The sequence below is a fragment of the Streptomyces sp. NPDC040410 genome (assembly GCF_055595715.1).
On record NZ_JBVIVK010000024.1, the window covers coordinates 1 to 56,835 of the forward strand.

Genomic DNA, 56,835 nt, shown 5'->3' on the forward strand with positions numbered 1-56,835 from the left:
AGAACACCCCGCTGCGCGAGGGCGGCGAGGAGTACCTCGACTCGGAGAAGTACCAGCTCAAACCCCGCGACTGGGAGACCGCCGAACGCGAGGGACGCACCCTCACCCCCCTCATCACCAAACTCAACGCCATCCGGCGGGCGAATCCGGCCCTCCGCCGGCTGCGTGGTCTCCACTTCCACCACGCGGACAAGGAAGCGGTGATCGCGTACTCGAAGCGGCAGGGTTCGAACACGGTTCTGGTGGTCGCCAACCTCGACCCGCACCACACCCAGGAGGCAACGGTCTCGTTGGACATGCCACAACTCGGCCTGGAATGGCACGAGTCGGTGCCGGTGCGCGACGAGCTCACCGGCGAGACCTATCACTGGGGCAGGGCCAACTATGTGCGCCTCGGGCCCGGCGGCGCGCATGTGCTTGCCGTCGGCCTGGGGTCCGGGGGTTATCCCCCGGATGAGCACAGCACGGTCCTGCGACCGTCCACCCCGCAGACCGGAGGGTCACCCACAACATGATCGTCAACGAGCCCGTCCCGGACACCTTCGAGGACACCCCCGCCAAGGACCGGGACCCGGATTGGTTCAAGCGCGCCGTCTTCTACGAGGTCCTCGTCCGCTCCTTCCAGGACAGCAACGGAGACGGTGTCGGCGACCTCAAGGGCCTGACCGCCAAGCTCGACTACCTGCAGTGGCTGGGCGTCGACTGTCTGTGGCTGCCGCCCTTCTTCAAGTCGCCCCTGCGCGACGGCGGCTACGACGTCTCCGACTACACGGCCGTCCTGCCGGAGTTCGGCGACCTGGCCGACTTCGTGGAGTTCGTCGACGCCGCACACCAGCGCGGCATGCGCGTGATCATCGACTTCGTCATGAACCACACCAGCGACCAGCACCCGTGGTTCCAGGAGTCGCGCAACGACCCCGACGGGCCCTACGGCGACTACTACGTGTGGGCGGACGACGACAAGCAGTTCCAGGACGCGCGGATCATCTTCGTCGACACGGAGGCCTCCAACTGGACCTTCGACCCGGTCCGCAAGCAGTACTTCTGGCACCGCTTCTTCTCCCACCAGCCGGATCTGAACTACGAGAACCCGGCCGTCCAGGAGGAGATGATCTCCGCGCTGCGGTTCTGGCTGGACCTCGGCATCGACGGCTTCCGGCTGGACGCGGTGCCGTACCTCTACCAGCAGGAAGGCACCAACTGCGAAAACCTTCCGGCAACCCATGAGTTCCTCAAGCGGGTGCGGAAGGAGATCGACGCCCACTATCCGGACACGGTGCTGCTGGCGGAGGCGAACCAGTGGCCGGAGGACGTGGTCGACTACTTCGGCGACTACCGGGGCGGCGGCGACGAGTGCCACATGGCGTTCCACTTCCCCGTCATGCCGCGGATCTTCATGGCCGTGCGCCGCGAGTCCCGCTACCCGGTATCGGAGATCCTCGCCAAGACCCCGGCGATCCCCTCCAACTGCCAGTGGGGCATCTTCCTGCGCAACCACGACGAGCTGACCCTGGAGATGGTCACCGACGAGGAACGCGACTACATGTGGGCCGAGTACGCCAAGGACCCCCGCATGCGCGCCAACATCGGCATCCGCCGCCGCCTCGCCCCCCTCCTCGACAACGACCGCAACCAGATCGAGCTGTTCACCGCGCTGCTGCTGTCCCTGCCCGGCTCGCCGATCCTCTACTACGGCGACGAGATCGGCATGGGCGACAACATCTGGCTCGGCGACCGCGACGCCGTCCGCACACCGATGCAGTGGACACCGGACCGCAACGCCGGCTTCTCGTCCAGTGACCCCGGCCGGCTCTACCTGCCGACCATCATGGACCCCGTCTACGGCTACCAGGTCACCAACGTCGAGGCGTCGATGGCGTCTCCGTCCTCACTGCTGCACTGGACCCGCCGCATGATCGAGATCCGCAAGCAGAACCACGCCTTCGGACTCGGCTCGTACACGGAACTCCAGTCCTCCAACCCGGCCGTGATCGCGTTCCTGCGCGAGCACGAGGACGATCTCGTCCTGTGTGTCAACAACTTCTCCCGGTTCGCCCAGCCGACGGAGCTGGATCTCAGTGCGTTCAACGGGCGGCACCCGGTCGAGCTCTTCGGCGGGGTGCGCTTCCCGGCCATCGGTGATCTGCCGTACCTGCTGACCCTCGCGGGCCACGGCTTCTACTGGTTCCGGCTCCGCAGGGAGGCCGCGTAGTACCCGCAGAACCCGTGGTGGGGCGGTTTCCCCCGCCCTCCCCGGGGCACGCATCAGTAGCACCCCGACGATCCGGGGAAAGGACGCGACGCCATGTCGGAAGCCGTCACCCGTACCGCCACGACAAGTCCCGGCCTCCTTGCGTCACTGGATCCACTGCTGCGGGAGTGGCTGCCACGGCAGCGCTGGTTCGCGGGCAAGGGACGCCCGGTCACCGGGTTCTCGCTGGTCGCGGCCACCGAGCTGATGCCGTCCGGCGGGAAGCTCGGCCTGCACCACCTGCTGGTGCAGGCCCATCAGCCGGTCACGCTGGGAGCCTCCGCCCACCCGGGCGACTGCTACCAGCTCCTGATAGGCCAGCGCGAGGCACTGCCGCCCCGGCTGGCGCCCGCGCTCATCGGCCACGTGGAAGAGGGCCCGCTCGCCGGACGCACGGTGTACGACGCCCTGCACGACGCCCGGCCCGCCGACCTGCTCCTGGAGGCACTGCGCACCGGGGCCCGGATCGGCGGGCTGCGCTTCGAACGGGACCCGCACCAGGAGATCCGCGAGGGACTGGTGCCACGCGTGATGACCGCCGAGCAGTCGAATTCGTCGGTCGTCTACGGGGATACGTTCATTCTGAAGCTCTTCCGCCGGATCGTGCCCGGCGTCCATCCCGACCTCGAACTGCCGCTGGCGCTCGCCCGCGAGAGCTGCCCCCGGGTGCCCGCGCCGACCGGATGGCTGCGGGCGGAGCTGGCCGGGCAGTCGTACGCGCTGGGCGTGCTGCAGCCCTTCGTACAGGGCGCGGCCGACGGCTGGGAGCTGGCGCTGCGCGAGCTGGCCAAGGGCGAGGACTTCGGCGCCGAGGCGCGGGAGCTCGGGCGCGCCACCGCCGAGGTGCACACGGCACTCGCCCGGGCGCTGCCCACGGTCACCCTCGGCCACAGCCAGTTGCACCTCCTGGCCGACGGCATGACCGAGCGCCTGGACGTCGCGGCGCAGGCGGTGCCCGCGCTGCGGCCGTACGCGCCAGGGCTGCACTCCGCCTTCACCGCGCTGGCCGACCTGGCCGCCGAGGGCCGTAAGTGGACCGCGCAGCGCGTCCACGGCGACCTGCATCTCGGCCAGTGCCTGTGTTCGCCCGCCGGGCAGTGGTCCCTGATCGACTTCGAGGGCGAGCCGTCCAAGCCGCTGGCCGAGCGCCGCATGCCGCAGCCGGCGGTGCGGGACATCGCGGGGATGCTGCGGTCCTTCGACTACGCGGCGCACTCGGCCGAGGTGCCGGTGCCGGGCTGGGCTGAGACCTGCCGGGCCGCGTACTGCTCCGGTTACGCGGAGGTCTCCGGCCGCGATCCGCGCATCGACCCCGTGCTGCTGCGCGCCTACGAGACGGACAAGGCGGTCTACGAGGTCCTCTACGAGGCCCGGCACCGCCCCGACTGGCTCCCGGTACCGCTGTCCGCGGTGCGTCGTCTCGCCTCACCCGACCCGTCCTGACCTCACCCTCGCCCAGGAGGCACCGCCCGTGACCCCCCGCCCAGCGTCCGAAGGTCCCGATCCGCAGAAGGCGGCCGAGGAGAAGAGCGTCGTACAGCCGGCGGCGGCCGCGAAGAAGCAGGCCGTCAGGCAGGCCGTGAACAAGGCCGTGAAGAAGACAGCGGAGAAGCAGACGGCGGAGAAACAGACCGCGGCGAAGAAGGCGGCAGCCAAGAAAACTGCGGCCAAGAAGACGGCGGAGAAGACGGCGCCGGCGAAGAACGCCACGGCCGAGAAGGCAACGGCGAAGAAGGCGGTGACCAAGAAAGCCGTGGCAAAGAAGGCCGTGGCAAAGAAGGCCGTGGCCAAGAAAGCCGTGGCCGAGAAGGTCACCGCGGCAACGGAAAAGGCCGCTCCCCGGAAGGCGGCCCCGCCGCCCGTCGCCGTCTCCCCCGCCATCGACGCCGCTGACCGCGAGCGGCTGCTCGGCGGCACCCACCACGACCCGCACGGGGTGCTCGGCGCCCATCCGGTCCCCGGCGGAGTGGCCTTCCGCGCCTTCCGGCCGTACGCACTGTCCGTCACCGTCGTCGCCGGGGACCTGCGGGCCGAGCTGCACGACGACGGGGAGGGCTTCTTCTCGGGTCTGCTGCCGTTGTCGGCCGTCCCCGTGTACCGGCTGCAGGTGGCGTACGAGGGGACGGTCCAGGACACCGAGGACGCGTACCGCTTCCTGCCGTCGCTCGGCGATCTCGATCTGCACCTGATCGGCGAGGGCCGGCACGAGCAGCTGTGGAAGGCGCTCGGCGCGGAGCCGATGACCCACCAGGGCGTGACCGGCACCCGCTTCACCGTGTGGGCACCGAACGCGCGCGGTGTGCGCGTGGCCGGCACCTTCAACTTCTGGGACGGATCGGCGTTCCCGATGCGCTCGCTCGGCTCCTCCGGCGTCTGGGAATTGTTCGTGCCCGGGATCGGCGAGGGCGAACTGTACAAGTTCGAGATCACCCGGACCGACGGTTCGAGGACCCTGCGCGCCGATCCGCTGGCCCGGCGCACGGAGGCCCCGCCCGCCACCTCGTCCGTCGTGACCGCCTCCCATCACGAGTGGGGCGACGAGGAGTGGCTGGCGCGCCGGGCCGACGCCCCTGCACACGAGGTTCCCTTCTCGGTCTACGAGGTGCACCTCCCGTCGTGGCGGCCCGGCCTGACGTACCGTCAGCTGGCCGACCAGCTGCCGGCGTACGTGAAGGACCTCGGCTTCACCCACGTGGAGCTGATGCCGGTCGCCGAGCATCCCTTCGGCGGCTCCTGGGGCTACCAGGTCACCGGCTTCTACGCCCCGACCGCCCGCCTCGGCACCCCCGACGACTTCAGGTACCTGGTCGACGCCCTGCACCAGGCCGGTATCGGCGTGCTGATGGACTGGGTGCCGGCGCACTTCCCGCGCGACGAATGGGCACTCGCGGAGTTCGACGGCCGTCCGCTGTACGAGCACGAGGACCCGCTGCGCGCCGCCCACCCCGACTGGGGCACCCTGGAGTTCGACTTCGGCCGCCGCGAGGTGCGCAACTTCCTTGTCGCCAATGCCGTTTACTGGTGCGAGGAGTTCCACATCGACGGCCTCCGGGTGGACGCCGTCGCCTCGATGCTCTACCTCGACTACTCGCGCGAGCCCGGCCAGTGGGTGCCGAACGAGCACGGTGGCCGGGAGAACCTGGACGCGGTGGCGTTCCTGCAGGAGATGAACGCAACCGTGTACCGCCGGGTGCCGGGCGTGGTGACGATCGCCGAGGAGTCCACCGCCTGGGACGGCGTCACGCGGGCGACCCACCACATGGGCCCGGGAGGTTTCGGCGGTCTCGGCTTCGGGCTGAAGTGGAACATGGGCTGGATGCACGACTCGCTCGGCTACGTGAGCCATGAGCCGGTCCACCGCAAGTACCACCACCACGAGATGACGTTCTCGATGGTGTACGCGTACAGCGAGAACTACGTGCTGCCGATCTCCCACGACGAGGTCGTCCACGGCAAACGCTCACTGGTGTCGAAGATGCCCGGCGACTGGTGGCAGCAACGCGCCGGCCTCCGCGCGTACCTGGGGTTCATGTGGGCCCACCCCGGGAAACAACTCCTCTTCATGGGACAGGAGTTCGCGCAGGGCGCCGAGTGGTCGGAGGCCCACGGCCCCGACTGGTGGCTGCTCGACCCCGCCTACGGGGCGGAGGCCGACCACCGCGGGGTCAGGGATCTGGTCCGCGACCTCAACACCGTCTACCGCCACACACCCGCCCTGTGGGAGCGCGACATCGACCCCTCGGGCTTCCAGTGGGTGGTCGGGGACGCCGCCGAGGACAACGTCTTCGCCTTCCTGCGCTTCGACGCCGAGGGCACTCCGCTGCTGGCGGTGTCGAACTTCTCCCCGGTGGTCCGCCACGATTACCGCCTGGGCGTCCCCGACTCCGTTCCCGCCTGGCACGAAGCCCTCAACACCGACACCGGGAGGTACGGCGGCAGCGACGTCGTCAATCCCGACCCGGTCAAGCCGGAGCCCCAGGGCTGGCACGGCCGCCCTGCGAGCATCCGCCTCACACTGCCGCCACTGGCGACGGTGTGGCTACGGCCGGCGTGATGTCGTGGTGCGCCTCTCGGCCGACCGAGTCGGGTGGTGTGCGGGCATAGGCCGGGGGTCTGGAGGCGGAGCCCCCGGGGACGGTCACGACATCACCGGCGCGCTTCCGCCAACGCGCCCGGCAGCGACCTCGTATACAGCACCCCCAACCGCTGAGTAGCCCGGGTCAGCGCCACGTACAGATCACTCGTGCCGTACCGCCCCGGCTCCACCACGAGGACGGAGTCGAACTCCAGGCCCTTCGACTGGCGGGGGTCGAGCAGGACGACCGCGCGGGTCAGGTCCGGCTCGGCGCCCGCCGTCACCCCGTCGAGCCGCGCGGCCAGTCTGCGGTGCAGGTCGCGCGGGGCGATCACGGCGAGGCGGCCCTCGTCCGGGGTCAGCTCCACGACCGCCTTGGCCACGGCGCCGGGCAGGTCGTCGGTGGCGCGTACCCAGGGCCGTACACCCGTCGACCGCACCGACCTCGGCGGTTCGAAGCCCGGGTGCTCCGCGCGGACCACCGCCGCCGCGAGGTCCATGATCTCGGCCGGGGTACGGTAGTTGACGCCTAGGCGGGTGTGTTCCCAGCGGTCCTCGACGTACGGCTGGAGGATCCGCTGCCAGGAGCCGACGCCTGCCGCCTCCGCGGTCTGCGCGGGGTCGCCGACCAGCGTCATCGAGCGGGTCGGGCTGCGCCGCATGAGCAGCCGCCAGGCCATCGGGGACAGCTCCTGCGCCTCGTCGACGATGATGTGCCCGAACGCCCAGGTGCGGTCGGCGGCCGCGCGTTCGGCGGCGCTGCGGTGGTCGTCCTCCTCGTGGCGTTCGGCGAACCGTTCGGCGTCGATGATGTCGTGCGCGGAGAGGACCTCCGAGTCCTCGTCCTCCTTGTCGTCGAACTCGTACGTCCGGGAGGCGTAGGACACCTCGAGGACGCCCTGCGCGTACGCCACCTGGTTCTCCCGCTCCCGTTGCGCGCGCGCCCGCGCCACCCGGTCGTCCTCGCCCAGCAGCTCCGCCGCCTCGTCCAGCAGCGGTACGTCCGCCACGGTCCACGCCCGGGTCACCGGGCGCCGGATCGCGCGCGCGTCCTCGTCGCCGACGTAGCCCTCGGGGTCGGCGAGGAAGTCCGCGACCAGGCGCTGCGGGGTCAGCCGCGGCCACAACCGGTCGATGGCGGACCAGACTTCGGGGTTCTCGGCGATCTCGTCGCGGATCTGGGTGATGTCGCTCGCGTCGAGGAGGTTCGTGCCGTCGTACGGGTCGGTGCCGATGCGTTCGGAGACCATGTCGGTGAGCGTGTTGAGGATGTGGCCCTCGAAGTGCTCGCGGGCCGCGTTGTGCGGCAGCTTCGCGGCACGGGTGCGCTCTCGGGCGACAGCCACCAGGCCGTCGTCGAGCATCAGGATCTCGCGGTCGTGCTCGATGGCGATGACGGGTTCGGGGAGCGCCTGCCGGTCCCGTACGACCGCTGCCAGGACGTCCGCCATGTCGGCGCGGCCCTTCACGGCGGCCGCCTCCGGTGTGTCCGTGGCCGTCGCCTTCACGCCGGGGAACAGCTCGCCGACCGTCGCGAGGAGCACGCCCGTCTCGCCCAGCGAGGGCAGTACCTCGCCGATGTAGCCGAGGAACGCGGGATTCGGGCCGACGATCAGGACCGCCCGCTTGGCGAGCAGCTCGCGGTACTCGTACAGCAGATACGCCGCCCTGTGCAGCGCCACGGCGGTCTTGCCGGTGCCCGGGCCGCCCTCGACCACCAGCACCCCGCGGTAGGGGGCCCGGATGATCTCGTCCTGCTCGGCCTGGATGGTCTGCACGATGTCACTCATGCGGCCGGTGCGCGCGGAGTTGAGCGCGGCGAGCAGCACGGCGTCGCCCGACGGGTCCTCGTGGCCGGTCCTGGTGGCGTCACCGAGGTCGAGGATCTCGTCGTGCAGGGCGGTGACCCGGCGGCCCTCGGTGGTGAGGTGGCGGCGCCGGCGCAGACCCATCGGGGTGTGGCCGGTGGCCAGGTAGAAGGGCCGGGCGACATCGGCCCGCCAGTCGATCAGGATCGGCGTGTGCTCGGCGTCGTCGGTGCGCAGGCCGATCCGGCCGATGTGGTGGCTGACGCCCGAGGTGAGGTCGATGCGGCCGAAACAGAGCGAGCCGTCCACCGCGTTCAGCGCGGCGAGCAGACCCGACCGCTCGGCGACCAGGATGTCCCGTTCCAGGCGGGCCTGCATGGGCGTGTTGCCCTGGGCGAGCGCGTGGGTGACGGAGGTCTCGGTGTCGCCGCGCAGGGCGTCCACGCGCGCGTACAGGCCGTCGATGAATTCCTGCTCGCGCCGCAATTCACTGTCTGGAAAGTCGGTGTTTGACAATTCCACTCCCGCCCGGATATACTGTGCTCACTGAACTTCTTTGCGACTCAATTCCCGTGAAGTCGCGAACCATTGAATATACGCAGAGAAATCCCCCGAGCGCAATTGCCCGGGGGATTTCTTCGTGTACCGGCCCGCACCGGCGAGGTCGTCAGAGCACGTCGGACAGTTCCTCCAGCAGCCGTCGCCTGGGGTGGGCCCCCACCATCGCCTTCACCGGCTCACCGCCCTGGAACACCATGAACGTCGGCATCGACAGCACGTTGTACGCGTTGGTCGTCGTCGGATTGGTGTCCACGTCCAGCTGGACCACCTTCAGGCGGCCGCTCGTCTCTTCGGCCAGTGCGCTGAGCACCGGCCCCATCTGCCGGCACGGCGGGCACCAGTCGGCGGTGAACTCCACCAGCACCGGCAGGTCCGCCCCGATCACCTCCGCCGCGAAGTCCGCGTCCCTCACCTCGGCCACGCCCGCCGCCTTGATCACTTGAGGATCCCTCCCAGTTCGCATCCCGGCTCCGGACCGCCCGGAACCTGCGCCTCGGCCGCCAGTTCGTCCCGCGCTCGCTCGGCCCTCGCCAGCTGCGCCCCGACCTGCGCCCGCACCGCCCGCAACTCGCCGATCAGCGCGTCGAGTTCGTCCAGCTTGCGCCGGTAGACCGCGAGCGAGGCGGGACACGCGTCGCCCTCCGGGTGCCCGGACCGCAGGCACTCCACGAACGGCCGCGTCTCCTCCAGGTCGAATCCGAAGTCCTGCAGCGTCCTGATCTGCCGCAGCAGTTTCAGGTCGCCCTCGTCGTACGTCCGGTACCCGTTCTCGCCCCGCCGCGCGGGCAGCAGCCCCCGCGACTCGTAGTACCGCAGCGTCCGTGTCGTGGTCCCGGCCCGCGCGGCCAGCTCACCGATTCGCATGCGTACGAACGTAGCCCTTGACGCCGACGTCAAGGCAACACCGCGGAGCCGCCAGGGCCCTGCGCGGTCGCCCTGACGCTCGCGAGGATCGGGCGAACGACGGTCTGGTGGCAAGCGAAGAGGCGGGCCGCTTCGCCGCGTCACGCTGGTGACCGCGGCGGGCGGGCCCGCCTCCTGTGCCGCTGGAGCGGCGGTGAAGCTGAGTTTCCGTGGTGACCGGGCGGCTGGGAGCGGGGGAGCGCTCAGCCGCCCGGTGTCTTGCGGGCGGGCCGGTGCGTCAGGCCCGGGCCAGCTCCTTCTCGCCGCCCTGCTCGGGAATCTCGGCGTGGGCGCCGTGGCCGTCGTCCATGAGCGTCGTCTCGTCGAAGGGGAGCCGGCCGGCCAGCACCTCGTCGACGCGCTCGCGGTCGATCTCCTTCGTCCAGGTGCCGATCAGGACCGTGGCGACGGCGTTGCCCGCGAAGTTCGTCAGGGCGCGGGCCTCGCTCATGAAGCGGTCGATGCCGACGATCAGGCCGACGCCGTCGACCAGGGCGGGCTTGTGGGACTGGAGGCCACCGGCCAGGGTCGCCATACCGGCGCCGGTGACACCGGCCGCGCCCTTGGAGGCGATCAGCAGGAAGAGCAGCAGCGGGATCTGCTCGCCGATCGACATCGGCGTACCCATGGCGTCGGCGATGAACAGCGAGGCCATGGTCATGTAGATCATGGTGCCGTCGAGGTTGAAGGAGTAGCCGGTCGGGACGGTGATGCCGACCACCGGCTTGCTGACACCCAGGTGCTCCATCTTGGCGATGAGCCGCGGCAGCGCCGACTCGGACGACGAGGTGGACAGGATCAGCAGGAACTCACGGCCCAGGTACTTGAAGAACGTGAGGATGTTGAGGCCCGCGACGATGCGCAGCAGCGCGGCGAGCACGATGAAGACGAAGAGGAAGCAGGTGGCGTAGAACCCGAGCATCAGCACTGCGAGGCTCTTGAGCGCGTCCAGGCCGGCCGAGCCGGTGACCGCGGCGATCGCAGCGAAGGCGCCGATGGGGGCGGCCCACATCACCATGGCGAGGATGCGGAAGACGAGCCGCTGGATGTGCTCGATACCGCGCAGGATCGGCTGGCCGGACTCGCCCATGCCCTGCAGCGCGAACCCGGCGAGGACGGCGACCAGCAGGGTCTGCAGGACCTCGCCCCCGGTGAAGGCGGAGACGATCGTGGTCGGAATGATCCCGAGCAGGAACTCGGTGGTGTCCTTGGCCTCCGTGTCGACCTGTGCGTGACCGGCGTCCTTGACCGCGTCGGTGAGCGCGAGGCCGTTGCCGGGGTCCAGGATGTTGCCGACGACCAGACCGATACCGAGCGCCACCAGCGACATCACGAGGAAGTAGCCGAGCGCGATACCGCCGACGGCGCCGACCTTGGCGGCCTTTCGTACGGAACCGATGCCGAGCACGATCGTGCAGAAGATGATCGGCGAGATCATCATCTTGATCAGGCTCACGAAGCCCGTTCCGATGGGCTTCAGCTCCACCGCGAAATCGGGCGCGGCCAGGCCTACGGCGATGCCGATGGCGACCGCGACGATCACCGCGATGTACAGGTAGTGGGTGCGGTCCCGCTTTGCTGCGGGTGCCTTCTCGGCTGCGCTGGTCACTGCGGCGCCCTCCTTGACGACGTCGTCAACATCACCGGCGTGCGGCTCACGTCCGGGGGTTATTGGGGATTGCCGTGACTATCTCCCGGCATGTGAAGCCGGTCACCCTTCCGTTCATTTAGTTCACGCCTACATCAGAGGCAGACTGACGGCATGCGCATCCCTGTCCCGAGACCCCGCAGCCTGGCCGGCCAGCTCTTCGCCATGCAGGCCGTACTGATAGCCGTCCTCGTCGCCGGGTACGCGCTGTTCACGTACGTCAGCGACCGCAGCCAGGCCGAGGACGCGGCAGGCCGCCAGGCCACGGCGGTGGCGCGCTCGGTCGCGAACGCCCCCTCCGTCCTGGCGGCGATCCGCACCCCGAACCCCACGGCCGCCCTCCAGCCGTACGCGCTGCGGGTCCAGCACGACACCGACGTCGACTTCGTCACGATCATGAACCCGCGGGGCATCCGCTGGACCCACCCCGACGAGAGCCAGATCGGCCGGCACTTCCGCGGCCACATCGACCGGGCGCTGAACGGGGAGTCCTTCACCGAGACGTACACGGGTACGCTCGGCCCGTCGGTCCGCGCGGTCACCCCCATCAAGGACGAGAACGAGCGCATCGTCGGCCTGGTCAGCGCGGGCATCAAGGTCGAGGCGATCAGCAAGCGGGCACAGGACCAGGTCACGGCGCTGGTCGGGGTCGCTGCCGGGTCCCTCGCCCTGGGCGCGATCGGCACGTACGTCATCAACGCCCGCCTGCGCCGGCACACCCACGGCATGAACGCGGCCGAGCTCAGCCACATGCACGACTACCACCAGGCCACGCTCCACGCCGTACGCGAGGGGCTGCTGATGCTGGACGCGCAGTACCGTGTGGCGCTGATCAACGACGGCGGACAGGAGCTGCTGGGGGTGACCGGAGACGTGGTGGGCAGGTCCGTGGCGGGCCTCGGACTGCCGGCTCCGCTGACGGGCGCGCTGCTGGCGTCCGAGCCGCGGGTCGACGAGGTGTACGTGACATTGGATCGGGTGCTGGTGGTGAACACGTCCCCGGTGTCCGGCGGCGAACGCCGGGGCACCGTGGTGACATTGCGGGATGTCACCGAACTCCAGTCCCTGATGGGCGAGTTGGACTCGGAGCGTGGCTTCACCCAGGCGCTCCGCTCGCAGGCGCACGAGGCGGCGAACCGTCTCCACACGGTCGTCTCGCTGATCGAGCTGGGGCGGGCGGACGAGGCGGTGGACTTCGCGACCGCCGAACTGGAACTGGCGCAGGAGCTGACGGACCAGGTGGTCGCGGCGGTCGGCGAGCCGGTCCTGGCGGCCCTGCTGCTGGGCAAGACGGCTCAGGCCAACGAACGCGGCGTGGAGCTGGTGGTGTCGCAGGAGAGCAGCCTGGACGACGGCCTGCTGCCCCCGTCGCTGCCCGCCCGGGACCTGGTGACGATCCTCGGCAACCTGATCGACAACGCGGTGGACGCGGCGCAGGGGAGCGCGCCGGGGCGGGTGACGGTGGCGGCATACTCGACCACCGCGGACGCCGCCGAACTGGTTCTGCGGGTCTCGGACACGGGCACGGGCGTGCACCCGGCGCACACCGAGGCGGTCTTCCGGCGCGGCTTCTCGACGAAGCCGTCGGGACCGGGCGGGCGGGGGCTGGGGCTGGCGCTGGTGCGGCAGGCGGTGAACCGGCACGGGGGCACCCTGTCGGTGTCGGAGGCGGAGGGGGGCGGGGCGGAGTTCGAGGTGCGGCTGCCCCTGGGAGACCGGGTCGGTCCGGCGGGTGTGTCCGCGGGTGCCGGTCCGGGCAACCCGGCCGACGGCTCCCGTTCGGGTCCGGGGGCCGGGGGCACGGGTCCGGCACAGGCGGCCGACACAACGATTTCGGCACGGACCGCCCGCACCACCGGCCCGTCCGAGGCGGCCGGCACCACGAGTTCGGCACAGGCGGCCGGCACCACGAGTTCGGCACAGACCGCCCGCACCACCGGCCCGTCCGAGGCGGCCGGCACCACGAGTTCGGCACAGACGACCGGCACCACCGGCCCGGCACAGACGACCGGCACCACGAGTTCGGCACAGACGGCCGGCACCACCGGTCCGGCCGAGGCGGCCCGCGTCACCGGCCCGGCACAGACCGCCGGGGGCGCCGCGACGGGCGGCACGGCTTCTGGAGGCGATGTATGACCGGGCGGTCGGCCACTGGCGCCGCGAGAGGCGGCACCACTGCGAGAGGCGACGTATGACGACCGAACAGCCCATCCGCGTCCTGGTCGTCGAGGACGACCCCGTCGCCGCCGACGCTCACGTCATGTACGTCGGCCGGGTGCCGGGGTTCGTGGCGGTCGGCAAGGCCCACACCGGCGCGGAAGCACGTCGCGCGCTGGAGCGGACACCGGTCGACCTGCTGCTCCTCGACCTCCACCTGCCGGACGTGCACGGGCTGCAACTGGCCCGCTCTCTGCGGGCGGCCGGCCATCATGCGGACGTCATCGCCGTGACGTCGGCGCGCGATCTGGCGGTCGTACGGGAGGGGGTGTCGCTGGGGGTCGTCCAGTACGTCCTGAAACCGTTCACTTTTGCGACCCTCCGGGACCGCCTGGTCCGCTACGCCGAGTTCCACGCGGCCGTGGGCGAGGCGAGCGGTCAGGACGAGGTCGACCGCGCTCTGGCGACGCTCCGGGCGCCGGGGCCGGCCGCGTTGCCGAAGGGGTTGAGCGCGCCGACGCTGGAGCGGGTGACGGTCGCGCTGCGGGACTGTGCCGAGGGGCTGACGGCCGCGGGGGTCGCGGAGACCGTCGGGATTTCCCGGATCACGGCCCGGCGCTATCTGGAGCATCTGGTGGAGGCGGGCAGAGCCGAGCGCAAGCCACTGTACGGGCAGGTGGGCAGGCCCGAGCTGGTGTATCGATGGGTCCGCGGGGCGGAGCGGAGCCGGTAGGCCGCACAAGCCCGGTCCGTTGCAGGTGGAACTTCGCCAGGCGCCTGGGCGGAGGCTTCGCGCTCGCTGGGGCCGCCACGGGGTGAATCCACCGAAGCCATATGCTCCTACCATCCGTAACGTTGGCCGAACAGACCGTAGTCACCGCGCCGTGGCGCCCCTACGTTGTGGCCCGTGCGCCGACGTCCAGCACCGCCGAACCAGCCCGCTCCCCCCTTCGACGCCCCCGCCGCCCGCCGACTCCGTACCGCCCTCGGCATGCAACCCGAGCATGTCGCCTACGGCATGCGTGCCTCGTACGGACTCCCGCACGTCACCCCGGACCTCGTCATAGCGTGGGAACGCGGGGGCACCGCTCCGACCAGCGCCGAAATCACCGGCCTCGCAGGCGTGTTGTGGTGCTCGGCCGGTGAACTCATCGGCAGTCCGCGCACCTTGCGCGAGCACCGTGTCTCCCGTGGTCTCGCCCCCGAGGACATGGCCCGCACCGTCGGCCTCGAACTCCTCGCCTATCTCCACATGGAGGACCACGACGAGTGGCGCGGCACCGAGCGCCAGTCGGCCGCGCTCGCCGGCCTGCTCGATCTCTCGCTCCCCGACTTCGTCAGTGTCACCGGGCGCGACGCGAAGCTCGCCGAACTCCTCCGCAGTGCCGTGACCAGGCGGTGGCAGGCGTACGTGCGCCCCCTCGGGAAACTGGTGCCCCTGGACCGGCGTCTCCTGGAGGACACCCTCCAGAAGCTGCACCGGGACTACCAGGGGCAGATGACGGCCACTCTCGGCTGGGGCGACGGCAGCGCGGCGAGCGAGTCCGGCGACCCGGGCCGCGACTTCCTCGACCGGATCGTGGAGGCCTTCTGGACGAACGTCGGGAGCAGCACCGGCTAGCAGAACACCGGCCGGCAGGGCCTAGGGCGTGTTTCGAAAGTCCCGTCTGGCCCGCGACGCCTGGCACGGCGCCTCGCCGCGTTGTCGGGGTCGCCCGCGTACGCCCAGTACGCGGGCGACCCTCCGCCTTGCGATGCACCGCACCAGACGCCGCGAGCCCCGCCCTTCGGGCGGACGACGCTACTTTCGAAACACGCCCTAGAACACCGACTCGGCCTCGTCCATCCGGTCCTTCGGCACCGTCTTCAGCTCGGTCACCGCCTCCGCGAGGGGCACCATCACGACGTCCGTCCCGCGCAGGGCCGTCATCCTGCCGAACTCACCGCGGTGCGCGGCCTCCACCGCGTGCCAGCCGAAGCGGGTGGCGAGGACCCTGTCGTACGCGGTCGGTACGCCGCCGCGCTGGACGTGGCCGAGGATGACCGGCTTGGCCTCCTTGCCGAGCCGCCGCTCGAGCTCGTACGCGAGTGCCGTACCGATGCCCTGGAAGCGCTCGTGGCCGAACTGGTCGATCGCGCCCTTGCCGTAGTCCATGGTGCCCTCGGCCGGGTGCGCGCCCTCGGCCACGCAGACCACCGCGAACTTCTTGCCGCGGGAGAAGCGCTCCTCGACCATCTTCACCAGGTCGTCCGGGTTGAAGGGACGCTCCGGCAGGCAGATGCCGTGGGCGCCGGCCGCCATGCCCGACTCCAGGGCGATCCAGCCCGCGTGGCGGCCCATGACCTCGACGACCATCACGCGCTGGTGGGACTCGGCGGTCGTCTTCAGGCGGTCCATCGCCTCCGTGGCGACCCCGACGGCCGTGTCGAAGCCGAAGGTCCGGTCCGTCGACGAGATGTCGTTGTCGATCGTCTTCGGGACACCGACCACCGGCAGGCCCGCGTCGGACAGCATGCGCGCCGCGGTGAGCGTGCCCTCGCCTCCGATCGGTATCAGCGCGTCTATGCCGAAGTCGCGGACGATGTCGGAGGCGTTCTCGCAGGCCTCACGCAGCCGGTCGCGCTCCAGGCGGGAGGAGCCGAGAATGGTCCCGCCGCGGGCGAGGATGCCGCTGACGGCGTTCAGGCCGAGGCTGCGGTAGCGGCCGTCCAGCAGACCCGCGTAGCCGTCCTCGAAGCCGATGACCTCGTCGCCGAAGTGGTCGACCGCTCGGTGCACGACCGACCGGATCACGGCGTTCAGGCCGGGGCAGTCGCCGCCTGCGGTGAGAACTCCGATGCGCATCGTGCTGTGTCTCCTGGTCGCTGTTGATGCCGGTGAGCCAGTCCGATTGTTTCATGCCGCCGAGGGGGGGGTGTCGCTCCCTTGCCGGCCGCCGGACGCACCCCTCCGGACCTCGGCCCTGGCGGGCGCCTTAGCTAGCCGCGGAGGTATTGTCAAGAGGGTTCTGCTCACCTAGGTGGGCGATTTTTGTGATCACCCGCGGCCCCTGTTGTCCGCCCGACAGACGAAACGGAGAGCACACGTGACGCGCAGCGTGTACGTGACCGGGATCGACCGCGGCGACGGCCGCCAGGTCGTCGAACTCGGGGTCATGGAGCTCCTGACCCGCCAGGTCGACCGGGTGGGCGTCTTCCGGCCGCTCGTCCACGAGGGGCCCGACCGCCTGTTCGAACTGCTGCGCGCCCGCTACCGCCTCTCGCAGGACCCGGCGACCGTCTACGGCATGGACTACCCGGAGGCGTCCGCGCTCCAGGCCGAGCAGGGGACCGACGAGCTGGTGTCGGCGCTCGTCGACCGCTTCCATCTCGTCGCCCGGGACTACGACGTCGTGCTCGTCCTCGGCACCGACTTCGCCGCCACCCAGCTCCCGGACGAACTGTCCCTGAACGCGCGGCTCGCCAACGAGTTCGGGGCGTCCGTCATCGCCGTGGTGGGCGGGCGGGGGCAGAGCACCGAGTCCGTGCTCGCCGAGACGCGCAACGCCTACCGCGCCTACGAAGGCCTCGGCTGCGACGTCCTCGCCATGGTCACCAACAGGGTCGCCCGGACCGACCGGGACGAGATCGCCCAGCGGCTCGCCTCCCGCCTCCCCGTGCCCTGCTACGTCCTGCCCGACGAACCGGCCCTCGCCGCCCCCACCGTCGCCCAGGTCGCGCACGCCCTCGGCGCCAAGGTGGTGCTCGGCGACGACTCCGGGCTCGCCCGGGACGCGCTGGACTTCGTCTTCGGCGGTGCGATGCTGCCGAACTTCCTGCACGCCCTGACGCCGGGCTCCCTGGTCGTCACCCCGGGCGACCGCGCCGACCTCGTCGTCGGCTCACTGGCCGCGCACAGCGCCGGCACCCCGCCGATAGCCGGGGTGCTGCTCACCCTGGGTGAGGTGCCGAGCGACGAGGTCCTCACGCTCGCGGCCCGCCTCGCCCCCGGCACCCCGGTGCTCTCCGTGGCCGGCACCAGCTTCCCCACCGCCGCCGAACTCTTCTCCCTGGAGGGGAAGTTGAACGCGGCCACCCCGCGCAAGGCGGAGACCGCCCTCGGTCTCTTCGAGCGGTACGTCGAGACCGCCGACCTGCTGGGCCGCGTCTCCACGCCGAGCAACGACCGCGTCACGCCGATGATGTTCGAGCACAAGCTCCTGGAACAGGCACGCTCCGAAAGGCGGCGGGTGGTCCTCCCCGAGGGCACCGAGCCGCGCGTCCTGCACGCGGCCGAGGTGCTGCTGCGCCGCAGCGTGTGCGACCTGACCCTGCTCGGCCCGGTCGACCAGATCCGCAAGAAGGCCGCCGACCTCGGCATCGACCTCGAGGGCGCCGAGCTGATCGACCCGGCCACCTCCGAGCTGCGCGACTCCTTCGCCGAGCAGTACGCCCTGCTGCGCGCCCACAAGGGCGTCACGGTGGAGCTGGCGTACGACGTGGTCTCCGACGTGAACTACTTCGGCACGCTGATGGTGCAGGAGGGCCTCGCCGACGGCATGGTGTCCGGGGCCGTGCACTCGACGGCCGCCACCATCCGGCCCGCCTTCGAGATCATAAAGACCAAGCCGGACGCTGACATCGTGTCCTCCGTGTTCTTCATGTGCCTCGCCGACAAGGTCCTCGTCTACGGCGACTGCGCGGTCAACCCCGACCCGAACGCCGAGCAGCTCGCGGACATCGCCGTCCAGTCGGCCGCCACCGCCGCGCAGTTCGGCGTGGAGCCGCGGATCGCGATGCTGTCGTACTCGACGGGCACGTCCGGCTCCGGCGCCGACGTCGACAAGGTGCGGGAGGCCACCGAACTCGTCCGCTCGCGGCGGCCCGACCTCAGGATCGAGGGGCCGATCCAGTACGACGCGGCCGTCGAGCCGACGGTGGCCGCGACCAAGCTTCCGGAGTCCGAAGTCGCCGGCCAGGCCAGCGTGTTGATCTTCCCCGACCTCAACACCGGCAACAACACCTACAAGGCCGTGCAGCGTTCGGCCGGCGCGATCGCCGTCGGACCGGTGCTGCAGGGTCTGCGCAAGCCGGTCAACGACCTGTCCCGGGGCGCGCTCGTCCAGGACATCGTCAACACCGTCGCCATCACGGCGATACAGGCCCAGTCCCCCAGCGAGAAGGCAACCGCCCAGTGAGCTCCCACCCGTCGCCCATCGCCGCCCCGTCCGACGAGCTGCGCCCGGCCCCCCTTGCTTCTCGCGTCCTCGTCCTCAACTCCGGCTCCTCGTCGGTGAAATACCAGCTGCTCGACATGCGCGACAGCAGCCGGCTGGCCGTGGGCCTCGTCGAGCGCATCGGCGAGCAGACCTCCCGGCTCAGGCACACCCCGCTGTTCCGAGGCGGCGAGAGCCGTGAGCGGACCGGCCCGATCGCCGACCACCACGCCGCCCTCAAGTCCGTGGCGGAGGAACTGGCCAGGGACGGGCTGGGGCTCGACTCGCCGGAACTGGTCGCGATCGGGCACCGGGTGGTGCACGGCGGGAAGTTCTTCACCGAGCCGACCGTGATCGACGACGCCGTGCTCGCCGAGATCGAGCGGTTGATCCCGGTGGCGCCGCTGCACAATCCGGCCAACCTCACCGGCATCCGCACGGCCCGTGCGCTCCGGCCGGACCTCCCCCAGGTCGCCGTCTTCGACACCGCCTTCCACACCACGATGCCGGAGTCGGCCGCCCGCTACGCGATCGACGTACGGACCGCCGACGAGCACCGGATCAGGCGGTACGGGTTCCACGGGACCTCGCACGCGTACGTGTCCCGGGCGGCCGCCGGGCTGCTCGGCAGGGCGCCGCAGGACGTCAACGTCATCGTGCTGCACCTCGGCAACGGGGCGTCCGCCTCCGCCGTACGCGGCGGGCGGTGCGTGGACACCTCCATGGGGCTGACGCCGCTGGAGGGGCTCGTGATGGGTACGCGCTCCGGAGACATGGACCCGGCCGTCATCTTCCATTTGATGCGCGTTGGCGGAATGTCCACGGACGAGATCGACACTCTTCTCAACAAGAAGAGCGGTCTGATCGGTCTGTGCGGGGACAACGACATGCGGGAGATCCGCCGCCGTGTCGACGAGGGTGACGAAGAGGCGCAACTCGCCTTCGACATCTACATTCACCGCCTGAAGAAGTACATCGGCGCCTATTACGCCGTACTCGGCCGGGTGGACGCGATCGTGTTCACGGCCGGGGTCGGCGAGAACGCGGCGCCGGTGCGGGCGGCCGCCGTCGCGGGCCTGGAGGAGCTGGGCCTGGTGGTGGACGGCGAGCTGAACGCCGTACGCAGCGACGAGCCGCGGCTGATCTCGCCCGAGCACGCGCGGGTCGCCGTGGCCGTGGTGCCCACCGACGAGGAACTGGAGATCGCCACACAGACGTATGCACTGGTCGGAAAGGACGACTGAGGGAATACACGGCAGTAACACGCCTGAGCGCGGACCCGCCCATTTGTATTTTCCACCAGACGGAATATTCCGCAGCGAAACAAACCGATAGGATCGCCTCATGCGCCGTTCGAAAATTGTCTGTACTCTCGGCCCCGCGGTCGACTCCCACGAGATGCTCGTGTCCCTGATCGAAGCCGGGATGAACGTGGCCCGCTTCAACTTCAGCCACGGCACCCACGCCGAACACCAGGGGCGGTACGACCGCGTCCGGGCCGCCGCCAAGGAGACCGGCCGGGCCATCGGTGTCCTCGCCGACCTGCAGGGCCCGAAGATCCGTCTCGAGACCTTCGCCGAGGGGCCGGTCGAGCTGGAGCGCGGCGACGAGTTCGTCATCACCACCGAAGACGTCCCGGGCGACAAGCAGATCTGCGGTACGACCTACAAGGGCCTGCCCGGTGACGTCGACCGCGGCGACCAGATCCTGATCAACGACGGCAACGTCGAGCTGAAGGTCCTCGACGTCGAGGGCCCGCGGGTGCGGACGATCGTCATCGAGGGCGGTGTCGTCTCCGACCACAAGGGCATCAACCTGCCCGGCGCGGCCGTGAACGTCCCCGCGCTGTCCGGGAAGGACATCGAGGATCTGCGCTTCGCGCTGCGTATGGGCTGCGACCTGGTCGCGCTGTCCTTCGTCCGGGACGCCAAGGACGTCGCCGACGTCCACCGGATCATGGACGAGGAGGGGCGCCGGGTCCCCGTCATCGCCAAGGTCGAGAAGCCGCAGGCGGTGGAGAACATGGAGGACGTCGTGATGGCGTTCGACGGCGTGATGGTCGCCCGTGGCGACCTGGCCGTCGAGTACCCGCTCGAAAAGGTCCCCATGGTGCAGAAGCGCCTGATCGAGCTGTGCCGGCGCAATGCCAAGCCGGTGATCGTGGCGACCCAGATGATGGAGTCGATGATCACCAACTCCCGGCCGACCCGCGCCGAGGCGTCCGACGTCGCCAACGCGATCCTGGACGGCGCGGACGCGGTCATGCTGTCGGCGGAGTCCAGCGTGGGCGCGTACCCGATCGAGACCGTGAAGACGATGTCGAAGATCGTCGCCGCGGCCGAGGAGGAGCTGCTGGCGAAGGGCCTGCAGCCCCTCGTCCCCGGCAAGAAGCCGCGGACACAGGGCGGTTCGGTGGCCCGTGCGGCCTGCGAGATCGCCGACTTCCTCGGCGGCAAGGGTCTGGTGGCCTTCACCAAGTCCGGTGACACCGCCCGCCGTCTGTGCCGCTACCGCGCCTCCCAGCCGATCCTCGCGTTCACCACGGACGAGGGCACCCGCAACCAGCTGGCGCTCAGCTGGGGCGTCGAGTCGCACATCGTGCCGTTCGTGAACAGCACCGACGAGATGGTCGACCTGGTCGACCAGGAGCTCATCAAGCTGAACCGCTTGAACGACGGTGACATCGTCGTGATGACCGCCGGCTCGCCCCCCGGCGTGCCCGGCACCACCAACATGGTCCGCGTCCACCACCTGGGCGAGGGCACCCGCCACTGACCCGAGTGCCGCACACAGACCTGTGGCCCGGCCCCCGCGCAGGCGGAGGAACCGGGCCACAGGTCTGTGTGCGGCTCCCGAACGGGCTTTGCGGGGTGCTCAGTCGGTGACGTACTGGTGCAGCCCGGGAACGGTCAGCGTGCCGCCGAACTGGCCGGCCTGCTGGACCTTCACATTGGTGAAGTAGATGAACGGGATGTTCAGCGGCGGCGGGCTGTCCGGGCTGAAGGTGACCGGGATCAGGCCGAACAGGTTGCCGGAGATGCTCTCCGTGTACATGAGCGTGTCGCCGTTGCGGATCGTGGACGTCGTGCCCTTGCCGGCCTGAACGTGGTAGGTCTTGCCGGCCTGCTTGTCCTGCACCGTCTGGTGCAGGTCGCCGATGTCGGTCCCGTCGGAGATGACGAACTTCAGGACCTTCTTGATCTTGCCGCTCGCGGTCCGCACCTTGACGATGCCCTGGTAGTCGGCACCTTTCAGCGTCAACGAACTGGCGTTCAGGTACCAGGGGTCGTCGGGCAGGTCGACCTTGTTGTCGACACCGCCCTCCTCGTCCGTGGCGACCGCGCAGTCCTCGATGTCCGTGGTGGAGCTCGCGGACGGGCTCGGGGAGGACGTGGCGTCCTCGGCCGCCTCCTCCGCTGCCCTGGTGGTGTCCTCGGCCGTCTCGGACGCCGTGTCGGTCGTGTCCTCCACGGTGTCCTTCACCGTGTCGGTGACCTTCTCGGTCGTCTCCTCTGCTGCGTCGGACGAGCCGGACGAGCCGGACGACGTGTCCTTGTCGTCGGCGCTCTCCGACGCGGAGGGTGACGGAGTGGGGCTCACGCTCGCCGTGGAGTCGTCGCCGCCGGTGAAGACGTCTTCGATCGCGTCCCCGATGGTCTCCAGCAGGTTGCCGTCGCTCTCGGACGCCGAGGGGGCCGGCGTCGCGGTGTCACCGCTCGACGACGACTCGTTCTCGGACGCCGAGGACGTGGGCTCGGCCTTGTCGTCGTCGGCCTTGTCGTCGTCGGCCTTGTCGTCGCCGGAACCCGAATCCGACGACGAGCTGTTGCCCGAGTCCGAGGAATCCGGCGTGGACGTCGCCGACGGGGTCGGCTCCGCCGACTCGTCCGTGTCGTCCGACGCGTCGTCACTTGCCGTGGCGGAGGGCGACGGTGTGGCCGAGGCGGACGCGTCGTCCTCCAAGGCCGCCACGCACTCCTTGTACTCGTCGGCCGCCTGGCTGTTGGACGTCGGCTGGTCCTCGGCATTGGCGAGAGTCGGTGTGAACCCCATTCCCATGAGGACCGCGGTCGGCATCGCCGCCAGGGCTATCGCCTTGCCGGCCGGCATGTGGAGCCTGGTGAACAGCGGCTTTTTCGGTGCCGCATGGCGCGGCCCGGTTCTCACACGGGACGCATCCACGTCAGTCCCGTGGGTCACCTCGTCAGCCGGCACTGTGCCTCCCGTTCGCCCCGTTCGCCGGGCTCGTTCCTGACAGATCGTTCGACTCGCCCACCGGGTCGATGTCCTTGCCGAGCAGCGGGCCCGCGCTCGAGGGGGCACCGTCGGCGAGGCTGCCGCCTCCGGTGACCGCGCCCTTGGGGGTACCGCCCGCCACCGCGCCGTCCTCCGACGCCGGCTCCACACCCGGCGCCCACGACACGGCCATCGCGCCGCCGATCATCGAGAACAGGAAGCCGATGATGAAGCCGCCGAAGTTGGAGACGGGGAGGGACACCAGCGCCAGCAGGATCGCCGCGATGCCCGCGAAGGTGCGGACGTGCTTCTGGAACCACAGGCTGATGCCCAGGACGACCAGCAGCACGCCGATGATGAGGGATCCGGCGCCGGCGGTGGTCGACATGGCCAGCGTCAGGTGACCGAGCTGGAGGTGCGCATACGGGAAGTACATGATCGGAAAGCCGCCGAGCAGGACGAACAGGCCGGCCCAGAACGGGCGAGTGCCCCGCCAGGCACGGAACTGCAGCCTCCGGCGGGTGAACTGGCCGGGTGTGGCGGAAGTCTCGGCGCTCATGGAAAACAGCTCCCTGGTGCGGCGTTGCTGTGGTGGAGAGTTGCACTGCGTGTGAAGGCGGGGCCTTCAGAGGGGACGGGCGGGGGCGCCACCGGCTCCCCCGCCCGTCAGTGAGTGCTTAGTAGCACTCCTTGACACCCGTCGACAGCGCCATGTGCAGACCGGGGAGCTTGAAGGTTCCCGCAGTGGTCGCCCACGCCGTCTGCTTCACGTCGGTGAGCTTCACGGACTCGGCCTGCTGGGCGAAACCGAAGGGGTTGGCCGTTTCATTGGCCTTCATCTTCGCGCCCTTGAGGTCCTTGCCGGCCACACCGATGTCGATGTTCGTGAACTCGGCGTCCGCGCCAAGGTCCTCGACGTCGATGTACAGGTTGGTGGCCTGGACCTGCTTCTTCTCGTCAGAGCTGTCACCGGCCGTCAGGTTCAGGCTGACGGAACCGATCAACGGGATGTTCGGGGTGACGACCGACTGGCACATCTTCTGGATGCGGGCCTTCTCGAAGGCCGACACCGCGACGGGGTGAGCCGCCTTCTTGCCGTCGAGGGTGTACCCGGAGTCAATGGCCCCGTACTGCGAGAAGCCGGTGCCGTTGAGCTCCTTCGCCGTCACCTTGAACGACTGGCCCGACACACTGAACGACGCGGCGAGCGCACCCTGTGCCAGGGCGACACCTATCGCTGCCGTGGCGGCCGCGGTGGGCACCATGACCACAGCGAACCGCTTCCATCTGGTCCCGCCACGCACCTGGGACTCCATATTTCCTCCTTCTCGGACGTACATCTCCTGACCCCGACTGCCACTGTCGGTTCCGACGGCTCAGCCGGGCAGGGATGGGAGAAGTGCTACGTCCTCGGGAAGGAGAGCGCCCGACTCGGTGGCGCTGAACGCGCCCCGATCACCGGCGATCACCCCCGAGCGACAACCACTGGTCGCGCCTGACACGCATCACGCACAACCTTGCTGGACAGGCTTCGCCGGACGGCGAAGACCCCCCTGTCCGAGAGCCGGCGCCACTGCCGCCGGCTCTGCTCGGTGGGGACCCAGGGAATCCCGTGGCCCCAACCGGCTGTCGGGGTACGGGAATGGACCGAGCGTCGCCGATCGTGGTGCATTCTCGCCGCCCGCACAAGGGGTTCGTTACTCGCTAGTAACGGGCGGATAACCGAACACCGACCCGAGGGTCTCGGTCGGCGACGCTGGGTGTCAGATGGGGGCGGAACAAAACTATTGATCGCTGGACAGAATCCGACAGATCAACGCCCATAACTTACTTGCAGTAACAGCGGCCGCGATTACCAAGATTTGGTAAAGCGCGGCCGCGGTGACCCTCTGCCGGCAGCTCTTTCACCCGGGCACCACAGGCCCTGGCGCTCAGTAACTGGTAAGAAAACGGGCTCCCGTCCCGCTCAGAACAGCGCCCGCGCGAGCGCCCGCCGAGCCGCCGTCACCCGCGGATCGTCGGCCCCGACCACGTCGAACAGCTCGATCAGCCGCAGCCGTACGGTATCCCGGTCGTCACCCACCGTGCGCCGCACGGTGTCGATGAGCCGCCCGAACGCGTCTTCCACGTGGCCGCCCACCAGATCCAGGTCGGCGGCGGCGATCTGCGCCTGTGCGTCGTCGGGCTTCTCGGCGGCGTCCTTGCGCACCTGCTGCGGGTCGAGACTCCCCACGCGCTGGAGCAACTCGGCCTGGGCAAGACCCAGTTTGGCCTCCGTGTTGCCCGGGTCGTCGCTCAGCACGTTCTTGAACGCCTGGACGGCACCTCCGAAGTCGCCTGCGTCCAGGGCCTGTACGGCGGCATCGAGGAGCGCGTCGTACGGCCCGGCCGGTACCTCGGGAGCGGGCTGGACGGCGTCCGGCTCGGCGTCCGCGTCGACCGTCAGGCCGGTCAGGCCGAAGCGCTGCTCGGCGACCTGCACCAGTTGGTCCAGGGTCTGCCGGATCTGGGCCTCGCCGGCGGCCCCCTGGAAGAGCGGCAGGGCCTGGCCGGCCACCACCGCGAAGACCGCCGGGATCCCCTGGACCCCGAACTGCTGCATCAGCATCTGGTTGGCGTCTACGTCGATCTTGGCAAGGACGAAGCGCCCGCTGTACTCGAGGGCCAGCCGCTCCAGGACGGGGCTCAGCTGTTTGCACGGCTCGCACCACTCGGCCCAGAAGTCGATGACGACGGGCACCTCGGTGGACCGCTGAAGTACGTCACGCTCGAACCCGGCCTCATCGACGTCGATGACGAGGTCGGCGGGGGAGACGGCCCCTCCCCCGCCCTGCCGTGCCGCTTCGGCGCGTGCCTGCTCCGCCTTCGCCTTGGCCTCCTGGGCCGCCTTCACCGCGGCGAGGTCGACGACTCCGCTCATGGACATGTTCCGTGGCTGCATGCGTCTATCCTCCCCCGTTCCCGCGCGTGAGTGAAAAGCGTTGTGAAAGACGGGTCTGCCGCTTACGTGTTCGGCGCCGGGTCCCCACCCCACGCCATTGCTCACTGTGGTCGTCGCTCGCTTTCGCTACGAGTCGTAGCGTAATGGCACCGAGTGCCTCACGTACACCGCTCCCCGGTGATCTCTCTCACGGGCGGCACCGGAACCGCCGGTTTATGGTCATGGGATGCAGAGCCGTACCCCCGCGAGCCGAACCGGACGTCCGCGCAGCGCCGCCGCGGACACCGCGATTCTGGCCGCGACGCGGGAGGCTCTGGTGGAACTGGGCTGGTCCAGACTCACCCTGGGAGACGTGGCGACCCGCGCCGGGGTCGCGAAGACGACCCTCTATCGCCGCTGGGCCGGCAAGAACGAACTGGTCGTCGACGCGGTCGCCGAACTGTTCGACGAACTCGAACTCCCCGACCGCGGCACGCTCGCCGCCGACATCGAGGGCGTGGTCCTCCAGTTCGCGGCGATCCTGGCCCGCCCGGAGGCGAAGAGCGGCCTGATGGCGGTGGTCGCCGAATCGACCCGGGACGACGCGCTGCGGGAACGCATCCGCGCGTCCATCGTCGACCGCCAGAAGCGTCTGGTGCATGCGGGCCGGGCCCGGGCGCAGGCACGCGGTGAACTGCCGCCGGAGACGGACCCCGAGGAGGCCGCCCGCACGGCCGACGTCATCTTCGACGTGGTGGCGGGAGCGGTGGTGCACCGGACCCTGGTGAGCGCGGAGCCGGCGGACGAGGCGTGGGCGCGCGGATTCACCCGGGTGCTGTTGCTGGGGCTGGCCGAGTCGGCCCGTCCGGCGCTTGAGGACGAGGCCGCTCAGGCCGAAGCGCGGGTCCGGGGGCGCGGCTCCCAGGGAGGATGGGGGTCCCCCCGCTCGAGCGAAGTCGAGAGTGGGGGAGGGTAGGCGCGGCGGGGGCGGACTCCCCCGGCGCCGGCACCTTCCAGAGGTCAGAATCCCGGCGGCTCCGTGTACACCCCCCACTCCTCCCGCAGCACCCCGCAGATCTCGCCCAACGTGGCCTCGGCCCGTACCGCCTGCAGCATCGGCTCGATCATGTTGCCCCCTGCCCGCGCGGTGGAGAGCATCGCGTCGAGCGCCGTCCGCACGGCAGCGTCGTCCCGTGCCCCCCGGCGGGACGCCAGCACCCGGACCTGCTCCCGCTCCACCTCATGGCTGACCCGCAGGATCTCCAGGTCTCCCGTCACCGACCCGGTGTGGACGTTCACACCCACCACCTTCTTGTCGCCCTTCTCGAGCGCCTGCTGGTACCGGAACGCGGACTCGGCGATCTCGCCCGTGAACCATCCGTCCTCGATCCCCCTCAGGATCCCGGAGGTGACCGGCCCGATCGGGTGCCGCGCGTCGGGATGCGCCCGCAGGCCCCGCTCCTTGATCTGCTCGAAGATGCGCTCCGCGTCCGCCTCGATCCGGTCCGTCAGCTGCTCGACGTACCACGAACCACCCAGCGGATCGGCGACGCCGGCGACCCCGGTCTCCTCCATGAGTACCTGCTGCGTCCTCAGGGCGATCTCGGCGGCCTGCTCGCTCGGCAGCGCCAGCGTCTCGTCCAGGGCGTTCGTGTGCAGCGAGTTCGTGCCGCCCAGCACGGCCGCCAGCGCCTCCACGGCCGTACGCACCACGTTGTTGTACGGCTGCTGGGCGGTCAGCGAGACACCGGCGGTCTGCGTGTGGAACCGCAGCCACTGCGCCTTCTCGCTCCTCGCCCCGTAGACGTCCCGCATCCACCGTGCCCAGATCCTGCGCGCCGCCCGGAACTTGGCGATCTCCTCGAAGAAGTCGACGTGCGCGTCGAAGAAGAAGGACAGCCCCGGTGCGAAGACGTCCACGTCGAGTCCGCGCGACAGCCCGAGCTCCACGTAGCCGAACCCGTCCGCGAGCGTGTACGCGAGCTCCTGCGCGGCCGTGGCCCCGGCCTCGCGGATGTGGTAGCCGGAGACGGACAGCGGCTTGTAGGCGGGGATGCGGGCCGCGCAGTACTCCATCAGGTCGCCGATCAGCCGCAGATGGGGTTCCGGCTCGAAGAGCCACTCCTTCTGCGCGATGTACTCCTTGAAGATGTCGGTCTGCAGCGTGCCGTTGAGCACGGACGGGTCGACGCCCTGGCGCTCGGCGGCGACGAGGTACATGCAGAAGACGGGGACGGCCGGCCCACTGATGGTCATGGACGTCGTCACGTCGCCGAGCGGGATGTCCTTGAACAGGGTCTCCATGTCGGCCGCGGAGTCGACGGCGACACCGCAGTGCCCGACCTCGCCGCGCGAGCGGGCGTCGTCGGAGTCGCGCCCCATCAGCGTGGGCATGTCGAAGGCCACGGACAGTCCGCCGCCGCCGTGGGCGAGGATCATCTTGTAGCGCTCGTTGGTCTGCTCGGCGTTCCCGAATCCGGCGAACTGGCGGATCGTCCAGGTACGGCCTCGGTAGCCGGTGGCGTAGAGGCCGCGGGTGAACGGGTACTCCCCGGGCCAGCCGATGCGCTCGAAACCGTCGTACGTGTCCCCCGGTCGCGGCCCGTACACGGGCTCCACGGGATCACCGGAGAGCGTACTGAAGTCCGCCTGGCGCTTGCGCGCGGCGTCGTACCGGGCCTGCCAGCGCCGGCGGCCCTCCTCGATGGCGTCAGCGTCCATACCATCGAATTTACTAGGACGTCCTAGTAAATGTCGATGGGAAACCGCCGTACGGGCATCCGTACGGCGGTAAGCGGCCCGATCCGCCGCACAGGCCCTAAGCCTTCACGACCGCGGGCGATCCCTCCGCGATCTTCGGCTCCAGCTCGTGGCTGACCTTCCGTTCGACGAAGAAGGCGGCCGTCGGGATCGTCCCGGCCAGCAGCACCCACAGCTGCTTGCCGACCGGCCACTTCGCCTTGGAGCCCAGGTCGAAGGCGAAGACCAGGTAGACGACGTAGAGCCAGCCGTGCGCGATACCGACGACGCGCGTGAAGTCGGCGGCACCGTCGATGTCCAGCAGGTACTTGGCGACCACGCCGAGGGTCAGCAGGACCAGCAGCACACCGGTGACATAGGCCATCACCCGGTAGCGGGTCAGCACGCTCTTTTTCATGGGTACGAGCGTAACGGCCGGTTTCGGGCGATCTTCCGGCGCCCCTGACGGCGCCGGAGGGTTCACTCGGCGTCGAAGTCGTGCGCGGCCACCCGCAACGGCCGGAGCATCGCGAAGATCTCCGCGCACTCCTCGGCGTCGTACACCCCCAGCCCGAAGTCCATCGCCATCAGGTCGCGGGTGGCCGCCTCGACCACCTCGCGGCCCTTGTCGGTGATGACGGCGAGCGTGCCCCTACCGTCGTTGGGGTTGGGCCGCTTGGCCACCAGACCCGACTTCACCAGCCGGTCCACGGTGTTCGTCACGGACGTGGGGTGCACCATGAGCCGCTCGCCGATCTTCGACATCGTGAGCTCGCCGGCCTTGGAGAAAGTGAGCAGCACCAGCGCCTCGTACCGCGCGAACGTCAGCCCGTACGGCTTGACGACGGCGTCGACCTCGGCGAGCAGGATCTGGTGGGCGCGCATGATCGAGGTGATGGCGCCCATCGACGGCACGTTTCCCCACCGCTGCTTCCAGAGCTCGTCGGCTCGGGCGATGGGATCGAAGGGAAGACTGAGCGGCTTCGGCACGGCACCGACCTTACCGGCCGGTCATATGGTGGTCAGCCCCGTCTCGCCTGTCGGTCGGGCGCGGAGGGCTCACTTTTCCGGCCGGGTCCGCGCCACCTCGCGCGCGAGCAGCGCGCAGCAGACCGTGCCGGGCACGCCGGCCCCGCCGACGACGGTGGCGACCGGCGCGAACCCCGCGGCGCCTCCGGCGAGCGCCATGCCCGCGCACACGCCCGCGCGATGCCCGCGCCATGGCCGCACCCGGATCGTCATCGGCCCGGTGGTGTGCACGGTCATGGCCCTGCCGCGGCAGCTCCTCGGGCACGGCGTCCACGAACCAGCGGTCCAGGGCCCAGGGTGTACGCCCCCGTGAGTCCGGTGACGCGAAGCGCGAGCGGGATCCACTCGAGGCCGGGGGCCGCCGGGCAGACCAGCCGCGGCGGCCGCCCGCAGGCCGCGAGCGGCAGGACGGGCCTGGGCCGGGCGGCTGGCGAGAGGACGGGGCCGGCGTACAGCTCGCCCGCGATCGTCCCGACGGGCGTCGCGCACATCAGCGGTCCGGCGACGGCCGCGACGGCCCCGATCTCGTCCGCGTACGCCGCCTCCGGGGCCTCGGACGCGACCACCAACTCCGGCGGCGCCCACAGCAGCGGGAGCAGCGCCCGGACCCCGCGGTCGCCGTGCACCTGCCGAGTGCCGGCGAGCGAGTGCCGCATCGGCGATGCCGACCCCGGCCCGGGCGGGCCTGCGCCGGGTGCCGAAGCACAGCAGGAACGCGGAGCTCGCGAACGTGCACACCGTGACTGCCGCGCCGCGCGGCGCGGTACGACGGTGAGCAGGACGCCGCCGACCCCGAACCCGGCGAGGACGGCGCTCTGCGAGACGAACCGCAGCAGCGACCGGCCGGCAGCCCCGGCGACGCCCGCACCGACGCCGGGGGGCCGCATCGACGCCGGGTGCCGGCATCGTCAACGGCGGCCTGCGGACCGCCGCAAACGCATCCGCACCGCCCGCTGAGCCACCGGCCCGAGCTCGTCCAACGCACTCACCAGGAAACCGAGTTGCTCCAGCGCGTCCAACGCCGCGGTCGCCCCCGCCCCGTCCACCCCCTCGTACAGCTCCATTCCCACGAACGACGACGCAACCGCCCGCGCCAGCCCCGCCGGATCCGCGAACTCCCCGAACGGCGTCCCCGCGAGGACCCGCTCGAGAACCTTCTCGATCTCCACGATCCACAGTTCGAGCCCCGCGGCCGTGGCGGGCCGAAGGCTCTCGTGGGTCTGCGCGCCGGCCAGGAGCTGCCCGAGCAGTGCGACATGCCCGTAGGCCCGCTCCTGTTCGTGGATCTCCCGCCCGACGACGAGAAGCTCGGAGAGGGACGTGACAGCGTCGAAGCGGGCGCGGTATCGCGCCACGGTGCGCTCCGCCCCGTACCGGCATGCCGCCGCGAGGAGTTCGTCCACGGAGCCGAAGTGGTAGAAGACCAGCCCTTGGTTGACCCCTGCGGCCGCCGCGATCGTACGGGCGGACGTCTTCGCGATCCCCTGCTCGGTGAGTGTCCGCAGCGCGCCCTCGAGGAGTTTGGCCTTCGTCTCCTGCGACTTCGCCGTCTCGGAGCTCATGCGCGCGACTCCTCCCGGGTCGGGCGCAGTCCGGGTCGTACGCCGCATCGGGCGATGCCCGTGTACGTCGCCGTGAAGGAGCCCTCGTAACCGAAGAGGGGCCCGAAGTACCGGTTCACGACGCGGACCCGGATACGGAAGCGGCCGGCCGCGTCGTCGTACGACTCCCGGACCTCCGCGGTCGCGCCGATCAGTTCGGGCACGCGCACGTCCACCACGCCCTCCCGGAACCGGTGTTCGCCGGAGCGGATGAGCAGCGAGCCGTCGGGCTCGGCGCGGAAGTACAGGTCGCTGGCGAGGTGCTGGTGGGTGCCGAGGTAGTCGAGGATGCGGTCGCCCTCGGGGCCGAGCACCATCTGGGCGTCGAAGCGCCGGGAGCGGCCGGGCAGGTCGAAGGTGCGCACGAAGGTCACCGTCTCACGGCCGAAGCTGTCGGTGTACGGGACGTTCTCGATGGTGAAGGGGATCCGGCTGCCCGCCTCGGGGACCAGGATGTTGCGCGTGGCGCCGAGGGCCAGGAACGGCTTGACCAAGGCGCCGGCGTGCCAGATGCGGTCCATCACGCCCCGGCCGGTGCACGCCTCCCCGCTCGCCAGACCGACGGAGAAGCGGCGCTGCAGCTGGGGGTGGAGGCGGTCGAAGCCGGCGCCCATCACGGTGCGGAAGATCGAGGTCATCGCGGGTTCTCCAGAGCGCTCAGGAGTCGGGGCGCACGCACGCGCGTGGGCGGCTGGCGCAGGCAGCGGCGGGCCGCCGGGGTGCCGGAGAGGGGTTCCTTGAAGAGGGCCACGCAGACGGCGACCGTCAGCAGCAGCGGCCACAGGTAGGCCGTGGACGCGGCGAAGGGACCGCAGAGCCGGAGGAAGGAGTCCAGGCCGAGCCCGGTGCAGGCGAGGATGACGACGAGGGCACGGACGGCCAGTTCGGCGAGCCAGTTCGCGAGGGCCCGCTCCGGGGTGATGCCCCGCTCCAGCCACAGGCGCAGGCGGTCGAAGGACCAGGCCGTCGCCCAGCCCATGAGAGGGCGGAACAGGAGCCGGTCGGCGAGCGCGCCGAAGGCGCCCCAGCGCGGGCGGTAGTCGTAGCCGGTGAGGAAGCGGACGCCGTCGCCGTCGGGGACGTAGCGCCAGTAGCCGCTGCCCTCGGCGAGCAGGGAGAGCGGGTGCGGGCAGGAGAAGCGGAGCGCGGAGGTGCGGGTGCCGTCCGCGCGCTCCCGCTCACCCGCGGAGACCCCGGTGCCGGCGACGGTGAGGAAGGGCAGCAGACGCGTGGCGTACCGGAAGCGCTGCGGCTCGCCCTCCGCGCGCGGAAGGTGGTCGATCTCGGTGAAGCGCAGGTCCCAGCGCTGGTGCCGGTCGGGTTCCTGTGTGCGGGTCCAGAGGTCGTCGAGGTCGGCACGGATGCGTGCCTCGATGTAGAGCCCCACGTGTATCCCCCCAGGTCAGCTCCTTATTTGAGCGACTGCTCAAACAGCCTTGCGTGAACGTACACCTTTTTGAGCAGTCGCTCAAATGTGCGGGTCGAGAAAACCCCGGCCAGGACGGCCGGGGTTCTGTGGTGCGCGGACTACCCGGCGAGATACCGCTCCACCGTCTCCACCTTGGAGGTGAGCCCGTCCGTCACACCTGGCCGGATGTCCGCCTTGAGGACCAGGGACACGCGCGGGGCGCGCTCCTCGACGGCGGCGACGGCACGCTTGACGACGTCCATGACCTCGTCCCACCCGCCCTCGACGGAGGTGAACATCGCGTCGGTGCGGTGGGGCAGGCCCGACTCACGGACGACGCGAACGGCATCGGCGACGTACTCCCCCACCTCGTCACCGACGCCCAGCGGCGTCACGGAGAAGGCGACGATCACGACGTCTCCACCACGCCCTCACGGCGGGCGCGGGAGGCGATGACCGCGTCCTCGGCCTCGCGCCGCAGCTTGCGTTCTGCGAAGAAGCCACCGGTGGGCAGGACGGAGAGGACGAAGTAGAGCGCCGCGGTCCTCGCGTCCCACTTCGCGCGGTTCCAGGCGTCCGCCCAGAAGATCACGTACAGGATGAACAGGACTCCGTGGACCGCGCCCATCACGGGCACCGCGTTGAAGTCCGTCGTCCGCTTCAGCACCGAGCAGACGAGCAGGACGAGGAAGGAGACGGCCTCGGGGGCCGAGACCAGGCGGAGGCGGCGGAGCGCGGTGGCGGTCTTGATGTCCACAGGTCACCTTCGGTGGGAGAGACGTCGGACGGTTTGTGAACGCAAGCACAAACGCTGAACCATTGTGGCAAACGACGGGACGGCCCCACGGCCGGGGTCCGGCACGCTCCCCTCGGGAACCTGATTCATATCGGCTCCAAGGGTGCTGTCAGGGTGCCTCTCCACCCACAGGCTCTGTTCCGCGGAGCCGCGCGGCGGCTACCTTCGCTGCGTGGCGATGTTCCGACTTCAAGGAAGCAAGGTGCTCGCCGTCGACGTGACCGGAGATGCCGTGAAGGCGAAGAACGGCTCGATGGTCGCGTACGACGGGCAGATGGCCTTCAAGAAACTGAGCGGCGGCGGTGAGGGCATCCGGGGGATGGTGACCCGGCGGCTCACCGGCGAGCAGATGACGGTGATGGAGGTGAAGGGGCAGGGGACGTGCTGGTTCGCGGACCGCGCCTCGGAGATCAACCTCGTCAGCCTCCAGGGGGAGAAGCTGTACGTGGAGTCGAGCAACCTGCTCGCGACCGACGCCGGGCTGCGGACCGGGACGAGCTTCACAGGACTGCGCGGCGCCTCGCAGGGCAACGGACTGTTCACGACGACCGTCGAGGGGCACGGGCAGGCGGCGATCACGTCGGACGGCCCGGCGGTGGTGCTGCGGGTCAGCCAGCAGTATCCGCTGATCGTCGACCCGGGCGCCTACGTCGCCCACCAGGGGAGTCTCCGCCAGTCCTTCCAGTCCGGTGTGACGTTCCGCACGCTGATGGGAGAGGGCGGCGGGGAGGCCTTCCAGATCCGCTTCGAGGGGGACGGACTGGTGTACGTACAGCCGAGCGAGCGGAACACGATCGCGGGGGATGTGTGACATGCCCTTCCGCGAGATCAACTCCAAGATGGTCGAGGCGACCGTCCTGCCCGGCCAGCGGCTGTTCAGCCAGCGAGGCGCGATGCTCGCCTACAAGGGCGAGGTCTCCTTCACACCCAACATGCAGGGCGGCCAGGGCGGCATCATGTCGATGCTCGGCCGCCGGGCCGCGGGTGAGGCCACTCCCCTGATGAGCGTCGAGGGCAGCGGCACGGTCCTGTTCGGGCACGGCGGCCACCACGTCCAGGTGATCGGCCTCACCGGCGACACCCTCTACGTGGAGGCGGACCGCCTGCTCGCCTTCGAGGGCACACTCCAGCAGGGCACGATGTTCATGGGCTCGCAGGGCGGCGTCATGGGCATGGTGCGGGGCCAGGTCACGGGGCAGGGGCTGTTCACCACCACGCTCAAGGGACACGGCTCGGTCGCCGTGATGGCCCACGGCGGAGTCCTCGAGATCCCGATCACCCCGCAGCGCCCGGTCCATGTCGACCCGCAGGCCTACGTCGCCCACCAGGGGGACGTCCGCAACAAGCTGTCGACCGCGCTGGGCTGGCGCGACATGGTGGGCCGCGGCTCCGGCGAGGCCTTCCAGCTGGAGCTCAGCGGCAACGGCACGGTGTACGTCCAGGCCTCGGAGGAGAAGCTGTGAGCATGTACGGGGCTCCGGGCGGCGGCCCGACGGTCTACGACCCGATGACCCTGCCGGCCGACGACAACGTCAACAACTACACCTTCTGCGTGGAGCTCAAGGGCAGCCAGTGGTTCCTGCAGAAGGGGAAGATGATCGCCTACTACGGCGCGATCGAGTTCAACGGCATCGGACACGGCCGGCTGGACCGCCTCGTCCGTACGTCCTTTCATTCGCCACTGCACGCGAGCGACTGGGTCGTGGCGGAGGGCTCGGGCAAGATGCTGCTCGCCGACCGGGCCTTCGACGTGAACTCGTACGACCTCGACAACGGCAACCTGACCATTCGCTCCGGCAATCTGCTCGCTTTTCAGCCAACTCTCGCTCTCAAGCAGTCGATCGTGCCGGGTTTTCTGACCCTCATCGGAACCGGAAAGTTCGTGGCCGCATCTAACGGCCCGGTGGTGTTCATGGAACCCCCGATCCGGGTGGACCCGCAGGCGCTCGTCGGCTGGGCCGACTGCCCGTCGCCGTGCCATCACTACGACCACGGCTACATGACGGGCGTAATGGGCGGTCTACGTGCACTGACGGGCCTCGGCGGAGCCTCCGGGGAGGAGCATCAGTTCGAGTTCGTGGGAGCCGGCACCGTCCTGCTCCAGTCGAGCGAGACCCTCATGGCCGAGCAGGCCACGGGGGCGGTTCCGCAGCAGGCGGGGGTACCCGGCGGCGGGGGCTTCACAGGCTCCCCACAGCAAGCCGGCACACCGCGCCTTCCCGGACAGCTGGGGGACCTCCAGCGTCGCTTCGGGCTGTGAGCGGTAGTCTGCGGAGTGTGACGTCGAACGTGTGCGCGCCGTCATGCCACCCTCACTAGTTCGCATTTCAACATTTTAGGTAGACTTCATTTATGGAGACCGAAACGGCCACACTCTGGCTGACCGATGCGGAGCAGTGCGCCTGGCGCACCCACCTGGAGGTCAACAGGCTGTTGACGTACCAGCTCGAAAAAGACCTGCAGCCGTTCGGCCTGACCATGAACGACTACGAGATCCTGGTGAATCTCTCCGAGTCGGAGGGCGTACGGATGCGGATGAGCGACCTCGCGTCCGCCACCCTCCAGTCCAAGAGCCGCCTCTCCCACCAGATCACCCGTATGGAGAACGCGGACCTGGTACGGCGGGAGAACTGCGAGTCCGACCGCCGCGGACTGTACGCGGTGCTCACCGAGCACGGCATGGAGACGATGAAGAAGGTCGCACCCCATCATGTGGCGTCTGTGCGGAGGCACTTCATCGACCTGCTGCCCCCCGAGTCCCTGGCGGAACTCGACAAGGCCCTCAAGCCCATCGCCGAGCACCTGCGCGGGCAGCGCGGTCGTCCGTGACACGGACCCGGCCATCCAGGCCGCCGGCAGGCGGAGTTCGAACCAGGCTCCGCCTGCCGGCGCGTCGCGGACCGCGAGCGTGACGCGGTGCCGTACGGCGACGTCGCGGGCGATGGCGAGCCCGAGCCCCACCCCGCCGCCGTCGCGGCTGCGGGCCTCGGCGCCTACGGACGCATCCTTCAGCGCGGTGAGCCCGTCGCGGTCGTCGTGGATGGCCGGCCTCCGCACGGGCAAGGTCAACCAGGACCGCCACGACGACGCGGACGACATCGACCACGACCACAATCCCGATCCCGATCCCGATCCCGACCAGGATCGCGACGACTGACGGGCGGACCGGCCGTGCTCCGGCTCGCACGCGATACGACTGAACGGCCGCGGCCCGAATGAACGGACGGCGGGCCGGGTTTCTCAAGTGATGCTTCCCTTCGCCGATGCACCAGGGGTGAGAAACCCGCACCGGGCGTGGGCACTGCTGTCGGCGACCGTCGCCCTTTCCCTGCTCGCCCTTCTTCCGGGCGCCTCAGCCCAATGGACCACAACGGTCACCACGCCCGCGGCTCTGGACGCCACCCCGCACTACGGCGTCGGCAGGCTGTGGGCCTGGGGGGACAACGCGTCCGGGCAACTGGGGCTCGGGGACAGGACGGACCGTCTGCGGCGTACGCAGGTGGGCTCGTACACGGACTGGCAGCGGGTGGCGGCGGGGCCCGGCCATTCCTGCGCCCTGCGCGGCGACTCGCTGTGGTGCACCGGGCTGAACGACTCCGGCCAACTGGGGCTGGGCGACACCGCACAGCGCACCGTGTTCACCCAGGTCGGCAACGGCGCCACCTGGTCGGCTGTCGCCGTCGGAGAGACGCACACGTGCGCGGTCCGGTACAGCGGGGCGCTGTACTGCTGGGGCGGGAACAGCTCCGGTCAGCTCGGCCTGGGCGACCTGACCGACCGCACCACCCCAGTGCAGGTGGCCCCCTCCTCCGCCTGGCTGAGTGTTTCGGCGGGGTACGAACACACCTGTGGCATCCGCACCGACCGGACCCTGTGGTGCTGGGGCCGGAACTCCTCCTGGCAGCTGGGCCTCGGGGACGCCGCCGGCCGCACCACTCCCACCGGGGTGGGCTCCGCGAGCTGGATCGACGTCGCCACGGCCTACACGCACACCTGCGGGCTGCAGACGGACCAGACGCTGTGGTGCTGGGGCGGCAACGCCGACGGCCAACTCGGCCTCGGCGATCGGACCGACCGCACGAGTCCCGCCCAGGTGGGCGGCGCCACCTCCTGGGCGTCCGTAGCCACGGGACGTCAGCACGGCTGCGCAACCCGGCTGGACGGCACCCTGTGGTGCTGGGGCGAGAACGCCGACGGCCGGCTCGGCCTCGGCGATCCGACCGACCGCACGAGTCCCACCCGGGTGGGCAACGCCACCTTCTGGGCGACGGTCACGGCGGGCCGGGCGCACAGCTGTGGAGTGCGGGCCGGCAAGACCGTCGCCTGCTGGGGGGCCAACGCCGACGGTCAGCTCGGCCACGGGGACACCGACAGCCGTACGACACCCGCCGTGGTTCCGGGCGTCAAGGCCCGCCCGCTCACGACGGGCTCCAACTCCTCCAGCACCCTGTCGGTGAACTGATCACCCCACTGGTCACCCGTACGGCATGCGTTCATCCGAGTGGTGGCAAGCCAGGGATTCACCGCGTCACACTGGTTATCCATCCTCCTATGAACAGGAGCAGACGACTCAGAATCCACCGGCCCCGGCTCAGACCGATGGCCTACGTACTGCCCGTGCCCATCGGTCTGGTGCTCAGCGGAGCACTGGTCTGGCATGCGTCCCAGGCCGCCTTCGTAGGACGCACCACGAGCTCCGGGACCAGCTGGACGGCGGGAACGGTCGGGCTGACCAACGACAGCGGCGGCCAGCCCATGTTCAATTTCACGAACATCGCGCCGGGCGACACCGGATCCCGGTGCATCGTCATCACCTCGCAGGCCACCCTCCCGTCGCAGGTCAAGCTGTACACATCGACGGCCACTCCGCCGGGCAACGACATCAGCTCCTACATCGACGTCACCGTCGAGCACGGCTCGGGCAGCTCCTTCGGCGCCAATCCTGCCTGCAACGGCTTCACGCCCGCCGGAGCCGCGGACTACTCGGGCACCCTGGAGAACCTGACCACCACGCGCACCAACTACGCCAACGGCCTCGGACCCTGGAACCTGGCCGGGAACCCACCGGAGTCCATCACCTACCGCATCACCTGGACGTTCAGCTCCACGGCCCCGGACTCCACCCAGGGCGGCTCCACGCCCAACGTGAACTTCACCTGGGAAGCCCAGACGGTCTGACGATGTCCGTCAGATCATGGCTCCGGCTCCTCACCGTGATCGCGGCGCGCATCGGACTCAGCATGGTGGCCGGCCTGCTGATCTGGGCCCATGTGCCCGCGCTCGTCCTCGACTGGAGGGCGACGGTCGTCGTGGGCGACTCCATGCGCCCTCGTCTGACGCCCGGGGACGTCGTCGTGTACCAGCCGACGCGGGGCCGCACGCCCGACGCGGGGCAGGTCGTCGTCGTGCGGGACCCCGCACATCCGTCGCGGCTGCTCATCCACCGCGCCGCCAAGATCCTTCGCGACGGCCGCCTCATCACCGCCGGGGACAACAACAGCGCCGTCGACTCCACCCCCGTCTCCCCCTCGTCGGTCCTCGGCCTCGCGCGGCTGCGCATCCCCGGACTCGCCCTGCCAGTGGTCTTCTGGCGGGAGCACGACCGCGATCTCGCCATCCTGTGGCTAGTCGCCCTGGCCGTCTTGACCCGGCTGGCGGCCATGGCCCCGGGACGGCCCGGCCACCACAGCCCCGCCACGACGCCACCTGCCACCCCCATCCCCGCCTCCGACCAATAACAGGGACGGGACGGGACGGCCACCACAGCCCGATCACGACGCCACCTGCCACCCCCATCCCCGCCTCCGACCAATAACAGGGACGGGACGGGACGGCCACCACAGCCCGGCCACGACGCCACCTGCCACCCCCATCCCCCGCGTCCGACCGGTAGCGGGGGCGGGACGCCGTCCGGGGCCGGGCGGGTCGGTCACCGGCCCTGCGTGCCGACGCCACGCCCGCGAGCAGCGCGGCCCTTCCGGCCGCCGCGAGCACAGGCCCAGCGGCAGCGAGCCCACCCCGTCGATGCCGTTCCGAGCGACTGCCCGCGTTCACTGCCGTGTTGGCCCAGGCGCCCGCCTGCGTCCGGAAACACCGGCGGACGCGGACTCGCCGGCGATGAGGTGCGCCGTGGTCAGGGCCGGGGCGACGAAGAGCCCGGCAGGGGCCACGGCAGCCGTGAGCGTGCCGAGGCCGGGCGCGAGCCCCGCCGCGGCCAGGGTGAGGCCCGGGGCGGACGCCGGCAGGGGCGTACCCGGGCAGGCGTACGCCAGGTGACCGCACCGTTCAGCAGGCCGCCAGACCTGCGTGATCAGCTCTGGGTGAGACCGGCCACCAGCTCGTCCGCCGCGCGGTACGGGTCCAGCTCCCCCGTCACGATCCGCTCCGCCAGGGTGCTCAGGCGTCTGTCCCCGTGCAGGTCGCCGATGCGTTCGCGCAGGGCGGTGACGGCGATCGTCTCGACCTCGCGGGCGGCGCGGGCCATACGGCGCTCGGCGAGGACGCCTCGCTCCTCCATCCACGCCCGGTGCTTCTCCAGGGCCTCGACGACCTCGTCGACGCCCTCGGCGCGCGCGGCGACCGTCTTCACGATCGGTGGGCGCCAGTCCCCGGGGCCGCGGGACTCGCCGAGGCCCAGCATGTGGTTCAGCTCGCGGGCGGTCGCGTCCGCGCCGTCCCGGTCCGCCTTGTTGACGACGTACACGTCGCCGATCTCCAGGATTCCGGCCTTGGCCGCCTGGATGCCGTCGCCCATGCCGGGGGCCAGGAGGACGACGGACGTGTCGGCCTGCGACGCGATCTCGACCTCCGACTGGCCGACGCCGACCGTCTCGACCAGGATCACGTCGCAGCCCGCCGCGTCCAGGACGCGGATCGCCTGCGGGGCCGCCCAGGCGAGGCCACCGAGGTGGCCGCGGGTCGCCATCGAGCGGATGTAGACGCCGGGGTCCGAGGCGTGCTCGGACATGCGCACGCGGTCGCCGAGCAGCGCGCCGCCGGAGAACGGCGAGGACGGGTCGACGGCCAGGACGCCGACCCGCTTGCCCTGCTTGCGGTACGCCGTCACCAGCGCCGAGGTCGACGTCGACTTGCCGACGCCGGGTGAACCCGTGAGGCCGACCACGTAGGCGTTGCCCGTGAGCGGGGCGAGCGCCTCCATGACCTCCCGCAGCTGTGGGGACGCCCCCTCCACCAGGGAGATCAGCCGGGCCACGGCCCGCGGCCGGCCCTCCCTGGCCTGGGTCACCAGCGTGGAGACGTCCTGCATCACAGCTCCGTTCTGCACCATTTCTTGTTCGCGGAGACCTACAACGAACTCAGGCCTTGGGTACCCGCACGATCAGCGCGTCACCCTGGCCGCCGCCACCGCACAGCGCGGCCGCGCCGACGCCGCCGCCCCTGCGCTTCAGCTCCAGCGCCAGGTGCAGGACGAGGCGGGCGCCGGACATGCCGATCGGGTGACCGAGGGCGATGGCGCCGCCGTTGACGTTCACGCTTTCGGTGGACACCCCGAGGTCCTTCATTGACTGGACCGCGACCGCCGCGAAGGCCTCGTTGATCTCGATCAGGTCCAGGTCCGAGACCTCCAGGCCCTCCTTCTTCAGCGCGTGGAGGATGGCGTTGGAGGGCTGGGACTGGAGGGAGTTGTCCGGTCCGGCCACGTTGCCGTGGGCGCCGATCTCGGCGATCCACTCCAGGCCGAGCTCCTGGGCCTTGGCCTTGCTCATCACGACGACCGCGGCGGCGCCGTCCGAGATCTGCGAGGAGGTACCGGCGGTGATGGTGCCGTCCCGGCTGAACGCCGGGCGCAGCTTGCCCAGCGACTCGGCCGTGGTGTCGCCGCGGATGCCCTCGTCCTTGCTGAAGACGACCGGCTCGCCCTTGCGCTGGGGGATCTCGATGGGGGTGATCTCGGCTTCGAAGATGCCGTTCTTCTGGGCGGCGGCCGCGCGCTGGTGGCTGAGCGCCGCGATCTCGTCCTGCTCCGGGCGCTTGATGCCGAGGCGCGTGTTGTGCTTCTCCGTCGACTCGCCCATGGCGATGCCCTCGAAGGAGTCGGTCAGGCCGTCGTACGCCATCGCGTCGAGCACCTCGACCGCGCCGTACTTGTAGCCCTCACGGGACTTCGGGAGCAGGTGGGGGGCGTTGGTCATGGACTCCTGGCCGCCCGCGACGACGATGTCGAACTCGCCGGCGCGGATCAGCTGGTCGGCCAGCGCGACGGCGTCGAGGCCGGACAGACAGACCTTGTTGATCGTGAGCGCCGGGACGTTCATCGGGATGCCGGCCTTGACCGCGGCCTGGCGTGCCGGGATCTGCCCCGCCCCGGCCTGCAGCACCTGGCCCATGATCACGTACTGCACCTGGTCGCCGCCGATCCCCGCACGGTCGAGGGCGGCCTTGATCGCGAAACCGCCGAGGTCGGCTCCCGAGAAGGACTTCAGCGAGCCCAGCAGTCGTCCCATGGGCGTCCGGGCGCCCGCGACGATCACCGAGGTACTGCTGTTCGTTCCAGACATGAGGTGCGATCCCCTTCCAGCTTGCACAGCCGAGGAGTGAACGAGGGTTTACTTCGAATGTACTGACAGGTACTCCACCGCGTCATCGGGCCGTGGGTGTGATCGCGCGCACGTTGCGTAACCACCTCCGGAGCGCTGCACTGAATCCATGCTGACGCGAATCGACCACATCGGGATCGCCTGTTTCGACCTCGACAAGACCGTCGAGTTCTACCGGGCCACCTACGGCTTCGAGGTGTTCCACTCCGAGGTCAACGAGGAGCAGGGCGTGCGCGAGGCCATGCTCAAGATCAACAATGCGTCCGACGGCGGGGCTTCCTATCTGCAACTTCTGGAACCCACCCGCGAGGACTCCACCGTCGCGAAGTGGCTCGCCAAGAACGGTGAGGGCGTGCACCACATCGCTTTCGGTACGGCGGATGTCGACGCGGACGCCGCGGACATCAAGGACAAGGGCGTACGCGTTCTGTACGAGGAGCCACGGCGCGGCTCCATGGGGTCGCGGATCACCTTCCTGCACCCGAAGGATTGCCATGGAGTACTGACCGAACTGGTCACTTCGGCGCCTGTTGAGTCGCCTGAGCACTGACCCTCGTACATGTGGGCCGGTAGGGTTGGGGTCGGTCGCCGCTCCAGCAGGGGCGACCGCAGGCCGGGGTCCGGGTTTCGGGGGACGAGCGTCGGGGCAGCAGCCCATGCTCCGCCGTTGATCTGACACCATTCCCCGGGAGCCCCGTTCGGCGGATGGACGGAGCTCGTTTGGCCAGACACCGACCAGGGGACGGATGGGACCGCGCAGTGCGGGGCTACGAACGCCAGGAGCGAGAGCCGGCGGCTGACGTCGACCACCTCTCTCGGTTCGAGGCCGAGATGGATCGGCTGAAGACCGAGCGGGAAAAGGCGATCCAGCACGCCGAGGACCTCGGCTACCAGGTCGAGGTGCTGCGCGCCAAGCTGCACGAGGCGCGGCGCACCCTCATGTCCCGACCGGCCTATGACGGCGGTGACATCGGCTACCAGGCCGAACAGTTGCTCCGCAACGCCCAGATCCAGGCCGATCAGCTGCGCCAGGACGCCGAGCGCGAACTGAGCCAGGCGCGTGCGCAGACCCAGCGCATCCTCCAGGAGCACGCCGAGAACGCGGCCCGGCTCCAGGCGGAGCTGCACCAGGAGGCGGTCTCCCGCCGCCAGCAGCTGGACCAGGAACTCGCCGAGCGCCGGCAGACGGTCGAGTCGCACGTCAACGAGAACGTGGCGTGGGCGGAGCAGCTGCGCGCCCGGACCGAGCAGCAGGCCCGCCGGCTGCTCGACGAGTCGCGTGCCGAGGCCGACCAGGCACTGGCGGCCGCCCGCGCGGAGGCCGAGCGGGTCGCCGCCGAGGCCCGCCAGCGGCTGCAGAGCGAGACCGAGGCGGCCCGCGCGGAGGCCGAGCAGCTGCTGCGCCGGGCCCGCACGGACGCCGAGCGGCTGCTGAACGCCGCGTCGACGCAGGCCCAGGAGGCCACCGACCGCGCCGAGCAGCTGCGTACGTCCACCGCGTCCGAGTCGGACGCCGCCCGCCGCGAGGCCCAGGAGCTGAGCCGCACCGCCGAGCAGCGCATCGCGGCGGCCGACACGGCGGTGCGCGAGGCGCGCGCCGAGGCGGAGAAGCTCGTCACCGAGGCCAAGGAGGCAGCCGCCAAGGCGCTCGCGAGCGCCGAGTCGGCCAACGAGCAGCGCACCCGTACGGCGAAGGAGCAGGTCGCCCGGCTGGTCAGCGAGGCCACCAAGGAGGCCGAGACCACCAAGGCGGACGCTGAGCAGGCCGTCGCGGACGCCCGCGCCGAGGCCGAGAAGATCCTCGCCGAGGCCTCCGAGAAGGCCCGCAGCCTCACCGCCGAGGAGAGCGCCTCCCAGCTCGCCAAGACGGCCAAGACCGCGGAGGACGTCCTCAACAAGGCTCAGGACGACGCCCGGCAGACCACCAAGGCGGCCGCCGAGGAGGCCGAGCGGATCCGCAGGGAGGCCGAGGCCGAGGCGGACCGGCTGCGCGCCGAGGCACACGACATCGCCGAGCAGCTCAAGGGCACCGCGAAGGACGACACCAAGGAGTACCGCGCCAAGACGGTCGAGCTCCAGGAGGAGGCCCGCAGGCTGCGCGGCGAGGCCGAGCAGCTGCGCGCCGAGGCGGTCGCCGAGGGCGAGAAGATCCGCTCCGAGGCGCGCAAGGAGGCCGTCCAGCAGATCGAGGAGGCGGCCAAGACCGCCGAGGAACTGCTCTCCAAGGCGAAGGCCGACGCGGACGAGCTGCGCCAGAAGGCCACGACGGACAGCGAGAAGGTCCGTACGGAGGCCATCGAGCGGGCCACCACGCTGCGCCGCCAGGCCGAGGAGACGCTGGACCGTACCCGCAAGGAGGCCGAGCGGCACCGCGACGAGGCCGTCGAGCAGGCCGAGGGCATCCGGAACGACGCCGAGCGGGCCGCGAGCGAACTGCGCGAGGAGACCGAGCGGGCCATGGAGGCCCGCCGGGCGGAGGCCGCCGAAGGGATCGAACGGCTGCACGCTGAGGCCGAGGAGCGCCTCGCCGCCGCCGAGCAGGCGCTGACCGACGCCCGCGAGGAGGCCACACGCATCCGCCGCGAGGCACACGAGGAGACCGAGCGGCTGCGCACCGAGTCCGCCGAGCGGATCCGCTCACTCCAGGCTCAGGCCGCCGAGGAGGCCGACCGGCTGCGCACCGAGGCCGCCGCGGACGCGTCCGCCTCCCGCGCGGAGGGCGAGGCCGTCGCCGTACGCCTGCGTTCGGAGGCCGCGGCCGAGGCCGAGCGGCTGAAGTCGGAGGCGCAGGACAGCGCCGACCGGGTCCGGGCGGAGGGGCAGGCAGCCGCCGAGCGGCTGGCCGCCGAGGCGACGGAAACGCTGGCCGCGGCGCAGGAGGAGGCCGCCCGGCGCCGCCGCGAGGCCGAGGAACTCCTCGGCTCCGCCCGCGAGGAAGCCGGCCAGGAGCGCGAGCGGGCCCGCGAGCAGAGCGAGGAGCTGCTGGCCTCGGCGCGCAGGCGCGTGGACGACGCGCAGGCCGAGGCGGTACGGCTGGTCGAGGAGGCCGACCGGCGCGCCGCCGAGATGGTGTCGGCCGCCGAGCAGCACGCCCAGCAGGTACGGGACTCGGTCGCCGGGCTGCACGAGCAGGCTCAGGACGAGGTCGCCGGGCTGCGCAGCGCCGCCGAGCACGCCGCGGACCGTACCCGGCGCGAGGCGGAGGAGGAGGCGGACCGGGTCCGCACCGACGCCTACGCCGAGCGGGAGCGGGCCTCCGAGGACGCGAGCCGCGTCAGGCGTGAGGCGAACGAGGAGGCCGAGGCCGCCAAGTCGCTTGCCGAGCGCACGGTTTCGGAGGCGATCGCGGAGGCGGGGCGGCTGCGGTCGGACGCGGCCGAGCACGCCCAGCGGATCCGTACCGAGGCATCGGACACGATCGCGGAGGCCGACCAGGCTGCGGCGCGCACCCGGGCGGACGCCCGCGACGACGCCAACCGGATCCGGTCGGACGCGGCGGCGCAGGCGGACACCCTCATCACCGAGGCGCGCGCCGAGGCGGAGCGGCTCCAGTCGGAGACCGTCGCCGAGGCCGACCGGGTTCGGGCCGAGGCGATCGCCGGCGCCGAGAACCTGATCGCGGACGCCACCGGGGACGCGGAGCGGCTGCGGGCCGAGGCCGCCGAGACGGTCGGGTCGGCGCAGCAGCACGCGGAGCGGATCCGCAGCGAGTCGGAGCGCGTCAAGGCTGCCGCGGAGGCGGAGGCGGAGCGTCTGGTGAGCTCCGCGCGTGAGGAGGCCGAGCGCACGCTCGACGAGGCCCGCAATGACGCCAACAAGCGGCGCACCGAGGCGGCCGAGCAGGTCGACAAGCTCATCACCGAGACCGCGGCCGAGGCCGACAAGCTGCTCAGCGAGGCACAGCAGCAGGCCCTCAAGGCCACGGCGGACGCGGAGGCCCAGGCCGACACCATGGTCGGCGCGGCCCGCACCGAGGCCGGCCGCCTGGTGTCCGAGGCGACGGTCGAGGGCAACGCGCGCGTGGAGAAGGCACGTACGGACGCGGACGGGCTGCTCGTCGGCGCCCGCCGGGACGCCACCGCGATCAGGGAGCGCGCGGAGGAGCTGCGCGATCGGATCACGACCGAGATCGAGGCACTGCACGAGCGGGCCCGCCGCGAGGCGGCCGAGACGATGAAGTCGACCGGCGACCGCTGCGACGCGCTCATCAAGGCCGCCGAGGAGCAGCTGGCGAAGGCGCACGCGAAGGCCAAGGAGCTGGTGTCGGAGGCCAACTCCGAGGCCGGCAAGGTGCGCATCGCCGCCGTGAAGAAGGCCGAGGGGCTCCTCAAGGAGGCCGAGCAGAAGAAGGCCACGCTCGTCAGGGAGGCCGAGGAGCTCAAGGCCGAGGCGATCCGCGAGGCCAAGCGCACGGTCGAGGAGGGCAAGCGCGAGCTGGAGATCCTGGTGCGGCGCCGCGAGGACATCAACGCCGAGATCTCCCGTGTCCAGGACGTCCTGGAGGCGCTGGAGTCCTTCGAGGCCCCGGGCGCGGGCAAGGACGGCGGAGTCAAGGCGGGCGCGACGGTGGGCGCGCCCCGTTCGGGTGGCAAGGCGTCGGACGGCTAGCGGCCCGGGCTGATTCCGGTGTGGTCTGGGGCCTTTGACCGAGTTTTTGGCAAGCCGTCCGACGGTCAGCCACTCAAAAGGGGTGTCATTCTCCAGATCAAACACGTATCCGCTCGATGACACACCGCTTCGGCCCCTAGGATTCCACCTATCACCTCACCGGTCTCATTCGACAGGAACCCCATGAGCGACACTTCCCCCTACGGCTTCGAGCTTGTGCGGCGTGGGTACGACCGCGCTCAGGTGGACGAACGCATCTCGAAGCTCGTCTCCGATCGTGACAGCGCTCTGGCCCGTATCACTGCTCTGGAAAAGCGCATCGAGGAGCTCCACCTCGAGACGCAGAACGCCCAGGCACAGGTAACCGACGCCGAGCCGTCGTACGCCGGACTCGGCGCGCGCGTCGAGAAGATCCTCCGCCTCGCCGAGGAAGAGGCCAAGGATCTGCGCGAGGAGGCCCGTCGCGCTGCCGAGCAGCACCGCGAGCTCGCCGAGTCGGCGGCCCAGCAGGTCCGCAACGACGCGGAGTCGTTCGCCGCGGAGCGCAAGGCCAAGGCCGAGGACGAGGGCGTCCGGATCGTCGAGAAGGCCAAGAGTGACGCCTCCCAGCTGCGTTCCGACGCGCAGAAGGACGCGCAGTCGAAGCGTGAGGAGGCCGACGCACTCTTCGAGGAGACCCGCGCCAAGGCCGCTCAGGCCGCCGCCGACTTCGAGACGAACCTCGCCAAGCGCCGCGAGCAGTCCGAGCGCGACCTGGCCTCGCGTCAGCAGAAGGCCGAGAAGCGCCTCGCGGAGATCGAGCACCGCGCGGAGCAGCTGCGCCTGGAGGCCGAGAAGCTGCGCACCGACGCCGAGCGCCGCGCCCGCCAGACCGTCGAGACGGCGCAGCGCCAGGCCGAGGACATCGTGGCCGACGCCAACGCCAAGGCCGACCGCATCCGTTCGGAATCCGAGCGCGAGCTCGCGGCGCTGACCAACCGCCGCGACTCGATCAACGCCCAGCTGACGAACGTGCGCGAGATGCTGGCGACGCTCACGGGTGCCGCGGTGGCCGCCGCCGGTACGCCGGCCGACGACGAGCCGATCTCCCGCGGCGTTCCGGCTCAGCAGTCCCGGTAACTTCGGGCGGTACGGCAGCTGAACAACGGCGAAGCCCTCTGTCACTCCGGTGGCAGGGGGCTTTGCCGCGTTTTAGCGTGGCCGCATGATCGAGCTCGAGGGCCTGACGAAGCGGTACGGCGACAAGGTGGCGGTCAACAACCTGACGTTCACCGTCAGACCCGGCATCGTCACGGGCTTCCTCGGGCCGAACGGCGCCGGGAAGTCGACGACCATGCGGATGGTGCTCGGGCTCGACCGCCCCACCGCCGGCGATGTCCGCATCGACGGCAGGCACTACGACCATCTGAAGGACCCTCTGACGTGCATCGGCGCCCTGCTGGACGCCAAGGCCGTGCACGGCGGCCGCAGCGCCTTCAACCATCTGCTCTGTCTCGCGCAGAGCAACGGCATCCCGAGGAGCCGGGTGCACGAGGTGCTCGACACGGTCGGTCTCACCGCGGTCGCCAGGAAGAAGGCCAAGGGCTTCTCTCTCGGCATGGGACAGCGGCTCGGGATCGCGGGCGCCCTGCTCGGCGACCCACGGATCCTGATGTTCGACGAGCCGGTCAACGGCCTCGACCCCGAGGGCATCCACTGGATCCGCAACCTGATGAAGTCGCTCGCCGCCCAGGGGCGGACGGTGTTCGTGTCGAGTCACCTCATGAGCGAGATGGCGCTGACCGCCGGCCACCTCGTCGTCATCGGCCAGGGCCGGCTGCTCGCCGACACCTCCATGGCGGACTTCATCGCGCGGAACTCACGGTCCTACGTCCGTGTCCGCACCCCCCAGCGGGAACGGCTGCTCGACGTGCTGCACGGGGCCGGGATCACGGTCGTCGAGAACGGCAACGGCACACTCGAGGTGGACGGCGGCAAGCCCGAGCACATCGGGGAGCTCGCGGCCCAGCACCAGATCGTGCTGCACGAGCTGAGCCCCCAGCAGGCCTCCCTGGAGGAGGCGTTCATGCAGCTCACCGCAGAGTCGGTGGAGTACCACGCGCACACCGAGACGCCCGCCGCCCAGCGGTGGGGCGACGACTGGACAAGGAGCTGAGCATGGCGGCGATCCAGGTCGTCCGGTCCGAGTGGACCAAGATCCGGTCGGTGGCTTCCACGGTGTGGACGCTCTCCCTCGCCGTGGTCGTCACCCTCGCCCTCGGCATGCTGATCTCAGCCCTGTCGAGGAACGAGTTCGACAGCATGAGCCGCAACGACCGGCTCTCCTTCGACCCCACCTTCATCAGCTTCGCCGGGATGGGCCTCGGGCAGCTCGCGATGATCGTGTTCGGGGTGCTCGTCGTCTCGAACGAGTACAGCACCGGCATGATCCGCACCTCGCTGGCCGCCGTACCGCAGCGCGCCACCTTCCTGTTCAGCAAGATCGCGGTCGCGACCGGTCTCGCTCTCGGCGTCGGCTTGGCCACCAGCTGCCTCGCCTTCTTCCTCGGGCAGGCGATGCTCGGCTCGCACCGGGCATCGATCGGCGACCAGGGCGTCCTGCGGGCGGTCATCGGCGGCGGCCTGTACATGACACTCATCGCGATGTTCTCGATGGGCGTCGCCGCGATGCTGCGTTCGCCGATGCTGTCGCTGGGGATCCTGATGCCGTTCTTCTTCCTGATCTCCAACATCCTGGGCAACGTCTCGGCGACCGAGAAGGTCGGCCGGTTCCTGCCCGACCAGGCCGGCAGCACGATCATGCAGGTGGTCACCCCGGTCGACGACGACACACCGTACGGGCCCTGGGGCGGCCTCGGAATCATGGTGCTCTGGGTGGTCGCGGCACTTGTGGGCGGTTATGCCGTGCTCAAGAAGAGGGACGCCTAGCCAGGCCGGCGTGAAGGGAGGCCTGCTTTCTCTTGAATGGAACCGTCAGCTCCCCGATAAGCTCCTAACCCTTACGGGGGCGTGTGCCCCGCTGTCCTGAACCTTTCGATGGGTGCGGAGCATGATCGAGGCAGTCGGCCTGACCAAGCGCTACGGCGACAAGACCGCTGTGTACAACCTTTCCTTCCAGGTGCGGCCCGGTGCCGTCACCGGCTTCCTCGGGCCCAACGGCTCGGGCAAGTCGACGACGATGCGGATGATCCTCGGCCTGGACAATCCCACGTCGGGGCGGGTGACGATCGGCGGCTATCCGTACCGCAAGCTGCCGAACGCGCCCCGCCAGGTCGGCGCCCTGCTGGACGCCAAGGCCCTGCACGGCGGGCGGCACGCCCGCAACCACCTGCTGAGCCTGGCCCGGCTGTCGGGCATCCCGGCCCGGCGCGTGGACGAGGTACTGGGCGTGGTCGGGCTCCAGGACGTGGCGAAGAAGCGCTCCAAGGGCTTCTCCCTCGGCATGGGACAGCGGCTCGGCATCGCCGCCGCGCTGCTCGGCGACCCCCAGGTCCTGCTGTTCGACGAGCCGGTCAACGGCCTCGACCCGGAGGGCATCCTCTGGGTGCGGAACCTGATGAAGTCCCTCGCGGCGGAGGGACGGACCGTGTTCGTCTCCAGTCACCTCATGAGCGAGATGGCGGTGACCGCCGACCATCTGATCGTCATCGGCCGCGGACAGCTGCTCTCCGACATGAGCGTGAGGGACTTCATCTCGGCGAACTCCGCCGACTTCGCGCGCGTGCGGACGCCCGACACCGAACCGCAGCTGCGCGAGAAGCTGTCGTCCGCGCTCACCGAGGCGGGCGGCCACGTCCTGCCGGAGCAGGACGGCGCGCTGCGCGTCACGGGACTGCCGCTGCCCCGTATCAGCGACATCGCCCACGACACCGACGTACGGCTGTGGGAGCTGTCGCCGCATCAGGCCTCGCTGGAGGAGGCGTACATGCGGATGACGCAGGGCGCCGTCGACTACCGTTCGACGATCGACCAGAAGGCGGGGCTTCAGCAGCCGCTGCCGCCCGGAGCGCAGCCTCCGATGCCGGTGGCCGGGCAGGGCCAGCCGGGCTGGTACGCGCCGCCACCGCCCCAGCAGGGCGGGCAGCCCTTCGCGATGCCCCAGGGACAGCCGGGCTCACCTCCCGCGGGGCCGTACGGCGCTCCCGGCGGGGCTCCGGAGGGGCAGCCGAACCCGTACGCGCAGCCGGCTCCCGCGGCCCAGCAGGCGCCGCAGGTACCGGCCCCGGCCCAGCCGCCCGCCGCCCCCGCGCAGCCCTCCGCCGCCGCCCCCGCCGCCGACCTGACCAAGCCCGAGGACGCCCGATGAGCACCCCCCAGCCCCCGATGCCGCAGGCCGGCCCCGCCTGGCAGGCGGCGCCCGGATCGTCGTACCCCACCTACACCTCGCCGATCCCCGTGGTGCGCACGCACCTGGGGCACGCGCTCGCCTCGGAGTGGACGAAGATCAAGTCGGTGCGCTCCACCATGTGGACGCTCGGCGTGTTCGTCCTGCTCGTCGTCGGTATCGGGCTGCTGACCGGCGCGCTGGTCGGCTCCTCGGACTCGGTGTCGGGCGAGAACCCGCTGTCGATGGGCTTCTTCGGGCTCCTGCTGGGCAGCATGTGCCTCATCACGCTCGGCGTGCTGACCACGGCCTCGGAGTACGGCACCGGCATGATCCGCACCACCATGACCGCCTGCCCCAGCCGCGGGCGGGTGCTCGCGGCCAAGGCGCTCGTGTTCTTCGCGGTCGCGTTCGTGGTCACGCTGACCGCCTCCGTCTTCGTCGCCCTCATGGAGATCCCGCTGCTGGACGGCACCGGTGCGAAGGACCCGTCGGGCGAGGAATGGCTGAAGGGCACGGTCGGTGTCTCGCTCTACCTCGCGCTGCTCGGACTGCTCTCGCTTGTCGTCGGCTCGATCATCCGGCACTCGGCGGGCGCCATCACCATCATGATCGGCACCGTGCTCGCCCCTCTGGTGATCGCCCTGTTCATGTTCTCCTCCTCGCTGGAGGACGTGCGCCAGGCCCTGTTCGAGTACTCGATCCCGAGCCAGCTCAGCGTCTTCTACTCGAACTCGCTCACCGAGTCGGGTCCGTCCGGCTGGGAACCCTTGTGGATCATCCTCGGCGTGACCGCCGTAGCGTTCGCGGGCGCGTACGCGCTGCTGGAGAAGCGGGACGTCTGAGCCCCGGTACCGGCCAGAACGCAGGACACTAGAACTTCGGCGCGTTACGGGACCGCTGCACCCGCGTGGTGCGGCGGTCCTTCGCGTTCCAGCACGCCTTGTGCCAGTGGCGGCGGTCGTCGACGCCCACGTGCCCTGGCCAGGCCACGACGTGCGGGACACCGGAGGGGATCATCTGGTCGCAGCCGGGGCAGCGGTACGTCTTGCCCTGCGCGCTCGCGCCCGCAACATGGCGCACGCTCCACTCCTCGCCCTGCCAGCTCTCCGTGGACTCGAAACCGCCGTAGCGGCCCGCGCTGTCGTCCTCGGCGCTCCGGCCGGACGAGCCGGCACCCTTGGGTCGGTTGCGACGCGGGGACACGGGACACCTCACGGGGCTGTACAGGATGCAGGGGCCGTGTCCAGCCTACGCGGCGCGGACCGGGGTACGCGTAGGGCACCAACCCCCACAAGTCCCCCTCACGGACCACCCATTCTGCAGACAATCCGCCAATCCCTCCAACAGGCCGTGTCCTCGGCACGTGTCAGACGGTTATGCCCGGTGGGGGAGCTCCGCGTCGGAGCCAAGGAAGCAGGAAAAGCAATGCGCGTTGGAAGTTTCGTGTTGGCTGCCCAGTTCCCGGGGCAGGGCCAGGGGGAGGCGCTGCACCGCGCGGTCCGCTCGGCCGAGGTGGCCGAACAGGCGGGTCTCGACACGGTCTGGCTGGCCGAGCACCACTTCGGGCCGTACGGCACGTGTCCGTCGGCGATCACACTGGCCGCCTTACTGCTGGGCCGCACCCGCCGCCTCCGGGTGGGCACCGCGGTCAGCGTACTGCCGACCGCCCACCCCGTGGCCCTCGGCGAGCAGGCCGCGCTGCTGCACGTGACGAGCGGCGGGCGCTTCTCGCTGGGCGTGGGGCGCGGCGGGCCGTGGGTCGACCTGGAGGTGTTCGGCATGGGCCTTCAGGCGTACGAGGAGGGGTTCCCGGAATCACTCGATCTGCTGGTGCGCTGGTTGCGCGAGCCGTCGGTGGCAGCCGCCGGGGAACGCTTCCGCTTCCGTGAAGTCCCCGTCGTACCAAGGCCGTCGGAGTCCCTGTCAGAGGCGGCGGGACCCGAGGTCGTCGTCGCCTGCACCTCCCCGGCGAGCGTGCGTCTCGCGGCCGAGCGCCGGCTGCCGATGCTGCTCGGGATGCATGTGGGGGACGAGGAGAAGGCGGAGATGGTCGCCCTGTGGCGCAGGCACGCGCGCGCGGCCGGGTGGCCCGCGCAGCAGGTTCTCGGCGCCGCCCATGTCTCGGCCGGTGTCTGCCAGATCGCGGACCGGCGCACGGACGCGGTCGAGACGCTGACGAAGGCGATGCCGGGCTGGCTGAAACAGGGCCTGGAGGCCCATGTGACGGTTGACGGACGCCGGCGCGCGATGCGCGACCCGCTGGCCTACACCGAACTGCTCTGCGGACTGCACCCGGTGGGCACCCCGAGGCTGTGCGCCGACCGGCTCGCGGCGACGAGCGAGCGGACCGGCATCTCACGCTTCGCCCTGCTCGTCGAGGGTTCGGGAGACCTGGCGGCGACCGAGGAGAACGTACGGCGGCTGGGAGCCGAGGTGCTCCCCCACCTCGGCTGAACGTACCCCGCGGGGAGCTTGCCGCCCCGGTACTGAATGCACCTCCCGCGTACGGAGCGGCAAGCAAGCGGCTGTCTGCGTCAGCAGTCCCGGAACTCCGGCGACTGGTTGAGCAGTTGACTGCGTACCGAGGTGAAGCGGGTCAGCGTCTCGTCGACCGAGGAGTCCAACGGGAACACCGCCACCCGGTGGCAGTTCTGGAAGGCCAGCCGCACACCGAAGTGCCGTTGCAGCGCGCCGCGTATCGCGTCACTGGCAAGCGCGCGCAGCAGCTGACCGCGTGCCTGCTCGTCCGGCGGGGGCGTCTGGTTGTCGGCGAACTTGCCGCCGTCCACCTTCAGCTGGGCCACCAGGGAGCTGATCATCTCCCATGCGTAGGGCAGGGAGGTCCGGACGCAGTCGACGAATTCTGCTTCGTCGACCTCGCCTCGCTCGGCCTTTTCGAGTAGGGCCGGTGAGACGTCGAGCGACATGGGTTCTCCTCTCGCACCCCCGAACAGCGGGGGTTGCCGGACAGATAAGGGAGTTCACGATGCTGAACACGCTGAGTACACAACTCGCGACCTCCCGTTTATACGGTAAGCAACCGCCGGGGGTGGCACCAGGAGAATGCGTACATAGGGAGTCCTCAATGGGCACACAATCGGCCACAAATGAACAGGGAGCGTCCTGGGTTTTCCAGGGCGAATCGCGTGGACCCGTGCCCGTCGAGTAGCGTTGCCGACCATGCGTCTCGTCATTGCCCGATGCTCCGTCGACTACGCGGGCCGGCTCACCGCCCACCTCCCCTCGGCACCCCGCCTGATCCTCGTGAAGGCGGACGGCAGCGTCTCGATCCACGCGGACGACCGGGCCTACAAGCCCCTGAACTGGATGTCCCCGCCCTGCACGCTGAGGGAGGGGGCCGGCGAGGAGGAGGGCGTCTGGACGGTCGTCAACAAGGCGGGCGAGAAGCTCATCATCACCATGGAGGAGGTCCTCCACGACTCCTCGCACGAACTGGGCGTGGACCCGGGCCTGATCAAGGACGGCGTGGAAGCACACCTCCAGGAACTGCTCGCCGACCGCATCGACACCCTCGGCGAGGGCTACACCCTCATCCGCCGCGAGTACATGACGGCCATCGGACCGGTCGACATCCTGTGCCGGGACGCCGAGGGGCAGACCGTCGCGGTCGAGATCAAACGGCGCGGCGAGATCGACGGCGTGGAACAGCTCACGCGCTACCTGGAGCTGCTGAACCGCGATCCCCATCTCGCCCCGGTCCGTGGCATCTTCGCCGCACAGGAGATCAAGCCGCAGGCCCGCGTCCTCGCCACGGACCGCGGCATCGGCTGCCAGGTCCTGGACTACGACGCGCTGCGGGGCATCGAGGACGACAAGCTGCGGCTGTTCTGACGGTTCCACGGCGTCGTACGGCACAAGAGGGCCGGGTCCGTTGCACGGACCCGGCCCTCTTGTGCCGAGCGGGGCGTCAGATCACGGCGTCCGAGCTGCTGGGCGAACCCGTGCCGCTGCTCGTGCTCGGCGAGGCGCCGGCCGAGCTGCTGGTGGTGGCAGGGGCGCTGGAGGAGGCGGGGCCGCTGGCCGAGTCGGAGGTGGACGGCGTTGTCGTCGTCGAGGGCGACGGTGACGTGGACGGCGAGGTGGACGGCGATGTCGACGGCGACGTGGACGGGTTGCCCGAACTCGACGACGGCTTCGGCGACGTCGACGTCGGCCTGGACGTCGGCGAGTGCGACGGCGGCCTGGACGGCGAGCTCGACGAGCCCCCCGATCCCTTGGTCCCGCTCGGATCGTCCGAAGGCTCACCCGTGTCCGCCGGCGTCGGATCGTCGGACGTGCCGAGGGTGCCGTCCGGGCCGGGGTCGGTCGGCCGGCTCGTCGCGGTGCCGGTGTCGCCGGAGCCGTCCTCGCCCGCCTTGTCGGCGCCCAGGCTGTCGTCACCGGCGTCCTGGCTGGCGGACGGGTTGACGCCGACCTTCTCGGACGGGTTGTTCGGGTCGTTGTCGGAGGTGGCACCGAGCGTCACCACCGTGCCGAGCACGGCCACGAGCAGGGCGCCCGCGCCGGCCGCCACGAGGTTGCGGCGGGCGTAGCTTCGCAGGCCGCCCCGGCCCTTGTGCGCGGGTGAGGGCGTGGGCGCGGCCGATGCCCGGTGGGTGACCAGGGTCGAGATGTCGTCGGCCGACGGCACTACGGTCGGGAAGGCCGTCGGTACCCCGCGGGAAGGCGACGCCGACTCCTCGCCCTGCGCCTCGGGCACCGCCTCGCTGACGATGGAGCCGATACCGAAAGCCGTACCGACGGCGGGAGCGGTGCCGGAGAGGTCGGCGACCAGGGTGAGGGCGCGGCGGCCGGCGACGGTGCCCCGCTTGTCGGCGCCGCGCAGGCCGGTGGCGGCCTCCAGTTCGGTGCGGGCCGTCTCGAGGTGTCCTTCGCAGAGCGAAAGTATGCCCAGCTCGTGGTGGAAGTAGGCCTGTTCGGTGACCTCCTCGGCGAGCCGGGCCGCCTCGGCGCCGTGGCGCAGCGCCTGCTCCCAGGCGCTCCAGTGCAGGCCCGCCGCGAACGCGGGCGCCGCCGTGCGGGCCAGCTGCACGATGGCGCTCTCCTCGCCCTCGGCGGGCGCGGTCGTGGAGGGCACGAGGACGCCGAGGGCGGCGAGCAGTGCGTCGGCCTCGGCGCACACGCGCTCCGGGGTGACCGAGGGGTGTCCGGCCCACCAGGCGTAGTGCTGGGCGGCGGTGAGGGCATTGGCAGCGGCCTCGGTGCCGTAGCCGGCGGCCTCCAGCTGTGCCTGTACGCCGGCGGCGAGCCGGTAGCGGGCGCCGACCGGGGAGACCAGCCCGCTGGCGGCGAGCTCGCCGAGCGCGGCGTCGGCGTGGGTGTCGCCGACGAGCGCGGGCAGGTGCGCCTGGTGCGGGACCTCTCCGCGAAGAGCGACGGCGAAGCCCAGGGTGGCGCGCGCCGAGGCACTGAGCCGAGAGGCGAGCAGAGGGGCGGGCGCGGCGGCCTCGCCGAGGGAGGGCAGCGGGACGTTCTCGGTGTCGTCGGCTTCGCCTACGTGGGGGGCGTCGGCCGGGGGCACGTCCGCGAAGACGCCGAACTCGTCGACGGCGTTCGCGCCGGCCCGCAGTTCGTCGCGCCGGCGCAGCAGGGCGCCGGCCTGGACGAAGCGCAGCGGCAGGCCCTCGGACTCGAACCAGAGGTCGCCGGCCCAGTTGGCCTCCTCCTCGGTGAGGGAGCGGCCGACGGCATGCTCCAGGAGGTCCAGGCCGTCGGCCCGGTCGAGGCCGCCGAGGAAGACCTCCTCGACGGCGGAGTCGGCGGACGGGGCGGGCACGTCGGGCGTCGCGCTGATCAGGAAGGCGCACTCGGGGGTCGCCTCGATCAGCGCGTCGAGGGCGGCGCCGCCGAACTCGATGTCGTCGAGGACGACGACGGCGCCGATCTCCCGGAGGTGTGCGCGCAGTTCGTCCCGGCCGGGGCGGTGCAAGGGCGCGTCGTAGACGGCGTAGAAGAGGTCGTGGAGCAGGTCGTCCGTGGTGCGGTGGAAGCCGG

At 70.6% G+C, this 56,835-nt stretch carries 51 protein-coding genes and 2 pseudogenes (1 of these 53 only partly in view); 28 read left to right on the top strand and 25 right to left on the bottom strand.

All coding sequences use genetic code 11. The features are described 5' to 3' along the window. The 4 genes and pseudogenes from ACZ562_RS32640 to glgB form a co-directional block, all read left to right on the top strand. A pseudogene (locus tag ACZ562_RS32640) lies at positions 1-515 on the top strand (alpha-1,4-glucan--maltose-1-phosphate maltosyltransferase); the annotation flags it as partial. Then, positions 512-2,212: a maltose alpha-D-glucosyltransferase gene (gene treS / locus ACZ562_RS32645; protein ID WP_471186652.1), complete on the top strand. Its 1,701-nt coding sequence runs from the start codon at positions 512-514 to the stop codon at positions 2,210-2,212. The pseudogene ACZ562_RS32640 and the gene treS, both read left to right, overlap by 4 nt. Before the next feature lie 93 nt (positions 2,213-2,305). Beyond that, positions 2,306-3,694: a maltokinase N-terminal cap-like domain-containing protein gene (locus ACZ562_RS32650; protein WP_471186655.1), complete on the top strand. Its 1,389-nt coding sequence runs from the start codon at positions 2,306-2,308 to the stop codon at positions 3,692-3,694. Between the two features lie 28 nt (positions 3,695-3,722). Further along, positions 3,723-6,305 (top strand): 1,4-alpha-glucan branching enzyme, encoded by a 2,583-nt coding sequence (gene glgB, locus ACZ562_RS32655; protein ID WP_471186658.1) that lies wholly within the window; start codon positions 3,723-3,725, stop codon positions 6,303-6,305. A 92-nt stretch (positions 6,306-6,397) separates the two neighbouring features. Here glgB and ACZ562_RS32660 read toward each other — a convergent pair whose 3' ends face one another. The 4 genes from ACZ562_RS32660 to ACZ562_RS32675 all read right to left on the bottom strand — a co-directional run bounded on the left by ACZ562_RS32660 (position 6,398) and on the right by ACZ562_RS32675 (position 11,207). Further along, a complete protein-coding gene (locus tag ACZ562_RS32660; RefSeq protein ID WP_471186890.1) occupies positions 6,398-8,668 on the bottom strand; it encodes a HelD family protein in 2,271 nt (756 codons plus the stop codon). Positions 8,669-8,801: 133 nt separating this feature from the next. After that, positions 8,802-9,134, bottom strand: a complete 333-nt coding sequence (locus ACZ562_RS32665) for a thioredoxin family protein (RefSeq protein WP_471186661.1) — start codon at positions 9,132-9,134, stop codon at positions 8,802-8,804. Further along, positions 9,131-9,559, bottom strand: coding sequence for a MerR family transcriptional regulator (locus ACZ562_RS32670; protein ID WP_471186664.1), 429 nt, complete (start codon positions 9,557-9,559; stop codon positions 9,131-9,133). Before ACZ562_RS32670 ends, ACZ562_RS32665 begins: the two co-directional genes overlap by 4 nt. A 277-nt stretch (positions 9,560-9,836) precedes the next feature. Further along, positions 9,837-11,207 carry a cation:dicarboxylate symporter family transporter gene (locus ACZ562_RS32675; RefSeq protein WP_471186667.1) on the bottom strand — a complete coding sequence of 457 codons (1,371 nt, stop codon included), beginning with the start codon at positions 11,205-11,207 and terminating at the stop codon, positions 9,837-9,839. 153 nt (positions 11,208-11,360) lie between these two features. Between ACZ562_RS32675 and ACZ562_RS32680 the strand changes: the two genes are divergently transcribed. From ACZ562_RS32680 to ACZ562_RS32690, 3 genes are all read left to right on the top strand, one after another. Next, positions 11,361-13,382 (top strand): sensor histidine kinase, encoded by a 2,022-nt coding sequence (locus ACZ562_RS32680; RefSeq protein WP_471186670.1) that lies wholly within the window; start codon positions 11,361-11,363, stop codon positions 13,380-13,382. A gap of 55 nt (positions 13,383-13,437) precedes the next feature. After that, entirely contained in the window at positions 13,438-14,136 is a 699-nt protein-coding gene (locus tag ACZ562_RS32685; RefSeq protein ID WP_471186673.1) for a response regulator, read from the top strand. A gap of 174 nt (positions 14,137-14,310) precedes the next feature. Further along, a complete protein-coding gene (locus tag ACZ562_RS32690; protein ID WP_471186676.1) occupies positions 14,311-15,024 on the top strand; it encodes an XRE family transcriptional regulator in 714 nt (237 codons plus the stop codon). A gap of 198 nt (positions 15,025-15,222) precedes the next feature. Here the strand turns inward: ACZ562_RS32690 and ACZ562_RS32695 are convergent, their stop codons facing one another. Beyond that, on the bottom strand, positions 15,223-16,248 hold the full coding sequence (locus tag ACZ562_RS32695; protein ID WP_471186679.1) for an ATP-dependent 6-phosphofructokinase: 1,026 nt from the start codon (positions 16,246-16,248) through the stop codon (positions 15,223-15,225). Between the two features lie 241 nt (positions 16,249-16,489). Here ACZ562_RS32695 and pta point away from each other — a divergent pair, with 241 nt between their 5' ends. From pta to pyk, 3 genes are all read left to right on the top strand, one after another. Next, positions 16,490-18,580 carry a phosphate acetyltransferase gene (gene pta, locus ACZ562_RS32700; protein ID WP_471186682.1) on the top strand — a complete coding sequence of 697 codons (2,091 nt, stop codon included), beginning with the start codon at positions 16,490-16,492 and terminating at the stop codon, positions 18,578-18,580. Between the two features lie 38 nt (positions 18,581-18,618). Continuing rightward, positions 18,619-19,842, top strand: coding sequence for an acetate kinase (locus tag ACZ562_RS32705; RefSeq protein WP_471186892.1), 1,224 nt, complete (start codon positions 18,619-18,621; stop codon positions 19,840-19,842). A 100-nt stretch (positions 19,843-19,942) separates the two neighbouring features. Continuing rightward, positions 19,943-21,373: a pyruvate kinase gene (gene pyk / locus ACZ562_RS32710; protein WP_471186685.1), complete on the top strand. Its 1,431-nt coding sequence runs from the start codon at positions 19,943-19,945 to the stop codon at positions 21,371-21,373. A gap of 99 nt (positions 21,374-21,472) precedes the next feature. On the opposite strand, the gene ACZ562_RS32715 is transcribed toward pyk, so the two are convergent. The 4 genes from ACZ562_RS32715 to ACZ562_RS32730 form a co-directional block, all read right to left on the bottom strand. After that, entirely contained in the window at positions 21,473-22,813 is a 1,341-nt protein-coding gene (locus ACZ562_RS32715; RefSeq protein ID WP_471186688.1) for a hypothetical protein, read from the bottom strand. Continuing rightward, positions 22,803-23,393: a DUF6114 domain-containing protein gene (locus ACZ562_RS32720; RefSeq protein ID WP_471186691.1), complete on the bottom strand. Its 591-nt coding sequence runs from the start codon at positions 23,391-23,393 to the stop codon at positions 22,803-22,805. The genes ACZ562_RS32715 and ACZ562_RS32720 overlap by 11 nt, the downstream gene beginning before the upstream one ends. A gap of 118 nt (positions 23,394-23,511) precedes the next feature. Next, positions 23,512-24,150, bottom strand: a complete 639-nt coding sequence (locus ACZ562_RS32725; protein ID WP_471186694.1) for a DUF6230 family protein — start codon at positions 24,148-24,150, stop codon at positions 23,512-23,514. Between the two features lie 650 nt (positions 24,151-24,800). After that, the gene (locus ACZ562_RS32730) at positions 24,801-25,775 is read right to left on the bottom strand and encodes a tetratricopeptide repeat protein (protein WP_471186696.1); all 975 of its coding nucleotides are present in this window, start codon (positions 25,773-25,775) and stop codon (positions 24,801-24,803) included. A gap of 226 nt (positions 25,776-26,001) precedes the next feature. Between ACZ562_RS32730 and ACZ562_RS32735 the strand changes: the two genes are divergently transcribed. Further along, positions 26,002-26,730: a TetR/AcrR family transcriptional regulator gene (locus ACZ562_RS32735; RefSeq protein ID WP_471186699.1), complete on the top strand. Its 729-nt coding sequence runs from the start codon at positions 26,002-26,004 to the stop codon at positions 26,728-26,730. 44 nt (positions 26,731-26,774) lie between these two features. Here the strand turns inward: ACZ562_RS32735 and ACZ562_RS32740 are convergent, their stop codons facing one another. From ACZ562_RS32740 to ACZ562_RS32785, 10 genes are all read right to left on the bottom strand, one after another. Beyond that, positions 26,775-28,475 carry an acyl-CoA mutase large subunit family protein gene (locus tag ACZ562_RS32740; RefSeq protein WP_471186702.1) on the bottom strand — a complete coding sequence of 567 codons (1,701 nt, stop codon included), beginning with the start codon at positions 28,473-28,475 and terminating at the stop codon, positions 26,775-26,777. 97 nt (positions 28,476-28,572) lie between these two features. After that, on the bottom strand, positions 28,573-28,911 hold the full coding sequence (locus ACZ562_RS32745) for a DUF3817 domain-containing protein (protein WP_471186704.1): 339 nt from the start codon (positions 28,909-28,911) through the stop codon (positions 28,573-28,575). A gap of 62 nt (positions 28,912-28,973) precedes the next feature. After that, positions 28,974-29,483, bottom strand: coding sequence for a MarR family winged helix-turn-helix transcriptional regulator (locus ACZ562_RS32750; RefSeq protein WP_471186707.1), 510 nt, complete (start codon positions 29,481-29,483; stop codon positions 28,974-28,976). A 69-nt stretch (positions 29,484-29,552) separates the two neighbouring features. Beyond that, on the bottom strand, positions 29,553-29,759 hold the full coding sequence (locus tag ACZ562_RS32755; RefSeq protein WP_471186710.1) for a hypothetical protein: 207 nt from the start codon (positions 29,757-29,759) through the stop codon (positions 29,553-29,555). Next, complete coding sequence (locus ACZ562_RS32760) at positions 29,756-30,409, bottom strand: hypothetical protein (protein ID WP_471186713.1); 654 nt, start codon at positions 30,407-30,409, stop codon at positions 29,756-29,758. Before ACZ562_RS32760 ends, ACZ562_RS32755 begins: the two co-directional genes overlap by 4 nt. 21 nt (positions 30,410-30,430) lie before the next feature. Continuing rightward, a complete protein-coding gene (locus ACZ562_RS32765) occupies positions 30,431-31,084 on the bottom strand; it encodes a TetR/AcrR family transcriptional regulator (RefSeq protein ID WP_471186716.1) in 654 nt (217 codons plus the stop codon). After that, positions 31,081-31,761, bottom strand: a complete 681-nt coding sequence (locus ACZ562_RS32770; protein ID WP_471186719.1) for a DUF4166 domain-containing protein — start codon at positions 31,759-31,761, stop codon at positions 31,081-31,083. Before ACZ562_RS32770 ends, ACZ562_RS32765 begins: the two co-directional genes overlap by 4 nt. After that, positions 31,758-32,510, bottom strand: coding sequence for a hypothetical protein (locus tag ACZ562_RS32775; protein ID WP_471186722.1), 753 nt, complete (start codon positions 32,508-32,510; stop codon positions 31,758-31,760). Before ACZ562_RS32775 ends, ACZ562_RS32770 begins: the two co-directional genes overlap by 4 nt. Before the next feature lie 140 nt (positions 32,511-32,650). Next, positions 32,651-32,944 (bottom strand): MTH1187 family thiamine-binding protein, encoded by a 294-nt coding sequence (locus tag ACZ562_RS32780; protein ID WP_471186725.1) that lies wholly within the window; start codon positions 32,942-32,944, stop codon positions 32,651-32,653. After that, complete coding sequence (locus tag ACZ562_RS32785; RefSeq protein ID WP_471186728.1) at positions 32,941-33,288, bottom strand: DUF3817 domain-containing protein; 348 nt, start codon at positions 33,286-33,288, stop codon at positions 32,941-32,943. The genes ACZ562_RS32780 and ACZ562_RS32785 overlap by 4 nt, the downstream gene beginning before the upstream one ends. 217 nt (positions 33,289-33,505) lie before the next feature. On the opposite strand from ACZ562_RS32785, the gene ACZ562_RS32790 reads away from it, so the two are divergent. The 4 genes from ACZ562_RS32790 (at position 33,506) to ACZ562_RS32805 (ending at position 36,156) form a co-directional block, all read left to right on the top strand. Then, positions 33,506-34,138: an AIM24 family protein gene (locus ACZ562_RS32790; protein WP_471186895.1), complete on the top strand. Its 633-nt coding sequence runs from the start codon at positions 33,506-33,508 to the stop codon at positions 34,136-34,138. Between the two features lies 1 nt (position 34,139). Next, on the top strand, positions 34,140-34,790 hold the full coding sequence (locus ACZ562_RS32795; RefSeq protein ID WP_471186898.1) for an AIM24 family protein: 651 nt from the start codon (positions 34,140-34,142) through the stop codon (positions 34,788-34,790). Between the two features lie 2 nt (positions 34,791-34,792). Beyond that, positions 34,793-35,587, top strand: a complete 795-nt coding sequence (locus ACZ562_RS32800; RefSeq protein WP_471186901.1) for an AIM24 family protein — start codon at positions 34,793-34,795, stop codon at positions 35,585-35,587. Between the two features lie 92 nt (positions 35,588-35,679). Continuing rightward, positions 35,680-36,156 carry a MarR family winged helix-turn-helix transcriptional regulator gene (locus ACZ562_RS32805; RefSeq protein WP_471186731.1) on the top strand — a complete coding sequence of 159 codons (477 nt, stop codon included), beginning with the start codon at positions 35,680-35,682 and terminating at the stop codon, positions 36,154-36,156. Between the two features lie 24 nt (positions 36,157-36,180). On the opposite strand, the pseudogene ACZ562_RS32810 reads toward ACZ562_RS32805, so the two are convergent. Further along, positions 36,181-36,315 (bottom strand): annotated as a pseudogene (locus ACZ562_RS32810) (ATP-binding protein); the annotation flags it as partial. A 28-nt stretch (positions 36,316-36,343) separates the two neighbouring features. Here ACZ562_RS32810 and ACZ562_RS32815 point away from each other — a divergent pair. The 4 genes from ACZ562_RS32815 (at position 36,344) to ACZ562_RS32830 (ending at position 39,065) form a co-directional block, all read left to right on the top strand. Further along, a complete protein-coding gene (locus ACZ562_RS32815; protein ID WP_471186734.1) occupies positions 36,344-36,484 on the top strand; it encodes a hypothetical protein in 141 nt (46 codons plus the stop codon). Positions 36,485-36,601: 117 nt separating this feature from the next. Next, positions 36,602-37,789, top strand: a complete 1,188-nt coding sequence (locus ACZ562_RS32820) for an RCC1 domain-containing protein (RefSeq protein WP_471186737.1) — start codon at positions 36,602-36,604, stop codon at positions 37,787-37,789. A gap of 137 nt (positions 37,790-37,926) precedes the next feature. Then, positions 37,927-38,505 (top strand): hypothetical protein, encoded by a 579-nt coding sequence (locus tag ACZ562_RS32825; RefSeq protein ID WP_471186740.1) that lies wholly within the window; start codon positions 37,927-37,929, stop codon positions 38,503-38,505. Between the two features lie 2 nt (positions 38,506-38,507). Then, on the top strand, positions 38,508-39,065 hold the full coding sequence (locus ACZ562_RS32830; RefSeq protein ID WP_471186743.1) for a signal peptidase I: 558 nt from the start codon (positions 38,508-38,510) through the stop codon (positions 39,063-39,065). 572 nt (positions 39,066-39,637) lie between these two features. Here the strand turns inward: ACZ562_RS32830 and meaB are convergent. Continuing rightward, complete coding sequence (meaB, locus tag ACZ562_RS32835) at positions 39,638-40,594, bottom strand: methylmalonyl Co-A mutase-associated GTPase MeaB (RefSeq protein WP_471186747.1); 957 nt, start codon at positions 40,592-40,594, stop codon at positions 39,638-39,640. A 49-nt stretch (positions 40,595-40,643) separates the two neighbouring features. Then, the gene (locus tag ACZ562_RS32840; protein WP_471186749.1) at positions 40,644-41,846 is read right to left on the bottom strand and encodes an acetyl-CoA C-acetyltransferase; all 1,203 of its coding nucleotides are present in this window, start codon (positions 41,844-41,846) and stop codon (positions 40,644-40,646) included. Between the two features lie 148 nt (positions 41,847-41,994). Between ACZ562_RS32840 and mce the strand changes: the two genes are divergently transcribed. The 7 genes from mce to ACZ562_RS32875 all read left to right on the top strand — a co-directional run bounded on the left by mce (position 41,995) and on the right by ACZ562_RS32875 (position 51,662). Beyond that, positions 41,995-42,435 (top strand): methylmalonyl-CoA epimerase, encoded by a 441-nt coding sequence (gene mce, locus ACZ562_RS32845; RefSeq protein ID WP_471186752.1) that lies wholly within the window; start codon positions 41,995-41,997, stop codon positions 42,433-42,435. A gap of 209 nt (positions 42,436-42,644) precedes the next feature. Continuing rightward, positions 42,645-46,493 (top strand): polarized growth protein Scy, encoded by a 3,849-nt coding sequence (gene scy, locus ACZ562_RS32850; protein ID WP_471186755.1) that lies wholly within the window; start codon positions 42,645-42,647, stop codon positions 46,491-46,493. Between the two features lie 183 nt (positions 46,494-46,676). Next, complete coding sequence (locus tag ACZ562_RS32855; RefSeq protein ID WP_471186757.1) at positions 46,677-47,612, top strand: cellulose-binding protein; 936 nt, start codon at positions 46,677-46,679, stop codon at positions 47,610-47,612. An 85-nt stretch (positions 47,613-47,697) separates the two neighbouring features. Beyond that, positions 47,698-48,648: an ABC transporter ATP-binding protein gene (locus ACZ562_RS32860; RefSeq protein WP_471186760.1), complete on the top strand. Its 951-nt coding sequence runs from the start codon at positions 47,698-47,700 to the stop codon at positions 48,646-48,648. A gap of 2 nt (positions 48,649-48,650) precedes the next feature. Beyond that, complete coding sequence (locus ACZ562_RS32865; RefSeq protein WP_471186763.1) at positions 48,651-49,421, top strand: ABC transporter permease; 771 nt, start codon at positions 48,651-48,653, stop codon at positions 49,419-49,421. A gap of 121 nt (positions 49,422-49,542) precedes the next feature. After that, positions 49,543-50,799 carry an ABC transporter ATP-binding protein gene (locus ACZ562_RS32870; protein ID WP_471186766.1) on the top strand — a complete coding sequence of 419 codons (1,257 nt, stop codon included), beginning with the start codon at positions 49,543-49,545 and terminating at the stop codon, positions 50,797-50,799. Beyond that, positions 50,796-51,662, top strand: coding sequence for an ABC transporter permease (locus ACZ562_RS32875; protein WP_471186769.1), 867 nt, complete (start codon positions 50,796-50,798; stop codon positions 51,660-51,662). Before ACZ562_RS32870 ends, ACZ562_RS32875 begins: the two co-directional genes overlap by 4 nt. Positions 51,663-51,690: 28 nt before the next feature. Here ACZ562_RS32875 and ACZ562_RS32880 read toward each other — a convergent pair whose 3' ends face one another. After that, the gene (locus tag ACZ562_RS32880) at positions 51,691-52,023 is read right to left on the bottom strand and encodes an ATP/GTP-binding protein (protein ID WP_471186772.1); all 333 of its coding nucleotides are present in this window, start codon (positions 52,021-52,023) and stop codon (positions 51,691-51,693) included. A gap of 222 nt (positions 52,024-52,245) precedes the next feature. On the opposite strand from ACZ562_RS32880, the gene ACZ562_RS32885 reads away from it, so the two are divergent. Further along, positions 52,246-53,274, top strand: coding sequence for an LLM class flavin-dependent oxidoreductase (locus ACZ562_RS32885; RefSeq protein WP_471186775.1), 1,029 nt, complete (start codon positions 52,246-52,248; stop codon positions 53,272-53,274). An 80-nt stretch (positions 53,275-53,354) separates the two neighbouring features. Here the strand turns inward: ACZ562_RS32885 and ACZ562_RS32890 are convergent, their stop codons facing one another. After that, positions 53,355-53,747: an SCO5389 family protein gene (locus ACZ562_RS32890; protein WP_471186778.1), complete on the bottom strand. Its 393-nt coding sequence runs from the start codon at positions 53,745-53,747 to the stop codon at positions 53,355-53,357. Positions 53,748-54,000: 253 nt separating this feature from the next. Between ACZ562_RS32890 and nucS the strand changes: the two genes are divergently transcribed. Further along, a complete protein-coding gene (nucS, locus tag ACZ562_RS32895) occupies positions 54,001-54,672 on the top strand; it encodes an endonuclease NucS (protein WP_471186781.1) in 672 nt (223 codons plus the stop codon). A 76-nt stretch (positions 54,673-54,748) separates the two neighbouring features. Here the strand turns inward: nucS and ACZ562_RS32900 are convergent, their stop codons facing one another. Then, positions 54,749-56,835, bottom strand: the 3' portion of a protein-coding gene (locus ACZ562_RS32900; RefSeq protein ID WP_471186784.1) for an ATP-binding protein. It continues 472 nt past the right edge of the window; 2,087 of the gene's 2,559 nt are visible here — the last part of the coding sequence; its start codon lies off the right edge, out of view — the gene reads right to left on this strand; it ends in the stop codon at positions 54,749-54,751.

What these genes read in the sequence shown, in the direction of transcription:
- treS (WP_471186652.1), top strand. Translation starts at nt 512, where the DNA reads ATGATCGTCAACGAGCCCGTCCCGGACACCTTCGAGGACACCCCCGCC.
- ACZ562_RS32650 (WP_471186655.1), top strand. Translation starts at nt 2,306, where the DNA reads ATGTCGGAAGCCGTCACCCGTACCGCCACGACAAGTCCCGGCCTCCTT.
- ACZ562_RS32670 (WP_471186664.1), bottom strand. Translation starts at nt 9,559, where the DNA reads ATGCGAATCGGTGAGCTGGCCGCGCGGGCCGGGACCACGACACGGACG.
- ACZ562_RS32680 (WP_471186670.1), top strand. Translation starts at nt 11,361, where the DNA reads ATGCGCATCCCTGTCCCGAGACCCCGCAGCCTGGCCGGCCAGCTCTTC.
- ACZ562_RS32685 (WP_471186673.1), top strand. Translation starts at nt 13,438, where the DNA reads ATGACGACCGAACAGCCCATCCGCGTCCTGGTCGTCGAGGACGACCCC.
- ACZ562_RS32695 (WP_471186679.1), bottom strand. Translation starts at nt 16,248, where the DNA reads ATGCGCATCGGAGTTCTCACCGCAGGCGGCGACTGCCCCGGCCTGAAC.
- pyk (WP_471186685.1), top strand. Translation starts at nt 19,943, where the DNA reads ATGCGCCGTTCGAAAATTGTCTGTACTCTCGGCCCCGCGGTCGACTCC.
- ACZ562_RS32720 (WP_471186691.1), bottom strand. Translation starts at nt 23,393, where the DNA reads ATGAGCGCCGAGACTTCCGCCACACCCGGCCAGTTCACCCGCCGGAGG.
- ACZ562_RS32725 (WP_471186694.1), bottom strand. Translation starts at nt 24,150, where the DNA reads ATGGAGTCCCAGGTGCGTGGCGGGACCAGATGGAAGCGGTTCGCTGTG.
- ACZ562_RS32730 (WP_471186696.1), bottom strand. Translation starts at nt 25,775, where the DNA reads ATGCAGCCACGGAACATGTCCATGAGCGGAGTCGTCGACCTCGCCGCG.
- ACZ562_RS32735 (WP_471186699.1), top strand. Translation starts at nt 26,002, where the DNA reads ATGCAGAGCCGTACCCCCGCGAGCCGAACCGGACGTCCGCGCAGCGCC.
- ACZ562_RS32740 (WP_471186702.1), bottom strand. Translation starts at nt 28,475, where the DNA reads ATGGACGCTGACGCCATCGAGGAGGGCCGCCGGCGCTGGCAGGCCCGG.
- ACZ562_RS32745 (WP_471186704.1), bottom strand. Translation starts at nt 28,911, where the DNA reads ATGAAAAAGAGCGTGCTGACCCGCTACCGGGTGATGGCCTATGTCACC.
- ACZ562_RS32755 (WP_471186710.1), bottom strand. Translation starts at nt 29,759, where the DNA reads ATGACCGTGCACACCACCGGGCCGATGACGATCCGGGTGCGGCCATGG.
- ACZ562_RS32760 (WP_471186713.1), bottom strand. Translation starts at nt 30,409, where the DNA reads ATGCGGCCCCCCGGCGTCGGTGCGGGCGTCGCCGGGGCTGCCGGCCGG.
- ACZ562_RS32765 (WP_471186716.1), bottom strand. Translation starts at nt 31,084, where the DNA reads ATGAGCTCCGAGACGGCGAAGTCGCAGGAGACGAAGGCCAAACTCCTC.
- ACZ562_RS32770 (WP_471186719.1), bottom strand. Translation starts at nt 31,761, where the DNA reads ATGACCTCGATCTTCCGCACCGTGATGGGCGCCGGCTTCGACCGCCTC.
- ACZ562_RS32790 (WP_471186895.1), top strand. Translation starts at nt 33,506, where the DNA reads ATGTTCCGACTTCAAGGAAGCAAGGTGCTCGCCGTCGACGTGACCGGA.
- ACZ562_RS32795 (WP_471186898.1), top strand. Translation starts at nt 34,140, where the DNA reads ATGCCCTTCCGCGAGATCAACTCCAAGATGGTCGAGGCGACCGTCCTG.
- ACZ562_RS32800 (WP_471186901.1), top strand. Translation starts at nt 34,793, where the DNA reads ATGTACGGGGCTCCGGGCGGCGGCCCGACGGTCTACGACCCGATGACC.
- ACZ562_RS32805 (WP_471186731.1), top strand. Translation starts at nt 35,680, where the DNA reads ATGGAGACCGAAACGGCCACACTCTGGCTGACCGATGCGGAGCAGTGC.
- ACZ562_RS32825 (WP_471186740.1), top strand. Translation starts at nt 37,927, where the DNA reads ATGGCCTACGTACTGCCCGTGCCCATCGGTCTGGTGCTCAGCGGAGCA.
- ACZ562_RS32830 (WP_471186743.1), top strand. Translation starts at nt 38,508, where the DNA reads ATGTCCGTCAGATCATGGCTCCGGCTCCTCACCGTGATCGCGGCGCGC.
- meaB (WP_471186747.1), bottom strand. Translation starts at nt 40,594, where the DNA reads ATGCAGGACGTCTCCACGCTGGTGACCCAGGCCAGGGAGGGCCGGCCG.
- ACZ562_RS32840 (WP_471186749.1), bottom strand. Translation starts at nt 41,846, where the DNA reads ATGTCTGGAACGAACAGCAGTACCTCGGTGATCGTCGCGGGCGCCCGG.
- mce (WP_471186752.1), top strand. Translation starts at nt 41,995, where the DNA reads ATGCTGACGCGAATCGACCACATCGGGATCGCCTGTTTCGACCTCGAC.
- ACZ562_RS32855 (WP_471186757.1), top strand. Translation starts at nt 46,677, where the DNA reads ATGAGCGACACTTCCCCCTACGGCTTCGAGCTTGTGCGGCGTGGGTAC.
- ACZ562_RS32860 (WP_471186760.1), top strand. Translation starts at nt 47,698, where the DNA reads ATGATCGAGCTCGAGGGCCTGACGAAGCGGTACGGCGACAAGGTGGCG.
- ACZ562_RS32865 (WP_471186763.1), top strand. Translation starts at nt 48,651, where the DNA reads ATGGCGGCGATCCAGGTCGTCCGGTCCGAGTGGACCAAGATCCGGTCG.
- ACZ562_RS32870 (WP_471186766.1), top strand. Translation starts at nt 49,543, where the DNA reads ATGATCGAGGCAGTCGGCCTGACCAAGCGCTACGGCGACAAGACCGCT.
- ACZ562_RS32875 (WP_471186769.1), top strand. Translation starts at nt 50,796, where the DNA reads ATGAGCACCCCCCAGCCCCCGATGCCGCAGGCCGGCCCCGCCTGGCAG.
- ACZ562_RS32885 (WP_471186775.1), top strand. Translation starts at nt 52,246, where the DNA reads ATGCGCGTTGGAAGTTTCGTGTTGGCTGCCCAGTTCCCGGGGCAGGGC.
- ACZ562_RS32890 (WP_471186778.1), bottom strand. Translation starts at nt 53,747, where the DNA reads ATGTCGCTCGACGTCTCACCGGCCCTACTCGAAAAGGCCGAGCGAGGC.
- nucS (WP_471186781.1), top strand. Translation starts at nt 54,001, where the DNA reads ATGCGTCTCGTCATTGCCCGATGCTCCGTCGACTACGCGGGCCGGCTC.